At 71.8% G+C, this 57,038-nt stretch carries 54 protein-coding genes and 1 riboswitch (2 of these 55 cut by a window edge); of the genes, 43 read left to right on the top strand and 11 right to left on the bottom strand.

Features of this window, described 5'->3' with window-relative positions; genetic code table 11:
• The 3 genes from K7C20_RS06210 to nusB all read left to right on the top strand — a co-directional run.
• On the top strand, nt 1-652 hold the 3' portion of the coding sequence (locus tag K7C20_RS06210; protein ID WP_030076434.1) for an aminopeptidase P family protein. 455 nt of this gene lie to the left of the window's left edge; 652 of the gene's 1,107 nt are visible here — the last part of the coding sequence; its start codon lies beyond the left edge, outside the window; the stop codon is at nt 650-652.
• A gap of 66 nt (nt 653-718) precedes the next feature.
• Entirely contained in the window at nt 719-1,285 is a 567-nt protein-coding gene (efp, locus tag K7C20_RS06205; RefSeq protein ID WP_030076436.1) for an elongation factor P, read from the top strand.
• Between the two features lie 2 nt (nt 1,286-1,287).
• Complete coding sequence (gene nusB / locus K7C20_RS06200; protein ID WP_030987312.1) at nt 1,288-1,719, top strand: transcription antitermination factor NusB; 432 nt, start codon at nt 1,288-1,290, stop codon at nt 1,717-1,719.
• 198 nt (nt 1,720-1,917) lie between these two features.
• Here nusB and bldD read toward each other — a convergent pair whose 3' ends face one another.
• Nucleotides 1,918-2,418, bottom strand: coding sequence for a transcriptional regulator BldD (bldD, locus tag K7C20_RS06195; protein WP_030076442.1), 501 nt, complete (start codon nt 2,416-2,418; stop codon nt 1,918-1,920).
• A gap of 221 nt (nt 2,419-2,639) precedes the next feature.
• On the opposite strand from bldD, the gene pyrR reads away from it, so the two are divergent.
• From pyrR to K7C20_RS06125, 14 genes are all read left to right on the top strand, one after another.
• Nucleotides 2,640-3,230, top strand: coding sequence for a bifunctional pyr operon transcriptional regulator/uracil phosphoribosyltransferase PyrR (gene pyrR, locus K7C20_RS06190; protein ID WP_030076444.1), 591 nt, complete (start codon nt 2,640-2,642; stop codon nt 3,228-3,230).
• 93 nt (nt 3,231-3,323) lie between these two features.
• The gene (locus K7C20_RS06185) at nt 3,324-4,319 is read left to right on the top strand and encodes an aspartate carbamoyltransferase catalytic subunit (RefSeq protein WP_030076446.1); all 996 of its coding nucleotides are present in this window, start codon (nt 3,324-3,326) and stop codon (nt 4,317-4,319) included.
• 2 nt (nt 4,320-4,321) lie between these two features.
• Nucleotides 4,322-5,608: a dihydroorotase gene (locus K7C20_RS06180; protein WP_030076448.1), complete on the top strand. Its 1,287-nt coding sequence runs from the start codon at nt 4,322-4,324 to the stop codon at nt 5,606-5,608.
• Nucleotides 5,605-6,201 carry a PH-like domain-containing protein gene (locus K7C20_RS06175; protein WP_030076450.1) on the top strand — a complete coding sequence of 199 codons (597 nt, stop codon included), beginning with the start codon at nt 5,605-5,607 and terminating at the stop codon, nt 6,199-6,201. The genes K7C20_RS06180 and K7C20_RS06175 overlap by 4 nt, the downstream gene beginning before the upstream one ends.
• Nucleotides 6,198-7,379 (top strand): glutamine-hydrolyzing carbamoyl-phosphate synthase small subunit, encoded by a 1,182-nt coding sequence (gene carA / locus K7C20_RS06170; protein ID WP_030076452.1) that lies wholly within the window; start codon nt 6,198-6,200, stop codon nt 7,377-7,379. Before K7C20_RS06175 ends, carA begins: the two co-directional genes overlap by 4 nt.
• Nucleotides 7,372-10,683 (top strand): carbamoyl-phosphate synthase large subunit, encoded by a 3,312-nt coding sequence (gene carB / locus K7C20_RS06165; RefSeq protein WP_030076454.1) that lies wholly within the window; start codon nt 7,372-7,374, stop codon nt 10,681-10,683. Before carA ends, carB begins: the two co-directional genes overlap by 8 nt.
• A 78-nt stretch (nt 10,684-10,761) precedes the next feature.
• Nucleotides 10,762-11,871, top strand: a complete 1,110-nt coding sequence (locus K7C20_RS06160; protein WP_030076456.1) for a quinone-dependent dihydroorotate dehydrogenase — start codon at nt 10,762-10,764, stop codon at nt 11,869-11,871.
• Entirely contained in the window at nt 11,868-12,704 is an 837-nt protein-coding gene (gene pyrF / locus K7C20_RS06155; protein WP_030076458.1) for an orotidine-5'-phosphate decarboxylase, read from the top strand. Before K7C20_RS06160 ends, pyrF begins: the two co-directional genes overlap by 4 nt.
• A gap of 215 nt (nt 12,705-12,919) precedes the next feature.
• A complete protein-coding gene (locus K7C20_RS06150) occupies nt 12,920-13,243 on the top strand; it encodes an integration host factor (protein ID WP_006607450.1) in 324 nt (107 codons plus the stop codon).
• Nucleotides 13,244-13,281: 38 nt separating this feature from the next.
• Complete coding sequence (gene gmk / locus K7C20_RS06145) at nt 13,282-13,902, top strand: guanylate kinase (protein WP_030076461.1); 621 nt, start codon at nt 13,282-13,284, stop codon at nt 13,900-13,902.
• Between the two features lie 71 nt (nt 13,903-13,973).
• Nucleotides 13,974-14,246: a DNA-directed RNA polymerase subunit omega gene (gene rpoZ, locus K7C20_RS06140; protein WP_005319902.1), complete on the top strand. Its 273-nt coding sequence runs from the start codon at nt 13,974-13,976 to the stop codon at nt 14,244-14,246.
• Between the two features lie 101 nt (nt 14,247-14,347).
• Nucleotides 14,348-15,583, top strand: a complete 1,236-nt coding sequence (gene coaBC, locus K7C20_RS06135; RefSeq protein ID WP_030076466.1) for a bifunctional phosphopantothenoylcysteine decarboxylase/phosphopantothenate--cysteine ligase CoaBC — start codon at nt 14,348-14,350, stop codon at nt 15,581-15,583.
• Nucleotides 15,584-15,836: 253 nt separating this feature from the next.
• On the top strand, nt 15,837-17,045 hold the full coding sequence (metK, locus tag K7C20_RS06130) for a methionine adenosyltransferase (protein ID WP_030076468.1): 1,209 nt from the start codon (nt 15,837-15,839) through the stop codon (nt 17,043-17,045).
• Nucleotides 17,046-17,161: 116 nt separating this feature from the next.
• On the top strand, nt 17,162-19,300 hold the full coding sequence (locus K7C20_RS06125) for a primosomal protein N' (RefSeq protein ID WP_053208430.1): 2,139 nt from the start codon (nt 17,162-17,164) through the stop codon (nt 19,298-19,300).
• A 389-nt stretch (nt 19,301-19,689) separates the two neighbouring features.
• On the opposite strand, the gene K7C20_RS06120 is transcribed toward K7C20_RS06125, so the two are convergent.
• The gene (locus tag K7C20_RS06120) at nt 19,690-20,247 is read right to left on the bottom strand and encodes a hypothetical protein (protein ID WP_053208429.1); all 558 of its coding nucleotides are present in this window, start codon (nt 20,245-20,247) and stop codon (nt 19,690-19,692) included.
• A gap of 249 nt (nt 20,248-20,496) precedes the next feature.
• On the opposite strand from K7C20_RS06120, the gene fmt reads away from it, so the two are divergent.
• The 9 genes from fmt (at nt 20,497) to K7C20_RS06075 (ending at nt 30,097) form a co-directional block, all read left to right on the top strand.
• On the top strand, nt 20,497-21,435 hold the full coding sequence (gene fmt, locus K7C20_RS06115) for a methionyl-tRNA formyltransferase (RefSeq protein WP_053208428.1): 939 nt from the start codon (nt 20,497-20,499) through the stop codon (nt 21,433-21,435).
• A gap of 157 nt (nt 21,436-21,592) precedes the next feature.
• Nucleotides 21,593-23,026, top strand: coding sequence for an RsmB/NOP family class I SAM-dependent RNA methyltransferase (locus K7C20_RS06110; RefSeq protein ID WP_030076476.1), 1,434 nt, complete (start codon nt 21,593-21,595; stop codon nt 23,024-23,026).
• Between the two features lie 168 nt (nt 23,027-23,194).
• Nucleotides 23,195-23,878, top strand: coding sequence for a ribulose-phosphate 3-epimerase (gene rpe, locus K7C20_RS06105; protein WP_030076478.1), 684 nt, complete (start codon nt 23,195-23,197; stop codon nt 23,876-23,878).
• A 222-nt stretch (nt 23,879-24,100) separates the two neighbouring features.
• Nucleotides 24,101-25,117 carry a sugar-binding transcriptional regulator gene (locus K7C20_RS06100; protein ID WP_030076480.1) on the top strand — a complete coding sequence of 339 codons (1,017 nt, stop codon included), beginning with the start codon at nt 24,101-24,103 and terminating at the stop codon, nt 25,115-25,117.
• A 120-nt stretch (nt 25,118-25,237) separates the two neighbouring features.
• Nucleotides 25,238-25,705 (top strand): guanyl-specific ribonuclease, encoded by a 468-nt coding sequence (locus K7C20_RS06095; protein ID WP_053208427.1) that lies wholly within the window; start codon nt 25,238-25,240, stop codon nt 25,703-25,705.
• Nucleotides 25,702-26,145, top strand: a complete 444-nt coding sequence (locus K7C20_RS06090; RefSeq protein WP_053208426.1) for a barstar family protein — start codon at nt 25,702-25,704, stop codon at nt 26,143-26,145. The genes K7C20_RS06095 and K7C20_RS06090 overlap by 4 nt, the downstream gene beginning before the upstream one ends.
• Before the next feature lie 177 nt (nt 26,146-26,322).
• The gene (locus K7C20_RS06085; protein WP_030076488.1) at nt 26,323-27,786 is read left to right on the top strand and encodes a GuaB1 family IMP dehydrogenase-related protein; all 1,464 of its coding nucleotides are present in this window, start codon (nt 26,323-26,325) and stop codon (nt 27,784-27,786) included.
• Between the two features lie 381 nt (nt 27,787-28,167).
• Nucleotides 28,168-29,631, top strand: a complete 1,464-nt coding sequence (locus K7C20_RS06080) for an amino acid permease (RefSeq protein WP_030076490.1) — start codon at nt 28,168-28,170, stop codon at nt 29,629-29,631.
• Nucleotides 29,632-29,641: 10 nt separating this feature from the next.
• Nucleotides 29,642-30,097: an Lrp/AsnC family transcriptional regulator gene (locus K7C20_RS06075; RefSeq protein ID WP_030076492.1), complete on the top strand. Its 456-nt coding sequence runs from the start codon at nt 29,642-29,644 to the stop codon at nt 30,095-30,097.
• A gap of 126 nt (nt 30,098-30,223) precedes the next feature.
• Here K7C20_RS06075 and K7C20_RS06070 read toward each other — a convergent pair whose 3' ends face one another.
• Entirely contained in the window at nt 30,224-30,697 is a 474-nt protein-coding gene (locus tag K7C20_RS06070) for a nuclear transport factor 2 family protein (RefSeq protein WP_030076494.1), read from the bottom strand.
• 29 nt (nt 30,698-30,726) lie between these two features.
• Complete coding sequence (locus K7C20_RS06065) at nt 30,727-32,181, bottom strand: MFS transporter (protein ID WP_053208425.1); 1,455 nt, start codon at nt 32,179-32,181, stop codon at nt 30,727-30,729.
• A gap of 54 nt (nt 32,182-32,235) precedes the next feature.
• On the opposite strand from K7C20_RS06065, the gene K7C20_RS06060 reads away from it, so the two are divergent.
• On the top strand, nt 32,236-33,171 hold the full coding sequence (locus tag K7C20_RS06060; protein ID WP_048828788.1) for a LysR family transcriptional regulator: 936 nt from the start codon (nt 32,236-32,238) through the stop codon (nt 33,169-33,171).
• Nucleotides 33,172-33,435: 264 nt separating this feature from the next.
• Here the strand turns inward: K7C20_RS06060 and K7C20_RS06055 are convergent, their stop codons facing one another.
• Nucleotides 33,436-33,969 carry a MarR family winged helix-turn-helix transcriptional regulator gene (locus tag K7C20_RS06055; protein ID WP_078952802.1) on the bottom strand — a complete coding sequence of 178 codons (534 nt, stop codon included), beginning with the start codon at nt 33,967-33,969 and terminating at the stop codon, nt 33,436-33,438.
• A gap of 602 nt (nt 33,970-34,571) precedes the next feature.
• On the opposite strand from K7C20_RS06055, the gene K7C20_RS06050 reads away from it, so the two are divergent.
• The 3 genes from K7C20_RS06050 to K7C20_RS06040 all read left to right on the top strand — a co-directional run bounded on the left by K7C20_RS06050 (nt 34,572) and on the right by K7C20_RS06040 (nt 37,942).
• Entirely contained in the window at nt 34,572-35,387 is an 816-nt protein-coding gene (locus K7C20_RS06050) for a carbon-nitrogen hydrolase family protein (protein ID WP_030076506.1), read from the top strand.
• A 98-nt stretch (nt 35,388-35,485) separates the two neighbouring features.
• On the top strand, nt 35,486-37,186 hold the full coding sequence (locus K7C20_RS06045; RefSeq protein WP_053208424.1) for a flavin monoamine oxidase family protein: 1,701 nt from the start codon (nt 35,486-35,488) through the stop codon (nt 37,184-37,186).
• A gap of 480 nt (nt 37,187-37,666) precedes the next feature.
• Complete coding sequence (locus K7C20_RS06040) at nt 37,667-37,942, top strand: hypothetical protein (RefSeq protein ID WP_030076512.1); 276 nt, start codon at nt 37,667-37,669, stop codon at nt 37,940-37,942.
• Between the two features lie 174 nt (nt 37,943-38,116).
• Here the strand turns inward: K7C20_RS06040 and K7C20_RS06035 are convergent, their stop codons facing one another.
• From K7C20_RS06035 to K7C20_RS06025, 3 genes are all read right to left on the bottom strand, one after another.
• On the bottom strand, nt 38,117-39,046 hold the full coding sequence (locus K7C20_RS06035; RefSeq protein ID WP_053208423.1) for a TIGR03619 family F420-dependent LLM class oxidoreductase: 930 nt from the start codon (nt 39,044-39,046) through the stop codon (nt 38,117-38,119).
• Between the two features lie 100 nt (nt 39,047-39,146).
• Entirely contained in the window at nt 39,147-39,782 is a 636-nt protein-coding gene (locus K7C20_RS06030; protein WP_053208471.1) for a DUF5995 family protein, read from the bottom strand.
• A gap of 273 nt (nt 39,783-40,055) precedes the next feature.
• A complete protein-coding gene (locus K7C20_RS06025; RefSeq protein ID WP_030076522.1) occupies nt 40,056-41,429 on the bottom strand; it encodes a uracil-xanthine permease family protein in 1,374 nt (457 codons plus the stop codon).
• A 289-nt stretch (nt 41,430-41,718) separates the two neighbouring features.
• On the opposite strand from K7C20_RS06025, the gene K7C20_RS06020 reads away from it, so the two are divergent.
• The gene (locus tag K7C20_RS06020) at nt 41,719-42,207 is read left to right on the top strand and encodes an acyl-CoA thioesterase (RefSeq protein ID WP_030076524.1); all 489 of its coding nucleotides are present in this window, start codon (nt 41,719-41,721) and stop codon (nt 42,205-42,207) included.
• Nucleotides 42,208-42,253: 46 nt separating this feature from the next.
• On the opposite strand, the gene K7C20_RS06015 is transcribed toward K7C20_RS06020, so the two are convergent.
• Entirely contained in the window at nt 42,254-43,483 is a 1,230-nt protein-coding gene (locus K7C20_RS06015; RefSeq protein WP_053208422.1) for an MFS transporter, read from the bottom strand.
• Nucleotides 43,484-43,553: 70 nt separating this feature from the next.
• Here K7C20_RS06015 and K7C20_RS06010 point away from each other — a divergent pair, with 70 nt between their 5' ends.
• Complete coding sequence (locus K7C20_RS06010; RefSeq protein WP_053208421.1) at nt 43,554-44,819, top strand: ROK family transcriptional regulator; 1,266 nt, start codon at nt 43,554-43,556, stop codon at nt 44,817-44,819.
• Between the two features lie 393 nt (nt 44,820-45,212).
• Here K7C20_RS06010 and K7C20_RS06005 read toward each other — a convergent pair whose 3' ends face one another.
• Nucleotides 45,213-45,983 (bottom strand): SDR family oxidoreductase, encoded by a 771-nt coding sequence (locus tag K7C20_RS06005; protein WP_053210508.1) that lies wholly within the window; start codon nt 45,981-45,983, stop codon nt 45,213-45,215.
• Nucleotides 45,984-46,156: 173 nt separating this feature from the next.
• Nucleotides 46,157-46,287, top strand: a riboswitch (FMN riboswitch).
• A gap of 150 nt (nt 46,288-46,437) precedes the next feature.
• On the opposite strand from K7C20_RS06005, the gene ribD reads away from it, so the two are divergent.
• The 11 genes from ribD to K7C20_RS05950 all read left to right on the top strand — a co-directional run bounded on the left by ribD (nt 46,438) and on the right by K7C20_RS05950 (nt 56,713).
• Entirely contained in the window at nt 46,438-47,565 is a 1,128-nt protein-coding gene (gene ribD / locus K7C20_RS06000; RefSeq protein WP_245171900.1) for a bifunctional diaminohydroxyphosphoribosylaminopyrimidine deaminase/5-amino-6-(5-phosphoribosylamino)uracil reductase RibD, read from the top strand.
• 1 nt (nt 47,566) lies between these two features.
• Nucleotides 47,567-48,238 (top strand): riboflavin synthase, encoded by a 672-nt coding sequence (locus K7C20_RS05995; RefSeq protein ID WP_030076538.1) that lies wholly within the window; start codon nt 47,567-47,569, stop codon nt 48,236-48,238.
• On the top strand, nt 48,235-48,888 hold the full coding sequence (locus K7C20_RS05990; RefSeq protein WP_222892566.1) for a nicotinamide mononucleotide transporter family protein: 654 nt from the start codon (nt 48,235-48,237) through the stop codon (nt 48,886-48,888). Before K7C20_RS05995 ends, K7C20_RS05990 begins: the two co-directional genes overlap by 4 nt.
• Nucleotides 48,885-50,255, top strand: a complete 1,371-nt coding sequence (locus K7C20_RS05985; RefSeq protein WP_053210509.1) for a bifunctional 3,4-dihydroxy-2-butanone-4-phosphate synthase/GTP cyclohydrolase II — start codon at nt 48,885-48,887, stop codon at nt 50,253-50,255. The genes K7C20_RS05990 and K7C20_RS05985 overlap by 4 nt, the downstream gene beginning before the upstream one ends.
• A gap of 98 nt (nt 50,256-50,353) precedes the next feature.
• Nucleotides 50,354-50,839, top strand: a complete 486-nt coding sequence (gene ribH, locus K7C20_RS05980; RefSeq protein WP_030080820.1) for a 6,7-dimethyl-8-ribityllumazine synthase — start codon at nt 50,354-50,356, stop codon at nt 50,837-50,839.
• 82 nt (nt 50,840-50,921) lie between these two features.
• On the top strand, nt 50,922-51,194 hold the full coding sequence (locus K7C20_RS05975) for a phosphoribosyl-ATP diphosphatase (RefSeq protein WP_030080818.1): 273 nt from the start codon (nt 50,922-50,924) through the stop codon (nt 51,192-51,194).
• A 54-nt stretch (nt 51,195-51,248) separates the two neighbouring features.
• A complete protein-coding gene (gene hisG / locus K7C20_RS05970; RefSeq protein ID WP_030080817.1) occupies nt 51,249-52,097 on the top strand; it encodes an ATP phosphoribosyltransferase in 849 nt (282 codons plus the stop codon).
• 58 nt (nt 52,098-52,155) lie between these two features.
• A complete protein-coding gene (locus tag K7C20_RS05965) occupies nt 52,156-52,608 on the top strand; it encodes a PH domain-containing protein (protein WP_053210510.1) in 453 nt (150 codons plus the stop codon).
• 174 nt (nt 52,609-52,782) lie between these two features.
• A complete protein-coding gene (locus K7C20_RS05960) occupies nt 52,783-54,156 on the top strand; it encodes a hemolysin family protein (protein ID WP_053210511.1) in 1,374 nt (457 codons plus the stop codon).
• Nucleotides 54,153-55,280, top strand: coding sequence for a hemolysin family protein (locus tag K7C20_RS05955; RefSeq protein WP_030080809.1), 1,128 nt, complete (start codon nt 54,153-54,155; stop codon nt 55,278-55,280). The genes K7C20_RS05960 and K7C20_RS05955 overlap by 4 nt, the downstream gene beginning before the upstream one ends.
• Nucleotides 55,281-55,450: 170 nt before the next feature.
• A complete protein-coding gene (locus tag K7C20_RS05950) occupies nt 55,451-56,713 on the top strand; it encodes a serine hydrolase domain-containing protein (RefSeq protein WP_160328783.1) in 1,263 nt (420 codons plus the stop codon).
• A 76-nt stretch (nt 56,714-56,789) separates the two neighbouring features.
• On the opposite strand, the gene K7C20_RS05945 is transcribed toward K7C20_RS05950, so the two are convergent.
• On the bottom strand, nt 56,790-57,038 hold the 3' portion of the coding sequence (locus K7C20_RS05945) for an AAA family ATPase (RefSeq protein WP_053210513.1). 1,647 nt of this gene lie beyond the right edge of the window; the window shows 249 of its 1,896 coding nt (coding positions 1,648-1,896); the start codon falls outside the window, past its right edge — the gene reads right to left on this strand; its stop codon occupies nt 56,790-56,792.

The following is a 57,038-nucleotide window of genomic DNA, read 5'->3' as shown; positions in this document are numbered from 1 at the left end:
GATCGCCGACCAGGCCCTGGGGGAGCTCCTCGAATCGATCCTGGTCGGCCGCACCGAGCGGCATCTCGCGCTGGAACTGGAGCGCCGGCTGGTCGACCACGGCGCGGACGGCCCGGCCTTCCCCACGTCCGTCGCGACCGGCCCGAACGCCGGCCGCTCCGGACACCTGCCCACCGACCGGCGGGTCGAGGAGGGCGACTTCCTCAGTGTCTGCCTCGGCGCCAATTACCGCGGCTACCGCTGTGAGATCGGCCGGACCTTCGTCATCGGCACCACACCCTCGGACTGGCAGATCGAGCTGTACGACCTCGTTTTCGCAGCCCAGCGGGCCGGTCGCGAGGCGCTGGCGCCGGGTGTGGAGTGCCGCGACGTGGACCGGGTGACCCGCCATGTGCTGGACGCTGCGGGGTACGGTGAGCGGCTCGGGGCGTGGACCGGGCACGGCGTGGGACTCGAAATCGACGAGGACCCTCAATTGTCACCTGCCGCCATGGGTAAACTGGACGCTTGCGTGCCGGTCACCGTCGAGCCGGGGGTTCACATCCCGGGCCGTGGGGGTGTCCGGATCGACGACACCCTCGTCGTCCGCCCCGAGGCGGACGGCGGACCCGAGCTACTCACGATCACGACCAAGGAGCTGCTCGCGCTGTGAGCCCCACGGCTTGCGGCGTACGGCTTCGAGGTACCCACCACCTGCAGTCCAGGAGATTCCGCAACCGTGGCTTCCACGAACGACCTCAAGAACGGCCTGGTGCTCAAGCTCGAAGGGGGCCAGCTCTGGTCCGTCGTCGAGTTCCAGCACGTCAAGCCCGGTAAGGGCCCGGCCTTCGTCCGCACCAAGCTGAAGAATGTGCTCTCCGGCAAGGTGGTGGACAAGACCTTCAACGCCGGCGTGAAGGTCGAGACGGCCACTGTCGACAAGCGTGGGATGCAGTTCTCGTACATGGACGGCGAGTACTTCGTCTTCATGGACATGGACACCTACGACCAGCTGATGGTCGACCGCAAGGCCGTCGGTGACGCCGCGAACTTCCTCCTCGAGGGCTTCGAGGCCGTCGTGGCGCAGCACGAGGGCGAGGTGCTCTACGTCGAGCTGCCGGCCGCCGTCGAGCTCGTCATCCAGCACACCGAGCCCGGCGTGCAGGGCGACCGCTCCACCGGTGGCTCCAAGCCCGCCACGCTGGAGACCGGCTACGAGATCCAGGTGCCGCTCTTCATCACCGAGGGCGAGAAGATCAAGGTCGACACTCGCACGGGCGACTACCTCGGCCGGGTGAACAGCTAACCGTGGCTGCCCGTACCAAGGCCCGTAAGCGCGCCTTCCAGATTCTCTTCGAGGCCGACCAGCGCGGTGCCGATGTGCAGTCCGTGCTCGCGGACTGGATGCGGCACGCCCGGACCGACCCACGGCAGCCGCCGGTGAACGAATACACCCTGCAGTTGGTCGAGGGGTACGCGGACCATGTGGCCCGCATCGACGAGCTGATCTCCACCTACGCGGTCGACTGGGACCTCGACCGGATGCCGGCAGCCGACCGCAGCATTCTGCGGCTCGGCGCCTATGAACTGCTCTGGGTGGACGACACGCCGGACGCGGTGGCGCTCGACGAAGCAGTGCAGCTCGCCAGGGAGTTCTCCACGGACGATTCCCCGGCCTTCGTCAACGGCCTCCTCGGCCGGCTCAAGGAGCTGAAGCCGAGCCTGCGGCGCGAGGCGTAGTAGGCGGTCGGCAGAGCGTGTGAACGGGCCCGGAGCGATGGGTGATGCTCCGGGCCCTTCGCATGCCCGGAGAAGGCCACAGGGGGGCTCTCCTGGCGCATTGTGCGCCGTCGGTGTGCGCCGTCAATGCGCCGGTACGCAGAAACCGCCGCCCGGAAGGCCGGAGCGGCGGTACGTTTCTGCAGGTGGTGCGGTGGTTCAGAGCTCGTCGTGCTGGACGGCGCGGCGTGCTTCGGCGTCGAGCACGCCCCAGCTGATCAGCTGCTCGGTCAGCACCGAGGGCGACTGATCGTAGATGACCGCGAGGGTGCGCAGGTCGTCCTGGCGGATCGAGAGGACCTTGCCGTTGTAGTCACCGCGCTGGCTCTGGATGGTGGCGGCGTAGCGCTGGAGCGGGCCGGCCTTCTCCTGCGGGACATGGGCGAGGCGCTCCAGGTCGAGCACCAGCTTCGGCGGCGGCTCGGCCGCTCCGCCCGGTGTCGTGCCCGGCAGCAGTTCCTGCACCGGGACGCCGTAGAAGTCCGCCAGCTCGGCAAGGCGCTGCACGGTCACGGCACGGTCGCCGCGCTCGTACGAACCCACCACCACGGCCTTCCAGCGGCCCTGGGACTTCTCCTCGACGCCGTGGAGAGAGAGGCCCTGCTGGGTGCGGATGGCGCGGAGCTTGGCCCCGAGCTGTTTGGCGTATTCGCTGGACATAAAACTCCCCAGACGGCTGTATCGACATGCGGCTCCGCCGCGGGCTGGTAACTCACTGTGAGGTTACGCAGCGTAATCTGACTTCGTCAAGCGGAACGGGGCAGACCCTCACCCGTCAGGGGTGCGGACGGCTCCTGAGGGGGCTCCTGGTAGCCTGGGCTGCGTAATTCCGACGTCCTTTAAGGTCCGTCCCGTGAGGCGGAGAAGGAGGTCCGTTTCATATGGACGCAAGCAGTTCCGACACGACAGCTCAGCTCCCCGCACGGCCGGTGCTCGAAGGCCCGGACATCGCGCGGATGCTCACCCGTATCGCCCATGAAATCGTCGAGCGCGCCAAGGGCGCGGACGATGTGGTGCTCCTGGGGATCCCGACCCGCGGCGTCTTCCTCGCCCGGCGGCTCGCTGCCAAGCTCGAAGAGATCACCGGCCGGACGGTCCCGGTCGGCTCGCTCGACATCACGATGTACCGCGACGACCTGCGCCTGGGCCCGGCCCGCACGCTCGCCCGCACGGACATCCCCGCCGACGGCGTCGAGGGCCGCGTGGTCCTGCTCGTCGACGACGTCCTCTTCTCCGGCCGCACCATCCGCGCCGCTCTGGACGCGCTGGGCGACATCGGACGGCCGCGCGCCGTGCAGCTGGCGGTCCTCGTCGACCGCGGCCACCGCGAACTGCCGATCCGCGCCGACTACGTAGGCAAGAACCTCCCCACGTCGCTGCGGGAGACGGTCAAGGTCCAGCTCACCGAGGAGGACGGCCGGGACGCCGTGCTGCTCGGCGTGAAGCACACCGCACCGGCCGGCGAGCGTTAGCGCATCGCGCAGGGACCCGGCGACCCCGGGCCCGTAGGCATGCCTGCTCGACGGACATTCCCGTACACCTCCTTCACTCACGGAGAAAACCGGATGAAGCGTCACCTCATCTCGGCCGCCGACCTCACGCGCGACGACGCCGTTCTGATCCTCGACACCGCCGAGGAGATGGCCCGGGTCGCCGACCGGCCGATCAAGAAGCTCCCCACCCTGCGCGGACGCACCGTCGTCAACCTCTTCTTCGAGGACTCGACCCGCACCCGTATCTCGTTCGAAGCCGCGGCGAAGCGCCTCTCCGCCGACGTCATCAACTTCTCCGCCAAGGGCTCGTCGGTCTCCAAGGGCGAGTCGCTCAAGGACACCGCCCTCACCCTGGAGGCGATGGGCGCGGACGCCGTCGTCATCCGGCACCACGACTCCGGCGCCCCGCACCGCCTGGCGACCTCCGGCTGGATCGGCGGCTCCGTGGTCAACGCCGGTGACGGCACCCACGAACACCCCACCCAGGCACTGCTCGACGCCTTCACGATGCGCCGCCGCCTGGTCGGCGTCGACGCGGGCGTGGGCCAGGACCTCTCCGGCCGCCGCATCACCATCGTCGGCGACATCCTGCACAGCCGGGTCGCCCGCTCCAACGTCCATCTGCTGACCACCCTCGGCGCCGAGGTCACCCTGGTCGCACCGCCGACGCTGGTGCCGATCGGCGTGGAGCAGTGGCCCTGCGAGGTCTCGTACGACCTGGACGCCGTGGTCGCCAAGTCCGACGCGGTGATGATGCTCCGCGTCCAGCGCGAGCGGATGAACGCGGCGTTCTTCCCGACGGAGCGGGAGTACGCGCGGCGCTACGGTCTCGACGGCGACCGGATGGCCCGTATGCCCGAGCACGCGATCGTGATGCACCCCGGGCCGATGAACCGCGGCATGGAGATCACCGCCCAGGTCGCCGACTCGCCCCGCTGCACCGCCGTCGAACAGGTCACCAACGGCGTCAGCATCCGGATGGCCGTTCTCTATCTGCTTCTGGGCGGCAACGAGCCCGCCCTCCCCGCCGGCAACGGCACCAGCATGCGCACCGAGGAGAGCAAGTAACCATGAGCAAGATCCTTATTCGCGGGGCGAAGGTCCTCGGTGGCGAGCCGCAGGACGTGCTGATCGACGGTGAGACCGTCGCGGAGGTCGGGACCGGACTGAGCGCCGAGGGCGCGCAGGTCATCGAGGCGGACGGCAAGATCCTGCTGCCGGGCCTGGTCGATCTCCACACCCACCTGCGCGAGCCGGGCCGCGAGGACTCCGAGACCGTGCTGACCGGCACGAAGGCGGCTGCCGTCGGCGGCTTCACCGCCGTCCACGCCATGGCCAACACCTTCCCCGTCGCGGACACCGCGGGCGTCGTCGAGCAGGTCTGGCGGCTGGGCAAGGAGTCCGGCTACTGCGACGTCCAGCCCGTCGGTGCGGTCACCGTCGGCCTGGAGGGCAAGAAGCTCGCCGAGCTCGGCGCGATGCACGACTCCGCGGCCGGCGTCCGGGTCTTCTCCGACGACGGCAAGTGCGTGGACGACGCCGTGATCATGCGGCGCGCCCTGGAGTACGTGAAGGCCTTCGACGGTGTCGTCGCCCAGCACGCCCAGGAGCCCCGGCTCACCGAGGGCGCCCAGATGAACGAGGGCATCGTCTCGGCCGAGCTGGGCCTCGGCGGCTGGCCCGCGGTCGCCGAGGAGTCGATCATCGCCCGCGATGTGCTGCTGGCCGCGCACGTCGGCTCCCGCGTCCACATCTGCCACCTGTCGACGGCCGGCTCGGTCGAGATCGTCCGCTGGGCCAAGTCCAAGGGCTGGAACGTCACCGCCGAGGTCACCCCGCACCACCTGCTGCTCACCGACGAGCTCGTCCGCAGCTACAACCCGGTCTACAAGGTGAATCCGCCGCTGCGCACCGAGGCCGACGTCCTGGCGCTGCGCGAGGCGCTCGCCGACGGCACCATCGACTGCGTCGCCACCGACCACGCCCCGCACCCGCACGAGGACAAGGACTGCGAGTGGGGCGCGGCGGCCATGGGCATGGTCGGTCTGGAGACCGCGCTGTCCGTCGTCCAGCACACGATGGTCGACAGCGGGCTGCTGGACTGGGCCGGCGTCGCCGACCGGATGTCCTTCCGCCCGGCGCACATCGGCCGCCTGGAGGGCCACGGCCGCCCCGTCTCGGCTGGTGAGCCCGCCAACCTCACACTGCTCGATTCCGCTTACCGTGGAGAGGTGGACCCCGCGGGCTTCGCCTCCCGCAGCCGCAACACCCCCTACGAGGGCCGTGAGCTGCCGGGTCGCGTCACCCACACCTTCCTGCGGGGCCGGGCAACGGTCGTCGACGGGAAGCTGGCGTGACTCCTCCACTGATCCACTTGGCCGAAGCGCAGAAGTCCGCGCCGGTCACCGACTGGGCCGCACGGATCGGCTGGGTCGTCGGCCTGCTGGTCTTCGTCGTCTTCGTCTACTGGCTGATGCGCCAGGGCTGGAAGTGGCGCGGCACGCTCCAGGGCGATCTGCCCGAGCTGCCGTCCACCCCGGAGAACCCCGGCACCCCGCTGCTGACGCTGGCAGGCCGCTACCACGGTTCCACCACCGCCGGGCAGTGGCTCGACCGGATCGTGGCGCGCGGTCTGGGGACCCGCAGCCGCGCCGAGCTGACCCTCACCGACCAGGGGCTGGACGTCGTACGGCCGGGCGCGGCGGACTTCTTCGTGCCGGCCGCCGCACTGCGCGGAGCCCGCCTCGACAAGGGCATCGCCGGCAAGGTCCTGACCGAGGGCGGCCTGCTGATCGTCACCTGGGAGCACGGCGGCCGGCAGATCGACTCCGGCTTCCGCTCCGACCGTGCGGACGAGCACCCGGCCTGGGTCGAGGCCCTCAACGAACTCAGCACCACCGAGCACCACACCAGCACCACCGAGCACACCGAAACGGAAGGCGCACGATGACCACCTCCACCAGGGGTACCGCCCACGGCACAAGGGGGCTCCCCGCCGTACTCGTCCTGGAGGACGGCCGCAGCTTCCGCGGCCGCGCCTACGGGGCGGTGGGGGAGACCTTCGGCGAAGCGGTGTTCTCCACCGGCATGACCGGCTACCAGGAGACGCTGACCGACCCCTCGTACCACCGCCAGGTGGTCGTCATGACCGCCCCGCACATCGGCAACACCGGTGTGAACGACGAGGACCCCGAGTCGCAGCGGATCTGGGTCTCCGGCTATGTCGTCCGCGACCCCGCCCGTATCCCCTCCAACTGGCGCTCGGTGCGCTCGCTGGACGACGAGCTGGTCGCCCAGGGCGTCGTCGGCATCAGCGGCGTCGACACCCGGGCCCTGACCCGCCACCTGCGCGAGCGCGGTGCCATGCGGGTCGGCATCTTCTCCGGCGAGGCGCTGCCCGACGCGGGCACGATGCTGGCCAAGGTCCGCCAGGCCCCCGAGATGGAGGGCGCCGACCTCTCCACGCAGGTCGCCACCAAGGAGTCCTACGTCGTCCCGGCGATCGGCCCCGACGGCGCGGCCGTCCCGATCGGTACGGCGAAGTTCACCGTCGCCGCGGTCGACCTGGGCATCAAGGGCATGACCCCGCACCGGATGGCCGAGCGCGGCATCGAGGTGCACGTCCTGCCCGCCACCGCCACCGTCGAGGACGTCTACGCGGTCAACCCGGACGGCGTGTTCTTCTCCAACGGCCCCGGCGACCCGGCCACCGCCGACCACCCGGTCTCCGTCATGCAGGGCGTCCTGGAGCGGAAGACGCCGCTGTTCGGCATCTGCTTCGGCAACCAGATCCTGGGCCGCGCGCTGGGCTTCGGCACCTTCAAGCTCAAGTACGGGCACCGCGGCATCAACCAGCCGGTGCAGGACCGTACGACCGGCAAGGTCGAGGTCACCGCGCACAACCACGGGTTCGCCGTCGACGCCCCGCTCGACAAGGTCTCCGACACCCCCTTCGGCCGCGCCGAGGTCTCCCACGTCTGCCTGAACGACGACGTGGTGGAGGGTCTGCACCTCCTCGACCAGCCGGCCTTCAGCGTCCAGTACCACCCCGAAGCCGCCGCGGGTCCGCACGACGCCGCGTACCTCTTCGACCGCTTCGTTTCCCTGATGGAGGGCCAGCGTGCCTAAGCGCACCGATATCCAGTCCGTCCTGGTCATCGGCTCCGGCCCGATCGTCATCGGCCAGGCCGCCGAGTTCGACTACTCCGGCACCCAGGCCTGCCGGGTCCTCAAGTCCGAGGGCCTGCGCGTCATCCTGGTGAACTCCAACCCGGCGACGATCATGACCGACCCGGAGATCGCCGACGCGACGTATGTCGAGCCGATCACCCCGGACTTCGTCGAGAAGATCATCGCCAAGGAGCGCCCGGACGCGCTCCTGCCCACCCTCGGGGGCCAGACGGCCCTGAACGCCGCGATCTCCCTGCACGAGTCCGGCACCCTCGACAAGTACGGCGTCGAGCTGATCGGCGCGAACGTCGAGGCGATCAACAAGGGCGAGGACCGCGACCTGTTCAAGGAGGTCGTCGAGGCCGTCCGCGCCAAGATCGGCCACGGCGAGTCCGCCCGCTCGGTCATCTGCCACTCCATGGACGACGTCCTGGCGGGCGTCGACGAGCTCGGCGGCTACCCCGTCGTCGTCCGCCCCTCCTTCACCATGGGCGGCGCCGGCTCCGGCTTCGCGCACGACGAGGAGGAGCTGCGCCGGATCGCCGGCCAGGGCCTGACGCTCTCGCCGACCACCGAGGTGCTCCTGGAGGAGTCCATCCTCGGCTGGAAGGAGTACGAGCTGGAGCTGATGCGCGACAAGAACGACAACGTCGTGGTCGTCTGCTCCATCGAGAACTTCGACCCGATGGGCGTGCACACCGGTGACTCGATCACCGTCGCCCCGGCGATGACGCTCACCGACCGTGAGTACCAGACCCTGCGGGACATCGGCATCGCGGTCATCCGCGAGGTCGGCGTCGACACCGGCGGCTGCAACATCCAGTTCGCGGTCAACCCCGAGGACGGCCGGGTCATCGTCATCGAGATGAACCCCCGCGTCTCGCGCTCGTCGGCGCTGGCGTCCAAGGCCACCGGCTTCCCGATCGCGAAGATCGCCGCCCGGCTCGCCGTCGGCTACACCCTCGACGAGATCCCCAACGACATCACCGAGAAGACCCCGGCCTCCTTCGAGCCGACCCTCGACTATGTCGTCGTCAAGGTGCCGCGCTTCGCCTTCGAGAAGTTCCCGGCCGCCGACGCCACGCTCACCACGACCATGAAGTCGGTCGGCGAGGCCATGGCCATCGGCCGCAACTTCCCCGAGGCGCTCAACAAGGCCCTGCGCTCCCTGGAGAAGAAGGGCAGCCAGTTCGACTTCGTCACCGAGCCGGGTGAGAAGGCCGCGCTGCTGGAGAAGGCCCAGGTCCCCACCGACGGCCGGATCAACACCGTCATGGCGGCGATCCGGGCCGGTGCCACGCCCGAGGAGGTCTTCGACGCCACGAAGATCGACCCCTGGTTCGTCGACCAGCTCTTCCTCGTCAAGGAGATCGCGGACGAGATCGCGGCCGCCGAGAAGCTCCACCCCGAGGTCCTTGCGGACGCAAAGCGCTACGGCTTCTCCGACGCCCAGATCGCCGCGATCCGCGGACTGCGCGAGGACGTCGTCCGTGAGGTCCGGCACGCCCTCGGCGTCCGCCCGGTCTACAAGACGGTCGACACCTGCGCCGCCGAGTTCGCCGCGAAGACCCCGTACTTCTACTCCTCCTACGACGAGGAGAGCGAGGTCGCGCCCCGCGAGAAGCCGGCCGTGATCATCCTCGGCTCCGGGCCCAACCGCATCGGCCAGGGCATCGAGTTCGACTACTCCTGCGTCCACGCCTCGTTCGCGCTCAGCGACGCCGGCTACGAGACCGTGATGGTCAACTGCAACCCGGAGACCGTCTCCACGGACTACGACACCTCCGACCGGCTCTACTTCGAGCCGCTCACCCTGGAGGACGTCCTGGAGATCGTGCACGCCGAGACCCAGGCGGGACCGGTCGCCGGCGTCATCGTCCAGCTCGGCGGGCAGACCCCGCTGGGCCTGGCGCAGGCGCTCAAGGACAACGGCGTGCCGATCGTCGGCACCTCGCCCGAGGCGATCGACCTCGCCGAGGAGCGCGGCGCCTTCGGCCGGGTACTCACCGAGGCCGGGCTGCCCGCCCCCAAGTACGGCACCGCCTTCTCCTTCGACGAGGCCAAGCGGATCGCCACCGAGATCGGCTACCCGGTCATGGTCCGCCCGTCCTACGTCCTCGGCGGCCGCGGTATGGAGATCGTCTACGACGAGCCGTCGCTGGGCGAGTACCTCACCCGCCACGCCGGCCTGATCGACCGCCACCCGGTCCTCATCGACCGGTTCCTCGACGACGCCATCGAGATCGACGTCGACGCGCTCTACGACGGCACCGAGCTCTACCTCGGCGGTGTCATGGAGCACATCGAGGAGGCCGGCATCCACTCCGGCGACTCCGCCTGCGCGCTGCCCCCGATCACCCTCGGCGGCTTCGACATCAAGCGCCTGCGGGCCTCGACGGAGGCGATCGCCAAGGGCGTGGGCGTCCGCGGCCTGATCAACATCCAGTTCGCGATGGCCGGGGACATCCTCTACGTCCTGGAGGCCAACCCGCGCGCCTCCCGCACGGTGCCCTTCACCTCGAAGGCCACCGCGGTGCCGCTGGCCAAGGCCGCCGCCCGGATCTCGCTGGGCGCGACGATCGCCGAGCTGCGGGCCGAGGGCATGCTGCCCAAGACCGGCGACGGCGGCACCCTGCCGCTGGACGCGCCGATCTCCGTCAAGGAAGCCGTGATGCCCTGGTCGCGGTTCCGCGACATCCACGGCCGCGGGGTGGACACCGTCCTCGGCCCGGAGATGCGCTCCACCGGCGAGGTCATGGGCATCGACTCGGTCTTCGGCACCGCCTACGCCAAGTCGCAGACCGGCGCCTACGGGGCACTGCCCACCAAGGGCCGCGCCTTCGTCTCCGTCGCCAACCGCGACAAGCGCTCGATGATCTTCCCGGCCCGGGAACTGGTCGCGCACGGCTTCGAGCTGCTCGCCACCTCCGGCACCGCCGAGGTGCTGCGCCGCAACGGCATCAACGCCACCGTGGTGCGCAAGCAGTCCGAGGGCGAGGGCCCGGACGGTGAGAAGACCATCGTCCAGCTGATCCACGACGGCCAGGTCGACCTGATCGTCAACACCCCCTACGGCACCGGCGGCCGGCTGGACGGCTACGACATCCGTACCGCCGCGGTGGCCCGCGCCGTGCCCTGCCTGACCACGGTCCAGGCGCTGGCGGCCGCGGTCCAGGGCATCGAGGCCATGTCCCGCGGTGATGTGGGCGTGCGTTCCCTCCAGGAACACGCCGAACATCTCACCGCGGCCCGCGAGGAGTAGCGGCCAGGAGGGGGACACCGACGCGGTGTCCCCCTCTTCGTGCCCCCTCCCTCCTCACCCCGGAAGGCCCACCCGACGATGTACCGCCTCTTCTTCCACCTGATCTTCAAGCGCATGGACCCCGAGCAGGCCCACCACCTGGCCTTCCGCTGGATCCAGCTGGCCGTGCGCCTCCCCGTGCTGCGCACCTTCCTGGCGGCCGCCCTCGCGCCCCGCTACAAGGAGCTGCGCACCGAGGCCCTGGGCCGCCGGATGCACGGTCCCTTCGGTCTGGCCGCCGGCTTCGACAAGAACGCCGTCGCCATCGACGGGATGACCATGCTCGGCTTTGACCACGTCGAGATCGGCACGGTCACCGCCCAGCCGCAGCCCGGCAACCCCAAGAAGCGCCTGTTCCGGCTCGTACCGGACCGCGCGCTGATCAACCGGATGGGGTTCAACAACGACGGCTCCGCGTCCGTGGCGGCCCGTCTGGCCGCCCGCAACCCCGTCTTCCCGGCCACCGTCGGCGTGAACATCGGCAAGACCAAGGTCGTCCCGGAGGCCGAGGCCACCGCCGACTACGTCACCTCCACCGAGCGCCTCGCCCGGCACGCCGACTACCTGGTGGTCAACGTCTCCTCCCCGAACACCCCGGGGCTGCGCAACCTCCAGGCCGTCGACCACCTGCGCCCGCTGCTGACGGCCGTGCGCGAGGCCGCCGACCGTACGGTCACCGAGCGCCGGGTCCCGCTGCTGGTCAAGATCGCTCCCGACCTCGCCGACGCGGACGTGGACGCGGTCGCCGACCTGGCCCTCGAGCTGGGCCTGGACGGGATCATCGCCACCAACACCACCATCGCCCGCGAGGGCCTCGGCCTGACCTCCGACCCCCGGCTGGTCGCCGAGACCGGCGGACTCTCCGGCGCGCCCGTCAAGGGGCGCTCCCTGGAGGTCCTGCGCCGCCTCTACGCCCGGGTCGGCGACCGGATCACCCTCATCGGGGTGGGCGGCATCGAGAACGCCGAGGACGCCTGGCAGCGCATCCTCGCCGGCGCCACCCTCGTCCAGGGCTACAGCGCCTTCATCTACCAGGGCCCGTTCTGGTGCCGCGCGATCCACAAGGGCCTCGCCGCCCGGCTGCGCAACAGCCCGTACGCCACCCTCGCCGACGCCGTCGGTGCCGAGCACAAGAAGGTGACCGCATGATTCAGGAAGCGTTCGGCTCCCGCCTGCGCCGCGCCATGGACGAGCGCGGGCCGCTCTGCGTCGGCATCGACCCGCACGCCTCGCTGCTGGCCGACTGGGGCCTGAACGACGATGTCGCGGGCCTGGCACGGTTCACCCGGACCGTCGTGGAGTCCCTCGGCGAGACGGTCGCACTCTTCAAGCCACAGTCCGCGTTCTTCGAGCGCTTCGGCTCACGCGGCCTCGCCGTACTGGAGACCGCCGTCGAGGAGGCGCGCGAGCGCGGCGCCCTGGTCCTGATGGACGCCAAGCGCGGCGACATCGGCTCGACCATGGCCGCCTACGCCGAGACCTACCTGCGCAAGGACTCGCCGCTGTTCTCCGACGCGCTCACCGTGTCTCCGTACCTCGGCTACGGCTCGCTGAAGCCGGCCGTCGACCTGGCACGCGAGAGCGGCGCCGGGCTCTTCGTCCTCGCCCTCACCTCCAACCCGGAGGGCGCCGAGGTCCAGCGGGCCGTGCGCGAGGACGGCCGTACGCTCGCCGCGACCATGCTCGGCCACCTCGCGGCCGAAAACGCCGGTGCCGAGCCGCTGGGCTCCTTCGGCGCGGTCGTCGGCGCCACGCTCGGCGATCTCTCCTCGTTCGACCTGGCGATCAACGGCCCGCTGCTCGCACCCGGCATCGGTGCCCAGGGCGCCACCCCCGCCGACCTCCCGAAGGTCTTCGGTGACGCGGTCCGCAACGTCGTGCCGAGCGTCAGCCGGGGGGTGCTGCGGCACGGCCCGGACACCGCAGCTCTGCGCGCCGCGGCGGCCCGATTCACCGACGAAGTGCGCACCGCGCTCGATTGAGAGCCTTCCGACGGGGACTTTGGTCCCGAATTGTCCTGGTCAGCAGAGTCTGACCAGGACTTTTCGCTTGTTCTCGCTGACTCTGGCGCCCTCTGGCGCTAGTCTCCGACGAGAGCACTGCACGTAAGCGCGTTGCTCGTTGCTCCGCTGATGCGGGGCGACTAGGTTCCACACCGGTCCGTATCCGACAGTTCGACATCCGAGGTGACGTAGGCGTGGCTCTTCCGCCCCTTACCCCTGAACAGCGCGCAGCCGCGCTCGAGAAGGCCGCCGCGGCTCGCCGGGAGCGCGCCGAGGTCAAGAATCGGCTCAAGCACTCCGGTGCTTCCCTCCATGAGGTCATCAAGCAGGGCCAGGAGAACGACGTCATCGGCAAGATGAAGGTCTCCGCCCTCCTTGAGTCCCTGCCGGGCGTCGGCAAGGTCCGCGCCAAGCAGATCATGGAGCGACTCGGGATCTCCGAGAGCCGCCGTGTCCGGGGTCTTGGCTCCAACCAGATCGCGTCGCTGGAGCGCGAGTTCGGCAGCACTGCTTCCTGAATTTTCCGGCATCACCGGGAAGCTGGAATAATCGCTGCATGAGTTCTGCAGTCTCCGGGGGGACGACCCCCGCGCCCCCGGCCAGACAACCGCGACTGACCGTGCTCTCCGGCCCCTCCGGGGTCGGCAAGAGCACGGTCGTCGCGCATATGCGCAAGGTCCACCCCGAGGTCTGGCTCTCGGTTTCGGCCACCACCCGCAAGCCGCGGCCCGGGGAGCGGCACGGCGTCCACTACTTCTTCGTCGACGACGGGGAATTCGACAAGCTCATCGCCAACGGCGAGCTGCTCGAGTGGGCGGAGTTCGCGGGCAACCGCTACGGCACCCCCCGCAAGGCGGTGCTGGACCGCCTGGAGGCCGGGGAGCCGGTCCTGCTGGAGATCGACCTCCAGGGCGCCCGCCAGGTCCGCGAGTCCATGCCGGAGGCGAATCTGGTCTTCCTGGCCCCGCCGAGCTGGGACGAGCTGGTCCGCCGGCTCACCGGCCGGGGCACGGAGGCGCCGGAGGTCATCGAGCGTCGGCTGGCCGCCGCCAGGGTCGAGCTGGCGGCGGAGAAAGAGTTCGATGGGACGCTTGTCAACACCTCCGTCGAGGACGTCAGCCGCGAGCTGCTAGCCTTGATGCTGAATCGATCCGGAGACCAGAACTCCAGCGGCTGACCGCGCAGCTCCCCGGATCGTCCGAGACTTTTCGCAACACCCCCGCTTCATCCCCCTTCGGAAGGTAGAGAGTGTCCTCTTCCATCACTGCACCCGAGGGCATCATCAACCCGCCCATTGATGAGCTTCTCGAGGCCACCGATTCGAAGTACAGCCTTGTGATCTACGCCGCCAAGCGCGCGCGTCAGATCAACGCGTACTACTCGCAGCTCGGCGAGGGCCTGCTCGAGTACGTCGGCCCGCTCGTGGACACCCACGTCCACGAGAAGCCCCTGTCGATCGCGCTTCGCGAGATCAACGCGGGTCTGCTGACCTCCGAGGCCATCGAGGGCCCGGCTCAGTAAGCAGCGGAACGAATTCACCAAGGGCCCGGCGGCGCGACCGCCGGGCCCTTGGTGTGTCATAGGGGCATACGGACGGACCTAGGCCGGGGAGCGGCGAAGCGATGGACAAGCGTGAGCGGGAGCGGCCCGGGGTCGTCCTGGGGGTCAGCGGCGGGATCGCCGCGTACAAGGCGTGTGAGCTGCTGCGGCGGCTGACCGAGTCCGGGCACGACGTACGGGTCGTGCCGACCGCCTCGGCGCTCCACTTCGTCGGCGAGGCCACCTGGTCGGCGCTGTCCGGCAACCCGGCCACCACCGAGGTCTGGGAGTCCGTCCACGAGGTCCCGCACGTCCGTATCGGCCAGGCCGCCGATCTCGTCGTGGTCGCCCCCGCCACCGCCGACCTGCTCGCCAAGGCCGCCCACGGTCTCGCCGACGACCTGCTGACCAACACCCTGCTCACCGCGCGCTGCCCGGTGGTCTTCGCCCCGGCGATGCACACCGAGATGTGGGAGAACCCCGCCACCCAGGAGAACGTCGCCACGCTGCGCCGCCGTGGAGCGCTCGTCATCGACCCGGCCGTCGGCCGGCTGACCGGCGTCGACACCGGCAAGGGCCGCTTCCCCGACCCGGCCGCGATCTTCGAATTCTGCCGCCGGGTGCTGGCCCGCGGCCCACGGGCGGCGGAGCAGGACCTGGCCGGCCGCCATGTCGTGGTCAGCGCGGGCGGCACCCGCGAGCCGCTGGACCCCGTCCGCTACCTGGGCAACCGCTCCTCCGGCAAGCAGGGCTATGCGCTCGCCGGCACGGCGGCGGCCCGCGGAGCCCGGGTCACCCTCGTCGCAGGCAACACCGAACTGCCGGATCCGGCCGGTGTGGACGTGATCCACATCGGCACGGCCCGTCAGCTCCACGAGGCCGTGCTGAAGGCCGCCGCGGACGCCGATGCCGTGGTCATGGCCGCCGCCGTCGCCGATTTCCGGCCCGCCGTCTACACCACCGGCAAGATCAAGAAGGTTGACGGCCAGGAGCCGGAACCGGTCACTCTGGTGCGAAATCCGGACATCCTCGCCGAGCTCTCCGCCGAGCGGGCCCGCCCCGGCCGGCTCGTGGTCGGCTTCGCCGCGGAGACCGACGACGTACTCGCCAACGGCCGCGCCAAGCTCGCCCGTAAGGGCTGTGACCTGCTGGTCGTCAATGAGGTCGGGGAGACCAAGGCGTTCGGCTCGGACGGGAACGAAGCGGTGATCCTCGCGGCCGACGGAACCGAGACGCCGGTCCCGTACGGCCCCAAGGAAGCCCTGGCCGACACGGTCTGGGACCTGGTCGCCCCGCGCCTGGCCGAGACCCGCCCCTGACGTGCCCGTACAGGCCGCGGAATCACTCCACCGGCCCCCTAAAATCCGGCATGTCCCCTTGACCAGGCCCATGCTCAACGTGATCGTCCTACCGTGGGCCGCGGTGTCCCAGGTCACAGGGGGTCCATAAATCGAGACCGCGTGCCCGAACACCGCACACGACCGATAAACTGGCGAGTGGATCGGGCCGAGCGCAGCTCTCGGCCCTTCCGCCAATGATCAGCCAGCAGCCGCTGCAACCCCAGGGAGCGATGTGTCCCGCCGCCTGTTCACCTCGGAGTCCGTCACCGAGGGCCACCCTGACAAGATCGCTGACCAGATCAGCGACACCATCCTCGACGCGCTCCTCAAGGAAGACCCGACGTCCCGGGTCGCCGTGGAGACGTTGATCACCACCGGCCTGGTGCATGTGGCCGGCGAGGTGACGACGAAGGCGTACGCCGACATCCCCAACCTCGTCCGCAACAAGATCCTGGACATCGGCTACGACTCGTCCAAGAAGGGCTTCGACGGCGCTTCCTGCGGCGTTTCGGTGTCCATCGGCGCGCAGTCCCCGGACATCGCCCAGGGTGTCGACACCGCGTACGAGAACCGCGTCGAGGGCGATGACGACGAGCTGGACAGGCAGGGCGCCGGCGACCAGGGCCTGATGTTCGGTTACGCCTGCGACGAGACCCCGGAGCTGATGCCGCTCCCGATCAACCTCGCGCACCGGCTCTCCCGCCGTCTCTCCGAGGTCCGCAAGAACGGCACCATTCCTTACCTCCGTCCCGACGGCAAGACCCAGGTCACCATCGAGTACGACGGCCACAAGGCCGTCCGCCTCGACACCGTCGTGGTCTCCTCGCAGCACGCCAGCGACATCGACCTCGACTCGCTCCTGGCACCCGACATCCGCGAGTTCGTCGTCGAGCACGTCCTCAACCAGCTCGTTGAGGACGGCATCAAGCTGGACACCGACGGCTACCGCCTGCTGGTCAACCCGACCGGCCGCTTCGAGATCGGCGGCCCGATGGGTGACGCCGGCCTCACCGGCCGCAAGATCATCATCGACACCTACGGCGGCATGGCCCGCCACGGTGGCGGCGCCTTCTCCGGCAAGGACCCGTCCAAGGTCGACCGTTCGGCCGCCTACGCGATGCGCTGGGTCGCCAAGAACGTCGTCGCCGCCGGCCTCGCGGCCCGCTGCGAGGTCCAGGTCGCGTACGCGATCGGCAAGGCCGAGCCGGTCGGTCTCTTCGTCGAGACCTTCGGCACGGCCACCGTCGACACGGACAAGATCGAACAGGCCATCGCCGAGGTCTTCGACCTCCGCCCGGCCGCGATCATCCGCGACCTCAACCTGCTCCGCCCCATCTACGCGGAGACCGCCGCCTACGGCCACTTCGGCCGTGAGCTGGAGGACTTCACCTGGGAGCGCACGGACCGGGTGGAGGCGCTGAAGAAGGCTGCGGGGCTGTAAGTCCCCCTGCACGCCACTCGCTGTGAGCACGGCCCCGGACCGCTTGACGGTCCGGGGCCGTCGGCTGTCCACAGGGCACCGCACGCTGTCAGTGCCGTCTGCTAAGACTTGATGCTGTGAGCAGGGAGAACGGGCGACCGGAGGCGGGGGCGGCGGGTGCGGGCGAGCAGTTGGCCCTCATCCGGGAGGCCGTGCGGGAGACCAAGGCGGAGCGGGCGAAGCCGCGGACCTGGCGGGGGGCCGAGCTGGCTGCCGGGCTGCCGGTGGCGCGGGTGCTGGTCGACAAGGGGCTGGTGCACCTCGACCGGTATTTCGACTACGCGGTGCCCGCGGCGATGGATGCCGAGGCGCAGCCCGGGGTGCGGGTACGGGTGCGGTTCGGGGCGGGGGAGAAGGGCGGCCGCCGTGAGGGCGGCAAGCTGGTCAGCGGGTACATCGTGGAGCGGGCCGCGGAGAGCGACTACCGGGGGGTGCTCGCTCCCCTTGCGCAGGTGCTGTCGTCCGAGCGGGTGCTGACGCCCGAGCTGCTGGGGCTGTGCCGGGCGGTGGCGGACCGCTATGCCGGGACGCTCGCCGATGTGGTGCAGCTGGCGGTGCCGCCGCGGCGGGCCCGAGCGGAGGCCAAGCCGTCGCCTGCGCCACTGCCGCCCAACGCGCCGCCGGAGCCCGGTAGTTGGGAGCGGTACGGGGCCGGCCCCGGGTTCCTGGCGGCGCTGACGCGGGGGGATGCGCCGCGGGCGGTGTGGACGGCGCTGCCCGGGGCGACCTGGCCCGAGGAGCTGGCGCGGGCGGCGGCCGCGGCGCTGGCGGGTGGGCGTGGTGCGCTGGTGGTGGTGCCGGACGGGCGCGCCGCGGCGCGGGTGGACGCGGCGCTCGGCGAGCTGATCGGGGAAGGCCGGCATGTGCTGCTGACCGCCGATGCCGGGCCCGAGGAGCGCTATCGCCGCTGGCTGGCGGTCAGCCGTGGTGCGGTGCGCGCCGTGGTCGGGACCCGGGCGGCGATGTTCGCGCCGGTCACCGACCTGGGTCTGGTCGCCCTGTGGGACGACGGGGACGCCAGCCACAGTGATCCGCATGCCCCTCAGCCCCATGCCCGCGAGGTCCTCATCCAGCGGTCGGTCAATGAGCGCGCCGGGTTTCTGCTGGGCGGGCTGAGCTGCACGGTCGAGGCGGCCCAGCTGGTCGAGACGGGCTGGGCGCGCCCGCTGGCCGCCGACCGCGAGCAGGTGCGGGCCGCGGCGCCCCTGGTGCGTACGGTCAGCGACGGTGACGAGGCGCGGGACGCCGCCGCGCGCGCCGCCCGGCTGCCGTCGATGGCCTGGCAGGTGGTGCGCGAGGGCCTCAAGCACGGACCGGTGCTCGTCCAGGTTCCGCGCCGCGGATATGCGCCCCGGCTGGCCTGCGAACGGTGCCGTACCCCCGCGCGCTGCCGGGCCTGCGCGGGTCCGCTGGAGTCACAGGAGGCGGGGGAGCTGGCCTGCGCCTGGTGCGGCCGTCCGGACCCGGACTGGCACTGCGCCGAGTGCGGCGGCGCGCGGCTGCGGGCCCAGATCGTGGGGGCGCGGCGGACGGCGGAGGAGTTGGGCCGGGTGTTCCCTTCGGTCCCGGTGCGCACCTCGGGGCGTGATCATGTGCTGATCACGGTTCCGGGTGCCCCCGCGCTCGTGGTGAGCACCCCGGGCGCCGAGCCGGTGGCCGAGGACGGCGGATATGCGGCGGCGCTGCTGCTGGACGGCTGGGCGCTGCTGGGACGGCCGGATCTGCGGGCGGGGGAGGAGGCGCTGCGCCGCTGGCTGGGCGCCGCCGCGCTGGTCCGGGGCCAGGCGGAGGGCGGCACCGTCGCGGTGATCGCGGAACCGACGCTGCGGCCGGTGCAGGCGCTGGTGCGCTGGGATCCGGTCGGCCATGCGGTCCGCGAGCTGGCCGAGCGGGCCGAGCTGGGTTTCCCTCCGGTGTCCCGGATGGCCTCCGTGGCCGGCCGCGCCGAGGACGTCGTCGAGCTGCTGCGAGACGCCGAACTCCCCGCGGAAGCCGAGGTGTTGGGGCCCGTACCGCTGCCGGTGCCGGACCCCGGGCGGCCGCGCCGGCCGGGTGACCCTCCGCCCGGCGAGCAGTGGGAGCGCGCACTGGTACGCGTCCGTCCCGGCCAGGGGGCCGCCCTCGCCGCGGCGCTCAAGGCCGCCCGCGCGGCCCGGCTGGTCAAGCGGGAGGGGGAGGCTGTACGGGTGCGGATCGATCCGCCCGACCTGGGGTGAGGGCCGATGAGCGGATGGCGGGAGTTGGACGGAGTGGCGGGCGGAGCCGCGGAGTCGGCGGGGTGTCGTCCCCGGCGGGGCGTCGTCCGTCCCGGGGGAGTCCGCCGCACCGCGGCGAGAGAGGTGCGGACGCTCCGGCCGTGACACTGTCGCCGGGAGCCGGGAGCCGGGAGCCGGGAGCCGGGAGCCGGGAGCCGGGAGCCGGGAGCCGGGAGCCGGGAGCCGCGAGTCAGGATGCGCAGAGACGAGACGGAGCGCCCGGGTGATGACGCGGCGTCATGTCGCCCGTCAGCCTCCGGACATGGCGCCGCCCCGGGACCGATGTCAGTGGGTGGTCCCAGGGCGTTGGCGAGCGAAGGGGGAGCGGAGGGCGCTCGGTGCCGGGGGGTTCAGCCGTTGCGGGGGCCGGGGAAGGAGCCCGGGCGGGCCGGCTCGTCGCGGGAGACCGCGGAGGGTTGGGCGGGCATGGAGCGGGCGGCCGGAACGGACGCGGAACCGGGCAGGCCCGCGGCCATGGTCACTGCGCGGGTCGCGGCGGCGGCATCGGACGAACGCACCGTCGGCTCACCGCCGTTGTTCTCCGCGGTGGGCTGGGCGGCGGCTCTGCGGGCACCGTAACGGCGGTGCACCGCCTGTTTGGTGACGCCGAGCGCCGAGCCCACCGCGTCCCAGGAGAATCCCAGCGAACGGTCGAAATCGACCGCGGCCGTGACGAGCGTTTCGACGCTGTCCCGTAGCTCCTGGGCGAGGCGCACCGTCGGGGCGGGGGCGCGTCCGTAGACGACGAAGCCCGCGGAGGGCCCCGTGCGCCGCGGCCGGTAGACGTTGCCGAGCTGCGCGGTCAGCGTGCGCAGGGCGTCCACCTGCCGGCGCACCCGCTCGATGTCCCGCACCAGGAGATGCAGGCTGGCGCGCGCCTGGGCGTCGTGGGTTGCGTGGTCGGCCATGAGCAAGCCTCTCGAACCGGCGTGGAAAGGAAGGGTGAAAGCGAGCGGGCCGCCAAAGCGGCCCGGTCCGGGTCAATGCTGTTTGACCAACGCGACAGCAGCGGCTCTGGTCACGGTATGGGGGCGCACGAGCTTCCGTACGAGGCGCGGGAAATCTTGTACGCCCCCTGGATCCACCACCTATGGCCTGGGACGGGACCCATAGACTGGTGTGTCGTTCCGCTGCGTGTGAGAGGTAGTTCGCCACCCATGAGGCTTGTCTTCGCCGGCACCCCCGAGGTTGCCGTACCCGCCCTCGATGCCCTGATCGCCTCGGACCGGCACGAGGTCGTGGCCGTCGTCACCCGGCCCGACGCGCCCGCCGGACGCGGCCGGAGGCTGGTCGCCAGTCCGGTGGCGGAGCGCGCGGAGGAGGCGGGCATCGAGGTGCTCAAGCCCGTCAAGCCGCGCGACGAGGACTTTCTGGCCCGGCTGCGGGAGATCGCGCCGGACTGCTGCCCGGTGGTCGCCTATGGTGCGCTGCTGCCGAAGTCCGCGCTCGACATTCCCGCCAAGGGGTGGGTCAATCTGCACTTCTCGCTGCTGCCCGCATGGCGGGGCGCGGCGCCCGTGCAGCATGCGGTGCTGGCGGGGGACGAGGTGACCGGTGCCTCGACGTTCCAGATCGAGACCGGACTGGACTCCGGCCCGGTCTTCGGGGTGCTGACCGAGGAGGTCCGGCCGACGGACACCAGCGGCGATCTGCTCACCCGGCTGGCGTTCGCCGGTTCCGGGCTGCTCGTGGCGACGATGGACGGCATCGAGGACGGCACGCTGGAGGCGGTGCCGCAGCCGGCCGAGGGCGTCACGCTCGCGCCGAAGATCGAGGTCGAGGACGCGAAGGTGGACTGGACGGCGCCCGCGCTGCGGGTCGACCGGGTGATCCGCGGTTGTGCGCCCGCGCCCGGGGCCTGGACGGTGTTCCGCGGTGAGCGCCTCAAGCTGATGTCGGCCGCCTCCGCCGCGGGCCACACCGAGCCGGCCCTGGCGCCCGGCGAACTCGCCGTCACGAAGAAGGCGGTGTACGTCGGCACCGGCAGTCATCCTGTCGAACTCGTCTGGGTCCAGCCGCAGGGCAAGAAGCCCATGAAGGCGGCGGACTGGGCGCGCGGGGTGCGTATCGAGGGCGGGGAGCGGCTGGGGGGCTGAGCCCCGGCCGCCGGAACCCGCCCCGGAGCCGCCCCTGACCGGGGCCTGTTGCCTCCGGGCGGCGGCCCGGTCCGCCGTCCGGCCTCCGGCGCGCTCCGCCCGCGCGCCCGCGTAGGCTGGGACGGACCCCTCATCTCGTACCCGGAGCACCTTTTCTGTGAGTCAGCAGCCGCGTCGCCGCCCCAGCAAGCCCTATCGCCGCCCGCAGAAGGACCCGGTCAGGATCCTCGCGTTCGAGGCGTTGCGGGCCGTCGACGAGCGGGACGCGTATGCGAATCTCGTGCTGCCGCCGTTGCTGCGCAAGGCGCGTGAGGGCGGCGACTTCGACGCCCGGGACGCGGCGCTGGCGACGGAGTTGGTCTACGGGTCGCTGCGGCGGCAGGGGACGTATGACGCGATCATCGCGCAGTGCGTGGACCGCCCGCTGCGGGAGGTGGACCCGCCGGTCCTGGATGTGCTGACCCTCGGCGCGCACCAGTTGCTCGGCACCAGGATTCCGACCCATGCCGCGGTGAGTGCCAGCGTCGAGCTGGCGCGGGTGGTGCTGGGCGACGGGCGGGCGAAGTTCGTCAACGCGGTGCTGCGCAAGATCGCGGCCCATGACCTGGACGGCTGGCTGGAGCGGGTCGCCCCGGAGTACGACGAGGACCCCGAGGACCACCTCGGCATCGTGCATGCGCACCCCCGCTGGATCGTCTCGGCGCTGTGGGACGCGCTCGGCGGAGGGCGGGCCGGCATCGAGGACCTGCTGGAGGCGGACAACGAGCGTCCCGAGGTGACGTTGGTGGCCCGGCCCGGCCGGTCCACCGCCGAGGAGCTGCTGGCGGTGGTGGGCGAGGACAGTGCGCTCCCCGGGCGCTGGTCCCCGTATGCGGTGCGGCTCGCGGAAGGCGGCGAGCCGGGCGCCCTGGACCCGGTCCGCGAGGGGCGCGCCGGGGTGCAGGACGAGGGCAGCCAGCTCGTCGCCCTCGCGCTGGCGAACGCGCCCGTCGAGGGCCCCGACCGCGCCTGGCTCGACGGCTGCGCGGGCCCCGGCGGCAAGGCGGCGCTGCTGGCGGCGCTCGCGGCGCAGCGTGGTGCCGCCCTGCTGGCGTCGGAGAAGCAGCCGCACCGCGCACGTCTGGTGGCACGGGCGCTGGAGGGCAACCCCGGCCCGTACGCGGTCATCGCCGCCGACGGCACCCGCCCCGCCTGGCAGCCCGGCGCCTTCGACCGGGTCCTGGTGGACGTGCCGTGCACCGGCTTGGGCGCGCTGCGCCGGCGGCCGGAGGCGCGCTGGCGGCGTCGTCCCGAGGACCTGGACGGCTTCGCCCCGCTCCAGCGCGAGCTGCTGCGGCAGGCACTCGCGGCGGTGCGGGTCGGCGGTGTCGTCGGCTACGCGACCTGCTCGCCGCATCCGGCCGAGACCCGGGCCGTGGTGGACGACGTCCTCAAGGGGCGGGGCGGCGAGCCGGTGCAGGTGGAGTGGATCGACGCCCGGCCCCTGATGCCCGGCGTACCGGCCCTGGGCGACGGCCCGGACGTCCAGCTGTGGCCGCATCTGCACGGCACGGACGCGATGTACCTGGCGCTGCTGCGACGGACGGGCTGAGCGCGGCGGGCCGCGGCTGCCGGCAGCGTCACGCGACCGGTTGACGGGCTCCGTCGCCGGCCGCGGTAGCGCGCCGCCGGATCCGGCCTGAGCTCCCTCCGGCGTCCGTCCCGGCCCCCCTTCCGTCCCGCCTGCGTCCGTCCCCGGCCCGCACGCCATACTGGGGGCATGGCCTTGATCAACCCCAGCATCCTGTCCGCAGACTTCGCCCGCCTCGCCGAGGAGGCGCGGGCCGTCGAGGGCGCCGACTGGCTGCATGTCGACGTCATGGACAACCACTTCGTCCCGAATCTCACCCTGGGTGTGCCGGTGGTCGAGTCGCTGAGCAAGGCGACGGACACCCCCCTCGATCTGCATCTGATGATCGAGGACCCGGACCGCTGGGCGCCGCAGTACATCGAGGCCGGGGCCGGGTCCGTGACCTTCCATGTGGAGGCGGCGGCCGCGCCGGTGCGGCTGGCGCGGGAGATCCGGGCCAAGGGCGCACGGGCGTCGATGGCGCTGAAGCCGGCCACACCGATCGAGCCGTACGAGGATCTGCTCCCCGAGCTCGACATGCTGCTGATCATGACCGTGGAGCCCGGCTTCGGCGGTCAGGCGTTCCTGGACATCATGCTTCCGAAGATCCGCCGCACCCGTGAGCTGATCTCCCGGCACGGTCTGGAGCTGGCGCTCCAGGTGGACGGCGGGGTCTCGGCGGAGACCATCGAGCGGTGCGCGGAGGCGGGCGCCGACGTGTTCGTGGCGGGCTCCGCGGTGTATGGCGCGGACGACCCGGCGAAGGCGGTCCGGGACCTGCGCGAGAAGGCCGAGACGGCGACCGCGGCAGCGGGCTGGGGCTGCGCGCACTGACGGCGGCCGGCGGGGGCGGGCGGGCGGTCCGTCTGATTCACGCCACGGGAAGCCGTCCGTGGCGGGGGCGTGCCGCCCGTTGTACGTGGCGCAACCCAGCGTTCACGAGGTCGGGGCGGTCGTGGTCCCCGTTGCCGCCGGGTTTCTGAAAGGATGAGCAAAGACTCGATCAGATGCGCAAAAGGGGAGAATTTCGTGGTAGCCAGCCGCCCACAGTCCGGAATGGGCCCTGCCGAGCTGGTGCAGGCCGCGGCCATGGCCCGCCGTTTCTATCTTGAGGGCAAGTCGAAGATCCAGATCGCGGAGGAGTTCGGCGTCAGCCGGTTCAAGGTCGCGCGGGTGCTGGAGACCGCCCTGGAGCGTGATCTCGTACGGATCGAGATCCGGGTGCCCTCCGAGCTGGACGCCGAGCGCTCCGACGCCCTGCGGGCCCGCTACGGCCTGCGGCACGCGGTGGTCGTCGAGTCCCCCGCGGACACTCCCCCCGCCTTCGGCGGCCAGACCCCGCCCGATGACGCCGCCGACCCCGAGAACCTCGGTGAGGTCGCGGCCGACCTCCTCGGCGAGCTGGTCACCGAGGGCGATGTGCTCGGCCTGGCCTGGGGCCGGTCGACCATTCACATGGCGGCCGCGCTGCACCACCTCCCGCCGTGCACCGTCGTGCAGTTGACCGGTGTCTACGACGCGGGCACCGCCGACCGCGGGTCGGTCGAGGCGGTGCGCCGCGCGGCCGATGTCGCCGGTGGCGAGGCGCATCCGATCTATGCGCCGATGCTGCTGCCCGACTCGGCGACCGCCGAGGCGCTGCGCCGCCAGACCGGTATCGCCCGCGCCTTCGACTACTTCGACAAGGTCACCGTCGCCTGTGTCTCCATCGGCTCCTGGGAGCCGGGTGTCTCCACCGTCTACGACATGCTCTCGGAGCAGGAGCGGGAGCACTACGCCTCGCTGGGTGCGGCCGCCGAGATGTCGGCGCACCTCTTCGACGCCGAGGGGCGGCGGATCGGCCGGGACCTCGGCGAGCGGTGCATCACCGTCGAGGCGGACCGGCTCCGCCGCATCCCGGAGGTCGTGGCCATCGCCGGCGGCCGGCGCAAGGCCGACGCGATCGGCGCGGTCCTGCGCTCCGGGCTGGTGACGAGCCTGGTCACGGACACCGCCGCCGCCGACCATCTGCTGCTGGAGACCGGCCCCGGGCCGCGCCCCGCACTGGACCGGGCGGACCCTGACGGGGCGTGACCTCCACCGCAGCGTGACCCGGTGCGCGCGGCAGCGGGCGCCGGCCCCGCCGCCCGCCCCGGGCGCCCCGGACGCCGCCATCGACGAGCAGCCTGCGCAGGCCTGTGACAGCATCGGCGCATGGTGATCCGCTCCGTCCCGCGCCGTGCCGCCGCTGCCCTCGGCGCGCTGCTCGCCGGGCTGCTCCTCGTGCTGGCCGGGTGTGCCACGGGCGGTGGAGACACGGGGAGTTCACCCGGGCCGGGGCGCTCCACCGCCACGGCCGTCGCCGAGGCACCGGACCCCACCCGCGTACCGGACTGGGCGCAGGGCATGCCGGTCGTCCCGGTCGGCGCGCTGCCCTCCCAGGCGCGGGACACCCTCCGGCTCATCAACGCCGGCGGGCCCTTCCCGTACGCGCAGGACGGGACCGTCTTCGGCAACCGCGAGCGGCTGCTGCCCCGTCAGCCGCGCGGCCACTACCACGAGTACACGGTCCGCACGCCGGGCTCTGCGGACCGCGGCGCCCGCCGGCTCGTCACCGGCCAGAGCCATGAGACCTACTACACCGACGACCACTACCGGACCTTCAAGGCGGTGCTCCGATGACGGGTTCTGTGCCCCGGCCGCTCGCGGCGGTGCTCGACGGCAGTACGCCCCCGGGAGTGCTGCCGTGGCCCGCGGAGCGCTCGGTGGCGGAGGCGCTCGCCGCCGCGCGGGAGGCCGGCTGGACGGCCGCCTCACTGGACCTGGAGGGGGTCGTGGACAAGGCCGCCTTCATGGAGGGCTGCGCCGGCGCGCTGCGGCTGCCGGACTGGTTCGGCCGCAACTGGGACGCGCTCGCCGACTGCCTCACCGATCTGTCCTGGTGCCCCGCCGACCGCGGCCGGCTGCTCGTCCTGACGGGCTGGCAGGGCTACGCGGCCGCGGCGCCGGACGAGTGGAGCGTCGTCGAGGGCATCCTGGCCGATGCGGTGGGTTACTGGCGCGACACGGACACCGGCCTGGCCGTGATCATGGCCAGGGGGCGGGACCGGCAGGGCGTGTAGCGACGCCGTACCGGGCCTGACCGGCGGCGATGCCAGACGGTCCGCCGTCCGCGCCGAGCACCCCGGCCTGACGTGGCCACCTCAGCCGCCGCAGTGCCGTTTGGCGGATCGCACACACAGCCGGGGCATGGCTCGGATTATCACATGACCCCTGGTCAGGGCCCGTATCCTGGCCATATGCGATTCCTGAATCCGAAGAACGGCGCGCTCGAAGAGAGTTCTTCGGTGCCCTACGACCTGACCTACGACGACGTGTTCATGGTGCCCGGCCGCTCCGCCGTGGGCTCCCGCCAGGGAGTGGACCTCTCCTCGCACGACGGGACCGGTACCACCATCCCGCTCGTGGTCGCCAACATGACGGCGATCGCCGGCCGCCGGATGGCCGAGACCGTTGCCCGCCGTGGTGGCCTGGTCGTCATTCCGCAGGACATTCCGCTCGACGTCGTCACCGAGGTCGTGACCTGGGTCAAGCGCCGCCATCTGGTTCTGGACACACCGATCGTGCTGTCCCCGGTCGCGACCGTGGCCGACGCCCTGTCGCTGCTGCCCAAGCGGGCGCACGGCGCGGGCATCGTCGTCGAGGGCGGCCGCCCGGTCGGCGTCGTCACCGAGCACGACCTGGCCGGTGTGGACCGCTTCACGCAGGTGGCCGAGGTCATGTCCAGGGACCTGCTCGTCCTGGACGCGGACATCGATCCGCGGGAGGCCTTCAACCGCCTCGACGCCGCCAACCGCAAGCTCGCGCCCGCGGTCGACGCGGACGGCATGCTGGTCGGCATCCTCACCCGCAAGGGAGCGCTCCGCGCCACCCTGTACACCCCCGCCACGGACGCCGACGGCAAGCTGCGGATCGCGGCCGCCGTCGGCATCAACGGCGATGTGGCCGGCCGGGCCAAGGCGCTGCTGGAAGCCGGCGTGGACACCCTCGTGGTGGACACCGCGCACGGCCACCAGGAGTCGATGATCACCGCGGTCAGGGCCGTCCGCGGGCTGGACCCGCAGGTGCCGATCGTGGCGGGCAACATCGTCTCCGCCGAGGGCGTCCGCGATCTGATCGAGGCCGGCGCGGACATCATCAAGGTCGGCGTGGGACCGGGCGCGATGTGCACCACCCGGATGATGACCGGCGTCGGCCGGCCGCAGTTCTCCGCGGTCCTGGAGTGCGCCGCCGAGGCGAGGAAGTCCGGCAAGCACGTCTGGGCCGACGGTGGCATCCGGCACCCCCGCGATGTCGCCATGGCGCTGGCCGCGGGTGCGTCCAACGTCATGATCGGCTCCTGGTTCGCCGGCACCCTCGAATCGCCCGGCGACCTCCAGCACACCGCCGACGGCCGGCCGTACAAGGAGAGCTTCGGCATGGCCTCCGCGCGTGCGGTGCGCAACCGTACGAGCGACGAGTCGGCCTACGACCGCGCCCGCAAGGGCCTCTTCGAGGAGGGCATCTCCACCTCGCGGATGTTCATCGACCAGGTGCGCCCCGGTGTCGAGGACCTGATCGACTCGGTCATCGCGGGTGTCCGCAGCTCCTGCACCTACGCGGGCGCCGCCTCCCTGGCGGAGTTCGCCGAGAAGGCCGTGGTCGGTGTGCAGAGCGCCGCCGGCTACGCCGAGGGCAAGCCGCTGCACGACAGCTGGAACTGACCCGCCACGGGGCCACGCGCGGGCCCCGGCACCGCCGCACACCGGCCCCGCACCGACTCGGTGCGGGGCCGGTCGCATATCCGGAACCCGGTCCCCCGGTCCGCCCCGCTCCGCCGGAACCCGTACGATCGGACCCCGGCGCGCAACGAACGGCCGCCCGCCGCACCGGTGCGCAACGATCCTTCGCTGTTGCGCAAGGAACCTGCATTACGGCAGGTCAGCGGCGGGCCGTAAGGTCAAGCGCTGTACGTGGAGTGACGGAGTCCGTCTGCTCGGCGGTCTCCTGCTGCGGCATGCTCCGGCATGCCCTTGTACCGACCGCTGCCGGTCGCCGTCATCCGTACCCGTCATCTGATCGGCAGCGATAAAGGAGCCACCCCAGTGTTGGAGCACGGCGCAGCCCCACCCGCAGGGCCCCCACCGCCCGCCCCCGGAGGCCTCGGCACCCGGCTGATGCGGCGCAAGCCCGTCGAGCGGCTGGTTGCGGAGGGCGGCAAGGGCGAGGGGGGATCGCTCCGCCGCACGATGGGCATGTGGCAGCTGACCATGATCAGCATCGGTGCCACGCTGGGCACCGGCATCTTCGTGGTCCTCGGCGAGGCCGTCCCGGACGCCGGGCCCGCGGTCATCATCTCCTTCGTCATCGCCGGTATCACCGCGCTGTTCTCCGCGCTGTCCTACGCGGAGCTGGCCGGCACCATCCCGGTCTCCGGATCGTCGTACTCCTACGCCTACGCCACCCTCGGTGAGCTGGTCGCCTGGGTCTGCGGCTGGTGCCTGATCCTGGAGTACGGCGTCTCGGTCGCGGCGGTCGCCGTGGGCTGGGGCCAGTACCTGAACGAACTGCTCGACGGCACGCTCGGGTTCACCATCCCGGACGCGCTGTCCCAGCCGCCCGGCGACGGCGGCATCTTCAACCTGCCGGCGCTGCTGGTCGTGCTGCTCGCGATGGTGTTCCTGCTGGGCGGGGCCAAGGAGAGCGCCCGGGCCAACACGATCATGGTCGTCGTCAAGATCGTCGCCCTGCTGCTGTTCTGCGGCGTCGCCGTGCAGGGCGTGAAGTCGGGCAACTACGCGAACTTCATGCCGATGGGCATGGCGGGTGTCAGCGCCGCCGGCGCCACCCTGTTCTTCTCGTACATCGGCTTCGACGCCGCCTCCACCGCGGGCGAGGAGGCCAAGAACCCGCAGCGCGACATGCCGCGAGCGATCATGCTCTCGCTGGTGATCGTCACCGCGCTGTACTGCCTGGTCGCGGCCATCGCCGTCGGCGCCATGCCCTGGCAGAAGTTCAAGGGCTCGGAGGCCGCGCTGGCCGGGATCATGAGGGACGTCACCGGCCAGAGCTTCTGGGCCGTGCTGCTCGCCTTCGGCGCGGTCATCGCCATCGCCAGCGTCGTGCTGACCGTGCTCTACGGCCAGACCCGCATCCTGTTCGCGATGTCCCGGGACGGGCTGGTGCCGAAGGTGTTCGCCAAGGTGCACCCCAAGAGCGGTGCGCCGCGTGCCAACACCGTGATCGTTTCGCTGTTCTGCGGGATCCTCGCCGCCGCGGTGCCGCTGGGCGAGCTGGCCGACGCCACCAGCATCGGCACGCTGTTCGCCTTCGCGCTGGTCAACATCGCGGTGATCGTGCTGCGCCGCACCCGGCCCGACATGCCGCGCAGCTTCCGCACCCCGCTCTCGCCGCTCTTCCCGGCGATCGGCTTCCTGCTGTGCCTCTACATGATGGGCAGCCTCGGCGCCGTGACCTGGGTGGTCTTCGGTGTCTGGATGGCCGTGGGCCTTGTGGTCTACTTCGGATACGGCTTGCGCCGCTCCCGATTGGCCACCGCAGAGAAGTGATCCACCCGCAGTGCGACTGAACGATCTCGACGAACGCATCGTCCACGCCCTCGCCGAGGACGCCCGCCGCAGCTATGCCGACATCGGCCAGGAGGTCGGGCTGTCCGCGCCGGCCGTCAAACGCCGGGTCGACCGGCTGCGGGCCGACGGCGCGATCACCGGATTCACGGTACGGGTCGATCCGGCCGCGCTCGGCTGGGAGACCGAGGGGTTCATCGAGATCTACTGCCGCCGCAACACCTCGCCCGAGGCGATCCACCGCGGCCTGTCGCGCTACCCGGAAGTGGCATCCGCCTCCACCGTCACCGGTGAGGCGGATGCCGTCGTCCAGGTCTTCGCCTCCGACATGCGGCACTTCGAGCGGGTGCTGGAGCGGATCGCGGGCGAGCCGTTCGTGGAGCGGACGAAGTCCGTCCTGGTGCTCTCGCCGCTGCTGCGGCGCTACAGCTCGGGGGCGCCGGGGTAGGGAGTCTCTCCTTGGGCCCGGCCCGGGGGGCCGGGGACGGGCGGGCCTGCCGCGCACCCGCCCCGTCCGCCCGGCTCGGTGGCATCCGGCATACGGCATGGGGACCCGCTGCCCCTCCGGGCCCTCTCAGGCGCCCGCCCCAAGGTCCGCCGGCACCCGCGGCGGAGTGCCCTGCGTCCAGGCGATACGCAGCGACGAGGCCGCGATCCGCCAGCCCTCCGGGGTCCTGACCAGCTCGCTGTCGGCATGACCTGCCGAGATGAAGACCCCCTCGGTCCCGTCGGCGAGGACATGGGTGCTCAGCTGGGTGCCGCGGGCGGTGGCCCGGTCGCCGTCGATCTCCAGGACGGCGTTGGTCCCCAGATGCACGGTGCGGTCGAACAGGGCCATCGCGGCGCCGACCCGTGCCAGCAGGGCGCTGCGGCCGTGGACGGTGCCGACGGGCAGCTCGGCGGTGACGTCCTCGGTGTGGAAGGCGCGGGCCCAGGCCTCGTCGAACCTCCCCTCGTCCAGGGAGCGGAGGTAGCGGTCCAGCAGATCGGTGATCTCCGCCCGGTCCGTCAGATACTGCAGTTGGCGTTGCATCGCTTCGGTGTCCATGGCGACGATGCTGCTACCTCAAGCGCGCTTCAGGTCAAGGCCGGATCCCGCTCGGCCCGCGAACCGGTGCGCAGACCGCGCACCACGAAGAGGCCCGCCACCAGCACCACGCCCGCCGCGATCCGGTAGCCCAGCGCCGTGGCATCCGTGAACGCGGCGGCCACCGCGGCCCCGTCTCCGGTACCCGAGGCGAAGCGCACGGACAGGACCGTGCCCACCACGGCGACGCCCAGCGCCGCGCCCAACTCCCGTGCCGCGCCCTGGAGTCCGGACCCCATCCCGGAGCGTCCGGCGGGTACGGACGCCACGACCGCATGCGAGAGCGTCGGCATCGCCAGCCCCGCACCGGCCGACATGACCAGGAGAAACACCAGGTAGCAGAGGTAGGGGGTGTGGGCGTCCGCGGTGGAGAGCAGCAGCAGACCGGCCGCGATCAGCGCCAGCCCCGCGCCGACCGTCCTGGCCTCGCCGGCCCGTTGCGCCCCGCGCATCCCGTACTTCGTCACCGCCAGCATCCCGAAGGCGAGCGGTACGAGCGCGCAGCCCGTCTGCAGCGGTGAGTATCCCTTCACGTACTGCAGGAACTGCGCATTGACGTAGAAGAGCGCGAACATCCCGAAGAACGTGACGGCGATGCCGATGCTGCCGGCCCGCAGCCGCCGCAGCCGGAACAGCCGGGGGTCCAGCACCGGGTGCGCGGCCCGCAGCCCGTGCCGTACGAACAGCGCGAACACCACCAGCGCCAGGGCGAAGGCGCCGGCCACCGGGACCGAGACCCAGCCCAGCCCCGGGCCTTCGATGATGCCGAAGAGCAGCGCCGCCGCCCCGAGGACCAGCAGCGCCGAGCCCGGCAGATCGAGCGTCGCGGTCTGCCGGGGAACCCGGGGCGCGGCCTTCGCGACCCAGACCAGCAGGGCCAGGGCGAGGGGCACATACGCCCAGAACAGCCCCTGCCAGGGCAGGTATTGGAGGATCAGCGCGCCGCCCGCGTTGCCCGCCATCCCGCCGAGGCCGACCGCCGTGCTCCAGGCGGCGACGGCCCCGGCCTTGCTGTCGGGCGGGGAGGCGTGCAGCAGGACGGACATGGTCGCCGGGACCAGGAGCGCGGCGCCCGCGCCCGAGAGCGCCCGGCCCGCCAGGAGCACCGGCAGAGTGGTCGCGGGGGCGCTGAGCAGCGCGCCCGCGGCGAACACGCCGAGCCCGGTGAGCAGGACGCCCTTGCGGCCCGCGCGGTCCCCGAGCGCACCGGCCGGGATCAGCAGCCCCGCGAAGACCAGCACATAGGTGTCGACGATCCACAGCAGCTGGGCGGGGGAGGGGTGCAGCCCGCTCGCGGCGATCTTGGGTATCGCGAGGTTCATCGCGGCCACCAGCGACTGCGCCACCAGCACGCAGGCGCACATCGCGGCCGTCACCGAGCGCCGCCGGGCGAGGGTGCCGACCGGCGGGGGAGGGGAGTGGGGAGGTGAAACGGTCGAGGTCATGGCAGGGAAGCTAGAGTCCAGGTGAGTTGACCTCAAATGCAAGGGGTGCACTTCATGGTTGCGCGAAACGCAAACATCGACCTCAATCTGCTGACGGCGCTGGATGCCCTGCTCGAAGAAGAGAGCGTGACCGCGGCCGCCGACCGGCTCGGCCTCTCCGGACCGGCCATGAGCCGGGCGCTCGGCCGTATCCGCCGCACCGTCGGCGACCCCGTCCTGGTGCGGGCCGGCCGTCATATGGTGCCCACCCCGCGCGCGTTGGAGATCAGGGCCGAGGTGCGCCGGCTGGTGGAGGCGGCCCATGGAGTGCTGGCCCCGTCCGAGCCGGCCGATCCGGCCGAACTGGCCCGGGTGTTCACCCTCTACGCCAATGACCTGTTCGTCACCGCCCTCGGCCCGCGGCTGGTCGCCCGCGTCGCCGAGGAGGCGCCGCGGGTCGTGCTGCGCTTCCTCGGGGAGAGCCATGTCGATGTGCCGTTGCTGCGGGACGGTGCGGCGGACCTGGAGCTGGGCGTCATCGACAGCCTCGAGCCGGAGATCCGCAGGGAGGAGCTTTTCGTCGACCGCAGCGTCGCGGTGGTGCGCGAGGGGCACCCGCTGACCACCGGGAAGCTCACCGCGCGCCGCTTCGCCGCCGCCCCGCACCTCAACTTCTCCCGCCGCGGCCGGCTGACCGGCCCGCTCGACGCGGCGCTCGCCGACCGCGGGCTGCGGCGCACGGTGATCGCCACCGTCCCGACCTTCGCCGCCTCGCTGATGATGATCCGGGACAGCGATGCGGTCGGCCTGGCCAACGCACGCGCCGCGGCCTCGACGGTCCGCGGCCTGGGGCTGCGCACCCTGCCGATCCCGCTCGAACTGCCCCCGATGACCATGGAGATGGCCTGGCACCCGCGCCAGGAGGCCGACGCGGGGCACCGCTGGCTGCGCGGGATGGTGCGGGAGACGGTGCGGGATGTCCTGCGGGAGCTGCCGCCCGACGAGGACTGAACGCGGTGGACGGGCCGGGCCGGTCGGCTCCCCTATCCGGTCGGTCCGTCCCGGGTGGGCCCGCTTCTCCGGTGAGTCCGTCCCGGGTGGGCCCGCTTCTCCGGTCGGTCCGTCCCGGGTGGGCCCGCTTCTCCGGTCGGTCCGTCCCGGGTGGGCCCGCTTCTCCGGTCGGTCCGTCCCGGGTGGGCCCGCTTCTCCGGTCGGTCCGTCCCGGGTGGCCCCCTTGCCCGGTCAGCCGGCCCCTGGGCGGGCCCGCCTGCCCGGTCATTCCGTCCCCGGAGCCCCGCTCGCCGCGCCGAAATCGTCCATGAAGCGGGTGAACAGCCGGGCGAACGCGGCACGGTCGTCGGCCGGCCAGTCCCGGGTCACCCGCGCCACCATGGCCCGCCGGAAGGTGTGCACGGCCTCCAGCAGCTCCCGTCCGTCCGGGGTGACGGCCAGCAGAGTGCGCCGTCCGTCCGTCTGGTCGGCCTCCCGGCGGAGATGACCGGCTTGCACGGCCGCCGCCACCAGCTTGCTCGCCCGCGGCTGGTCGACCCGGAGTGCATCCGCCACCTCGCGCACCCCGGCCGGTTCCCCGCGCTCCTCGGCGGCCTCGACGACATCCAGCACATCGAACGCGGCGCCCCCCGGCACCGGCGCCCCGGTCTGCCGCTCCGCCCGGCGTGCCGGCGTCCGGCGGGCGGCGCTGCGGCGCAGGGCCACCATGGCGCGCTCGATCGCCGCGACTTCGGCATCGAGCGCCGCGACCTCCCCATCCGTGTCGTCGGCCGGCCTGTCCCGCTCCGCGCCGTGCATCCGCACTCTCCTCGCGCTCGTCCCGCCGCCATAACCCGTTGCCCCCTCGCCCCGGGAGAAGCATACTCGGAAACAGGTACTTGTCATTATGCATGCATATCTGTTCCGAGAGGCGCCGACGAGGTCCTCCACGCGCCGGCCGACCGAGGCCGGATCACCGCCGACGGTGACACCCTCGCGCTCACCACGGCCGGCCGGCGGGCCCCCGCCGAGGCCGCCTCCCTGGTCGACGTCAGCCGCGCCCGTCTGCTGCGCGGGCTCACCGAGGACGACTGCCTCCGTACCGTTGCCGTCCTCGACTGGATGACGGCCCACATGGCGTCCGGGCGCTGAGGGGCGGCCCGGCGTGCACCGGAGGCGGGCCTGCGCCTGAGCCGGGCGTGCACCGAAGCGCACGCCTGTACCGGCCCCGGAACGTGCACCGGGAGCCCGGCGTGCACGGTCCCGGGGCAGCTCCGGCTGCGGGGCGCAACGAATCACCGCACAGTCCCTTGAACGCGCAATGAATCGTCCCTCGGCACGCAACGGTGGCGCCTTGTCCGGAATCGTCGGCGGCCCGTACCGTCAATGCGTCCACCCGCACCGTCCCGCCGAGGGGTCCCATGACGTCGCTGCACACCGCCCTGCTCCAGAGTTCGGGCCGGCCCGGCGATGTCGCGCACAATCTGCGGGTCCTCGACGACGCGGCGCGCGAGGCGGCGGCGACCGGCGCCGGACTGCTCGCCTGCCCCGAGCTGTTCCTGACCGGCTACGCGATCGGCGGCGACGTCCACCGCCTCGCCGAGACCGCCGACGGCGACAGCGCGCAGGCCATCGGGAGGATCGCCGCCGAGCACGGCATCGCGGTGCTCTACGGCTACCCCGAGCGGGCCGCGCAGGACGAGTCGGACAGCGCCGCGGTCTACAACGCGGCGCAGCTCATCGGCCCGGAGGGCGAGCGCCTTGCGAACTACCGCAAGACCCACCTCTTCGGCTGCTTCGAGCACGAATGGTTCACCCCCGGGGAGCAGGCCGTCGTCCAGGCCGAACTGGCCGGCCTCCGGATCGGCCTGCTGATCTGCTACGACGTGGAGTTCCCGGAGAACGTCCGGGCCCATGCCCTGGCCGGCACCGATCTGCTGCTGGTCCCCACCGCGCAGATGCACCCCTTCCAGTTCGTCGCCGAGTCCGTCATCCCGGTCCGCGCCTTCGAGAACCAGATGTACGTCGCGTACGTCAACCGGGTCGGCGCGGAGGGCGAGTTCGAGTTCGTCGGCCTCAGCTGCCTGGCCGGTCCGGACGGTGTCGTCCGTACCCGTGCCGGCCGTACCGAGCAGCTGGTGCGGGCCGATGTCGACCCCGCCTTCCTGAAGGAATCCCGGGCGGACAACCCCTATCTGCACGACCGCCGGCCGGAGCTCTACGGCCCGCTGACATGAACTGACCCGCCCGACCCCCCCTCTGATCCGCCGCAGGCCGCCCGCCCGGTCCGCGCCGCCCTGCCTGCTGTGCCCTGTCTGCAAGGAGTCCGTCCCCGATGACGTCCACGGTGCCCACCGCCGCCCACCACGCGGATGTCCAGCCGCCGATCACCATGTTCGGCCCGGACTTCCCGTACGCCTATGACGACTTCCTCGCCCACCCGGCGGGCCTCGGCCAGATCCCCGCGATCGAGCACGGCAAGGAGGTCGCGGTCATCGGCGGCGGCCTCTCCGGCATCATCACCGCCTACGAGCTGATGAAGATGGGCCTCAAGCCCGTCGTCTACGAGGCCGACCAGATAGGCGGCCGGCTGCGCACCGTCGGCTTCGAGGGCACTTCGTCCGACGCCGCGGGCCTGACCGCCGAGATGGGCGCGATGCGCTTCCCGCCGTCCTCGACGGCGCTCCAGCACTACATCGACCTGGTGGGCCTGGCGACCACGCCGTTCCCCAACCCGCTGGCGGCGGACACCCCGTCGACCGTGGTCGACCTCAAGGGCGAATCGCACTACGCCCGGACGGTCGATGACCTCCCCGAGGTCTACCACCAGGTCATGGACGCCTGGAACGCCTGCCTGGAGGAGGGCGCGGACTTCTCCGACATGAACCGGGCGATCCGCGAGCGCGATGTTCCGCGCATCCGCGAGATCTGGGCCCGGCTCGTCGAGAAGCTCGACAACCAGACCTTCTACGGCTACCTCTGCGACTCGACGGCCTTCAAGTCCTTCCGGCACCGCGAGATCTTCGGCCAGGTCGGCTTCGGCACCGGCGGCTGGGACACCGACTTCCCCAACTCCATCCTGGAGATCCTGCGGGTCGTCTACACCGAGGCCGACGACCACCACCGCGGCATCGTCGGCGGCAGCCAGCAGCTGCCGCTGCGCCTGTGGGAGCGGGAACCGGCGAAGATCGTGCACTGGGCGCCGGGCACCTCGCTCTCGTCGCTGCACGACGGGGCGCCCCGTCCCGCGGTGACCCGTCTGCACCGCACCGCCGGCAACCGCATCACGGTGACCGACGCCGACGGCGACATCCGCACCTACGAGGCCGCCGTCTTCACCGCGCAGTCCTGGATGCTGCTGAGCAAGATCGCTTGTGACGACTCGCTGTTCCCCATCGACCACTGGACGGCGATGGAGCGCACCCACTACATGGAGTCCAGCAAGCTCTTCGTGCCCGTCGACCGGCCGTTCTGGCTGGACAAGGACGAGGACACGGGCCGGGACGTCATGTCGATGACGCTGACGGACCGGATGACCCGCGGTACCTATCTGCTCGACAACGGACCGGACGAGCCCGCCGTCATCTGCCTCTCCTACACCTGGTGCGACGACAGCCTGAAGTGGCTGCCGCTGAACGCCAACGAGCGGATGGAGGTCATGCTGAAGTCGCTGTCGGAGATCTATCCGAAGGTCGACATCCGCAAGCACATCATCGGCAACCCGGTCACCGTGTCCTGGGAGAACGAGCCGTACTTCATGGGCGCCTTCAAGGCGAACCTGCCCGGCCACTACCGCTACCAGCGGCGCCTGTTCACCCACTTCATGCAGGACCGGCTCCCCGAGGACAAGCGGGGCCTGTTCCTCGCGGGCGACGACATCTCCTGGACCGCGGGCTGGGCCGAGGGCGCCGTGCAGACCGCACTGAACGCGGTGTGGGGCGTGATGCACCACTTCGGCGGTGCGACGGATGCCACCAACCCGGGCCCGGGCGACGTCTACGACGAGATCGCCCCGGTCGAACTGCCCGAGGACTAGGGCGGCCAGGTGCGCCGGCAGGGAGACCGTTTCGTCGTCGTCCTGGCGAACCACGGTGCTGGGGGATGCGACGTCTCCGTGGCTGAGATCAAGCTCTCCGCCATCTCAGGAATCGGAGCTTCCCTCACCACAAGCACGTCTTGAAGTGCCTTCCACGCCGGGTGCCGTGACGAGTCCACTGAACCTTGCCGCCCTGGGCCGGCCCACCACGAAGCCGGTCACGACGAAGTCGCCGTCAAGAATGCGCATGACGGGCGTCAGTTCCAGGGGATCCGGGTCGACCCGCCCCCTGGTCCTGGGGCTGGTGTGGCTGCTGATCGTGCAGAACCTGGACGGACGGCTGAAACCCGGTCCATGCTGGAGACTCACTGCGGCACCGGCCGTCGCGCATGTCACAGTTCGACGTGCTGGAGCGACCTCGGAGAGCAGTTGCCTCATCTGACCAGGAGACAACGAAGCAGGAGACCGAAGGGGTACCCGATGAGCGACATGAGCGATGAGGAGATCGTCCGCGCCGTACGCGGGATGGCGGCGATGCAAGCCGAGCGCGAGAAGCTGGCCGAGCGGGTCTCGGCGCTTCGTACCGCGGTGTCCCCAGAGGACTTGGCCGCGCGCAATCGTTTCGGCGAAGCCATGGCGACGATGGACACGAAGATCCTTCTGGAGTCCATTGAGGTGCTGGGCCGCATGGGTATGACACTCGCCTCACAGGCTTGCTACGCCGTCGCTGGGGAAGAGGGTCTCGCCACCCCTTGACGGTGAGACCGCCTCAGCCGAGCTTGCGTCTCCTCGCCCAGCTGCCACCGGCTCCAGCCCCGGGGAGGGACACCCCCTGGTGCCTACTCGGGGCGGCGTCCCTGGGAGGACGGGGCCCGGCACCGCCGGGCCCCGCCACCACGGCCGGTCCGCCCCGCCCCGGTCCGCCGGTCTCTAGAGACCCGCCGCCCGCGCCGCCGTATACACCTCCGCGGCGACATCCTTCAGCTCCTCGGCGTCCCGGGCCCCGCCCTGTAGATCGATGAGGATCTCCTCCAGGCCCACCGAGGCATGGGCGACCAGATCCGCCGCGATCTGCTCGACGCCGCCCTGGAAGGGCTTGCGGTCCCGGCCCTCGTACGGCTTGGCCGTGTGCTGGGCGTTCACCCGCAGCACACTGGCCACCGGCTCCTTGCGCCCCCGCTCGGCGGCCAGGTCCTGAAGCCGCTGCCACTGGGTGGCGAGGGCCTCGGCGCCCATGCCGACCGGCATCCAGCCGTCCGCCCGGTCGACCAGACGGCGCAGTGCGCGCGGGCTGTTGGCGGGCAGCAGGATCGGGATCGGCCGCTTCGGCTTGGGGCCGACCTCCGACGGGGCGATGGTCGTCAACTCCCCTTCGTACGCCACCGGGTCCGGGCCCCACACCGCGTGGCAGACGTCGATCAGCTCGTCGAGGACCTCGCCGCGCTGCTCGAACGGAGCGACGGAAGCGGCCGCGTACTCGTCCAGCGACCAGCCCGTGCCGAAGCCCGCGACCACTCGGCCGCCGCTCGCCGCGTCCAGCGAGGCGAGGGTGCGGGCCAGCTGGAAGGGGATGTGCAGCGGGGCGACCAGCACACTCGTGCCGAGCCGCGCCCGCCGCGTGGCGGCCGCGGCCAGGGCCAGGGTCACCAGCGGGTCGGCCACCGAGCGGTACGCGTCGGGCCAGGGGGGGCCCGGGATGCCGTACAGCCCCTGGGAGGCGGGCTCGGGGAACAGGATCCGCTCGAACACCCAGAGGCTCTCGTAACCGGTCTCCTCCGCGGCCCGCGCCACGTCGGGAACGTCGCGTCCGATGTCGTACTGCCGCATCTGCGGAAGGCCCAGACCGAGCCGCATGGCCATAGCTGCACTCCTTAGCTGTCAGCCCCCTCGGCCAACGTACCGCCGGAACAAGGGAGTTCCAGGGGAGCGCCGCGACCCGGCGCCGGGCCGGCCGCCAGGATCAGCCGGGCAGCGGAGTCAGCAGCATCCGCCCGACCAGGCCCACCCCGGCATCCAGCCGCTCGGCGAGTTCCTCGGTGACGTCCGGCAGCCGGCGTACGCTCCACAGCGCCCGGGCCGCAGCCCAGGCGCCGTCCCTGGCCTTGTCCAGACTCCACGACCCGATCAGATGCGTCAGCGGATCGGCGACATCCAGTACATCGGGGCCGGGCATCAGCCGCTCACGGATCCCCTCCTCCAGACTCGTCAGCACTCCGCCGACCCGGTCGAAATCGGTCTCCAGCGCGGCCGGTTCGCACTCCAGCGCCCGGCAGGTGTCCAGCACCGCCAACGCCAGATCGTGGCCGATGTGTGCGTTGATCCCGGCCAGCGCGAACTGAAGCGGATGCACCCCGGGGTGGCGGCGGAGCTGGAAGAGCGGACGCCAGCAGGCCGGCGGCCGCAGCCCGGCGGCCGTGGCGTCCACCGCGTCGAAGTACCGCCGCGCGAAACGGATGTCCAGCTCGCCCGCGGCCGCCGGGTCCTGGAAGGCGCCGTCCCCGATGCGCCGCGCCACGGATTCGGTGACGGCCAGATAGACCCCGTTGAAGACGGCCACCCCGTCCTCGGCCGGCAGCGCAGCGGCCAGCGCCCGCATCCGGGCCAGAACCTCCCCCACCCCCGCGGCGCCCGCGGATCCCGGGTCGTTGGGGGGCCGGGCGACGCACCCTCCGGCCGGGTCCGGCCGCACCCGGCTGTCATTACACTGAGTCGTTGTCATCCACTCAGCGTGACAGTGCGGTGACGGAAAACGCGGTGTGCCGGTGGCCGTTGACCGGAACGGGGTAATGAGCGGCGCGCCCCGTTGTGGTCCGTGCCGCTCCCCCTCCGGGCCCCGTTCCGCCTGAGGGCCCTGCCGGATGCCGTGCGGTCAGTCCTTGTCGTACGACGAGGTGCCCTCGTCCAGCAGCGGCGGCTGCGGCTTGAGGTGTGCGGGGGCCAGTGCGCGCAGCGCGTGATAGCCCGTGAGCACCACGATCGTGCCCAGGGCGATACCGCTCAGTTCGAAGTTGTCGCTGATCCGCAGGCTCACCCCGCCGACGCCGATGATGACGCCCGCGGCGACCGGCACGAGATGGAGCGGATTGCGCAGATCCACCTTGTTGTGCACCCAGATCTGGGCGCCGAGCAGGCCGATCATGCCGTAGAGGATCACGGTGATACCGCCCAGCACCCCACCGGGGATGGCGGCCACCACGGCGCCGAACTTCGGGCACAGACCGAAGAGCAGGGCGAAGCCGGCCGCCGCCCAGTAGGCAGCGGTCGAGTAGACGCGGGTCGCCGCCATCACGCCGATGTTCTCGGAGTACGTGGTGTTGGGCGGGCCGCCGAGGGCGGTGGAGAGCACCGAGGCCGCGCCGTCGGCGGAGATCGCGGTGCCGAGCTTGTCGTCCAGCGGGTCGCCGGTCATTTCGCCGACCGCCTTGACATGGCCGGCGTTCTCCGCGACCAGGGCGATCACGACGGGCAGCGCGACCAGGATCGCCGACCACTGGAAGCTGGGCCCGTGGAAGTGCGGCAGACCGATCCAGTCGGCCTTGCCGACGGCGGAGAAGTCCAGCCGCCAGTGGTCGGTGACCTTCCCCGCGCCGTTCAGCGAGTGGATCATCCCGAAGGCCCGGTCGAAGATCCAGGAGACGGCATAGCCGAAGACCAGCCCGAGGAAGATCGCGATACGCGACCAGAAGCCGCGCAGACAGACCACGGCGAACCCGGTGAACAGCATGGTCAGCAGCGCCACCCACTGGTCCTGGGGCCAGTACGTACTCGCCGTCACCGGCGCCAGGTTGAAGCCGATGAGCATCACCACGGCACCGGTGACCACCGGCGGCATCGCGGCATGGATGATCCGGGCGCCGAACCGCTGGACGGCGACGCCGACGAGGAAGAGCGCGACGCCGACGACCAGAACCGCTCCGGTGACGGTCGCGCTGGTGCCGCCCTGCGCCCGGATCACGGCGGCCACTCCGACGAACGAGAGCGAACAGCCCAGATACGAGGGGATCCGGCCGCGGGTGGCCAGCAGGAAGATGACCGTCGCCACGCCGGACATCATGATCGCGAGGTTCGGGTCCAGGCCCATCAGCACCGGAGCGACGAAGCTCGCGCCGAACATCGCGACGACATGCTGCGCGCCCAGGCCCACGGTGCGTGGCCAAGACAGCCGCTCATCCGGTCTGACCACTGCCCCAGGGGCCGGGTTGCGCCCGTCGCCATGCACGGTCCAGCGCACGCCGAGGCCCATGACTGCTCCACTTCTTCACACGGTGATGACCGGGCAATGTTAGTGCGGGGTAAATCCGCTCCATCCCGGTGCATCCCGGTTCGTGGTCGCTATGTCCTCGGTCACTGAGCCCTGCCGCTGCTCCCTGACCGACGGCTCATGGCCCTCACGCCCCGCATCCCGGCGGCCAAAGCATTCTAAGCATCCGCTTACGATGACTCCGGATCGTCACACAAGTACCAACCGCGTCACCAGCACTCTCCGTCTCAACAGCGCCGACCGGCACACCCCGACCCCAGGAGCACCACCCGTGAGCGTCGAAACCCTCCAGACCGCCACCGTCCCGTACGGCGAACTGGTCCCCGTCACCGTCCACTTCGACGACCTCGACGCGCTCGGCATGCTCCACAACTCCCGCTACCCGCTGCTCGTCGAACGCGCCTGGGCGGAGTACTGGCACGGACGGGGCTTCGGCTTCGACGGCGACTGGGCCGCCGCGGGTGACATGTGCAACGTCATCAAGGAGATGCACGTCTCCTACGAGCGGTCGGTCACCCGCCCCGGCCGCTACGCGGCGCACCTGTGGGTCGCACGCCTCGGCCGCACCGGCCTCACCTACGGCTTCCGGCTCTGCTCGGCCGACGGCACCGAGACCTACGCCCACGGCCACCGGGTGCTGGTCCGCGTCGACGCGCAGACGCTGCGCCCCACACCGTGGTCCGACCACGCCCGGAGCATCGCCGCCCAGCTCCTCCGGCCGGAGGAGGCGGACGCGGGCACGGAGGCGGACGCGGCCTGAGCCGGCGGCGGGGGAGCGGCCGGGCCGGGGCCTGTCTGCAAAGTCCCTATGACCGCTCCAGATCGCCGGTCACCGCGGGGGCGCTGCCGGAGGCCGTACGGCTCGGCACCCGCAGCACCCGCGCACCCACCACCAGCCCGCACGCCAGCGTCGTCACCAGCACGAACGACAGCGTCAGCGAGGTCGCCTGGGCGATACCGCCGATCGCGGACGGTGCGATCAGCCCGGAGGTGTAGGTGATCGTGGCGACACCCGCGATCGCCTGGCTGGGCGCGGGACCGCTGCGCCCGGCGGCCGCGAAGGCCAGCGGGACGACCACCGCGATTCCGAGGCCCATCAGGCCGAACCCGCCCATCGCCATGGCCGGATGCCGCGCCGTGACGATCAGCAGGCCGCCGGCCGCCGCCAGCACCCCGCCGGCCCGCACCGTGTGCACCGCGCCGAAACGGGCCACCACCTTGTCACCGGCCAGCCGTGCGACGGTCATCGTGCAGGCGAAGGCAGTGGTCGACGCGGCCGCCAGACCCGCGTCGGTGCCCAACTCGTCGCGGAGGTAGACCGCCGACCAGTCCAGGCCGGCGCCCTCCGCGAAGACCGCGCAGAAACCTATCGCCCCGATGAGCAGCGCCGACTTCGGCGGCAGTGCGAAGCGCGGCGGCGGGTGCTCCTCGGGGGTGCTGCGCAGATCCAGGACGCCCTGGCAGGCGAGCGCACCGAGCAGGGTCAGCACGAGCGCGGCGCCGGCCAGATGGAGCCGGGCGTCCCACTCGGCGTGCGCGGCGACGGTGCCGGCCGCCGAGCCGAGCAAGGCGCCCGCACTCCACATGCCGTGCAGCCCCGACATGATCGGCTTGCCGAGCCGGTCCTCGGTCTCCACGCCCAGCGCGTTCATCGCGACGTCCGACATGCCGGACGTCGCGCCGTACAGCAGCAGTGCCGGGCACAGCGCGTAGAGGCCGGGGGAGAGGGCGGGCAGGAGCAGCGACAGGGTCCACAGGGCGAGCAGACCGCGCAGTGCGGTGCGGGCGCCGAAGCGGTGGCTGATCCGGCCGGCCAGCGGCATCGCCAGGGACGCGCCGATCGCGGGGAAGGCGAGGGCCAGGCCGAGCTGGCCCGCTGAGATGCCGGTGTGGTCCTGGATCCAGGGGATACGGGTCGCGAAGTTGCCGGTGACCGAGCCATGGACGAGGAACACCAGGGCAACGGCCCATCGTGCGCGGCGCAGCTCGTGGTTCGAGGGTGGGAGGACGTTGTGGGGGACACCGGTGCCAGCCATGGGCGGTAAATTATCAGGAACCCTGCCTGATAATAAGGGTGTTGGCCCGACCGGATGAAAGAATCCCGCCATGGACGCACCGCGCACGGTGGCCGCCGGCCGCACCGCCGCCTCCCCGACCACCGCACGGCTGATCAACGACCGCCTGGCACTGCAACTCCTGCAGTCCGAGGGTGCTTTGACGGCAGGTCAGCTGAAGACGCTGACCGGTCTGTCCCGGCCGACCGTGGCGGACCTCGTCGAACGCCTCCAGGAGGCCGGACTGATCGCCGTGGTCGGCGAGAGCGGCGCACAGCGGCGCGGACCCAACGCCCGGCTCTACGGGATCGTCGCCGACCGGGCTCATCTCGTCGGCCTCGACCTGCGCACGCACAGCGTCACCGTCGCGGTCGCCGACCTCCTGGGCGAGGTACGTGCCGAGCGCACCGTCCCCATCGGCCCGGACGACACAGCCGAAGCGGCGGTCGCCGCCGCGCTCGCCGGCCTGGACAAGGCCCTCGCCGCGGCGGGCGCCCCGCATCCGCACACCATCGCCGTCGGCGCACCCGGCCTGGTCGACCCCGCCACCGGGCGGCTCGGCGGCACCGACTGGATCCCGTCCTGGCACGTCGCGCTGGTCGGCGAGCTGCGCGCGCGGCGGGCCGTACCGGTCCTGCTGGAGAACGAGGTCAATCTCGCCGCCATCGCCGAGCAGCGCGACGGGGCCGCCCGCGACCACGACACCTTCGTCCTGCTCTGGCTCGGCCATGGCACCGGCGCCGCGGTCGTACTGGACGGCACGCTGCGGCGCGGCGCCTCGGGCGGCACCGGCGAGATCGGCTTTCTGCCGGTCCCTGGCACCGATGCGCTGCCCACCGCAAGCGGCTGTGACGGCGGCTTCCACTCCCTGGCCGGCTCCACCGCCATCTGCGCACTCGCGGCGCAGCACGGCCTGCCCGCCGAGGCCGTCGGCCCTGCTGCGGCGGACGCGCCCGCACCCGACACCGATGCCCCGCCCGCCGAAGCCGTCGTACGGGCCGCGGTGGCCGCCGGCGATGCCGGTGCCGCCTTCCTCGACGCGCTGGCCGCACGGATCGCCCTCGGCGTGGCGGCGGTGAGCGCCGTGCTCGACCCCGGGTGTGTCGTCCTGGGCGGGGAGACCGGCAGCGGCGGCGGCGAGGAACTCGCCGGGCGGGTCGCCGGGCATCTGGCCCGGCTCTCCCCGTTGCGTACCGACGTACGCGCGGGGGCGCTCGGCGGGCGGGCGGTACTGCGCGGCGCCGTCCTCGCCGCACGGGACGCCGCTCAGCACGAGCTGTTCGGGGCCGGAGGGCCGGGGGGCTCTTCCCGTCCCTGAGGCATCCCTTCAGGGGGGTGGGAACAGATCCCGTAGGGGGCACGGGCGCCCCTCGCGGGCCACAACGTGCTGGGGATGGGCGGTATTCCCGCCGGTACGCGAACGGGCGCTACGCGAACGGGCGCTACGTGGACGGGCGGTACGTGGACGGGCGGTACGTGGACGGGCGGTACGTGAACGGGCGGTACGTGAACGGGCGCTACGTGGACGGACGGTACGTGAACGGGCGGTACGTGAACGGGCGGTACGTGAACGGACGGTACATGGACGGGCCGTACGTGAACGGGAGCGCGTTGGCGCCCCTCACGCGTCCGCGGGCCCACGCTCCCAGGCGGGCCCACGCTCCCAGGCAGGCCCCTGCCCCCAGTCAGCCCCCGGCCCCTCACCCGCCCATCAGCGCCCACCCGCCCTCTCCGCGAGGAACTCGGCGTAGGTCCGCCGGCCGTCGGCGTGTTCCGGAGTGAGGTTTCCGCCGCGGCGGAGTGCCCCGGCAGTCGCGCCCGGCAGCCGCAGCGGCAGCAGCAGCCGGCGCCGCCCGCCCGCCTCCAGCGTGGCCCGTACGAGCTCCCGGGCGTCCAGCACCTCGGGGCCGCCCAGGTCCGTGACCCGCCCGGCCGGCTCCCCGGCCGCCAACTCGGCCAGCCGGGCGGCCACTTCGCGCACCTCGACCGGCTGCACCCGTACGCCCGTCGGCAGCGGGAGCACCGGCGACCGGGCACCCGCCTTGATCACATCGAGCACCAGATCGTGGAACTGCGTCGTCCGCAGCACCGTCCAGCCGATGCCGGAGTCCTCGATCAGGCGCTCCACCGCGAGCTTGGTGCGGTAGTAACTGAACGGGACCCGGTCCACGCCGACGATCGAGATGTACACCAGGTGCGGGACCCCCGCCGCCTTCGCCGCCTCCACGAGCCGTCCGGCCGCCTCCGCGTCACCGCCGGCCGGCGAAGTGGCACAGTGCACGATCACGTCCACGCCCGTCACCGCCTCGGCCAGGCCCGTGCCGTCGCGCAGATCGACCGCGTACGACCGCGGCCGCGGGCGCGCCGTGCCGGTGTGCGGCCGCCGGCTGAGCGAACGGACGTCATGGCCGTCGTCGAGCAGCCGGTCGACCAGGGGCCGCCCGAGAGTGCCCGTGCCGCCGGTCACCAGAATTGTCGCCATCGCGGATCAGTCCTTGAGAGGGTGGGGGCGGGTTCTTTCCCGCTATGACGAATGACGCGTGCCCGCTGTGACAGGCGGCGCGCCGGGGGCGCTGTGAGGCAGCCCACAGCGCTTCGCCCGCATGGGCGACTACCGGGCGTGGCAGACTGAAGCTGTACTGACATAAGAAGCAGCAGCGCACTCCGGGGTCGGTGTAATTCCGAACCGGCGGTAACAGTCCGCGACCCGTCCGCAGCCAGCGGCCGGTTGAGCAGGTGAAATTCCTGCACCGACGGTGAAAGTCCGGATGGGAGGCAGTGCGCGGCGGGCCAGCTTCGGTACACCGCCGTCGGCGGCGCGTCCGGTTTTTTCCGGGCGGGTCCTGCTTTCCGGTCGCGGTGTCCCCGTGGTGTTGTTCCGCTTTCTGTCGTCCAGACAGCCCCGGAGTCCGTGCCCTGAGCGGCAGGAGGACCCGGTGGCCACCGCAGCCCCCGTAGAGACCGCGGCGATGCGCCGAGCCATTGAGCTCGCCGCGCGCGGCCTCGGGCACACCAGCCCCAACCCCGTGGTCGGCTGTGTCGTCCTGGACTCCGCGGGCCGCACGGTGGGCGAGGGCTGGCATCAGCGGGCCGGCGGGCCGCACGCCGAGGTCCATGCCCTGCGCGCCGCGGGCGAACGGGCCCGGGGCGGCACCGCACTGGTCACCCTCGAACCCTGCAATCACACCGGCCGCACCGGCCCCTGCGCCCAGGCGCTGATCGACGCCGGGATCGTCCGCGTCGTCTACGCCGTCTCCGACCCCAACCCGGCGGCCACCGGCGGCGCCGTCACCCTGGCCGACGCCGGGATCGACGTCGAGGGCGGACTGCTCGCCGACGAGGCCGCCGCCGGCAACGAGGCCTGGCTGACCTCGGTCCTGCGCCGCCGCCCGTTCGTGCTGTGGAAGTACGCCGCCACTCTCGACGGCCGGATCGCCGCCGCCGACGGCACCAGCCGCTGGATCACCTCGCCGCAGTCGCGCGCCGATGTGCACCGGCTGCGGGCCGCCGCGGACGCCGTCATCGTCGGCTCCGGCACCGCCCGCGCCGACGACCCGCAGCTCGGCGCCCGGATCAGCGGACTGGCCGACGACGAGATCAGCCAGCCGCTGCGGGTCGTCGTCGACTCCGGCGCCACCGCCGTCAAGGCCGGCGCCCGCGTCCTGGACGGCTCCGCGCCCACGCTGATCGCGGTCGCCGAGGACGCCGACGCCGGCCACCTCGAAGGCCTCGCTCCGATCCTCCGGCTGCCGCGCGCCGCCGACGGCCGCGGGCTGCACATCCCCGCACTGCTCCAGGCGCTGTACGAGCGCGAGGTGCGCTCGGTCCTGCTCGAAGGCGGTCCCACGCTCGCCGGGGCCTTCCTCGCCGCCCGGGCCGTCGACAAGGTCGTCGGCTATCTCGCCCCGGTGCTGCTCGGAGCCGGCCCGGCGGCCGTCGGCGACGCCGGAATCACCACCATCGCCCAGGCGTTGCGGCTCGACGTGACCGACACCGCACGGCTCGGACCCGACCTGCGCATCACCGCCACCCCCATCCGCCACGCCCTCCACGAGGAGAACTGAAGTGTTCACCGGAATCGTCGAAGAACTGGGTGAGGTCGTCGCCGTGGAGAACCTCGGTGATGCACCCCCAGCTACCGCTGGGGGAGCCCCCAGTCGCTCCGCTCGCTTCCGACTGCGCGGCCCCGTCGTCACCGAAGACGCCAAGCACGGTGACTCGATCGCCGTCAACGGCGTCTGTCTGACCGTCGTGGACACCGCCGACGGTGAATTCACCGCCGATGTGATGGCCGAGACCCTGAACCGCTCCAGCCTCGGTGCGCTGGCCGCCGGCTCGCGGGTCAACCTGGAGCGCCCGATGGCGCTCGGCGGGCGGCTGGGCGGGCACCTCGTCCAGGGCCATGTCGACGGGACGGGGACCATCGTCGAGCGCATCCCCGGTGAGCACTGGGAGATCGTCAAGGTCGCGCTGCCGGCCGCGCTGTCCCGCTATGTCGTCGAGAAGGGCTCCATCACCGTCGACGGCGTCAGCCTGACCGTGGTCGACGCCGGGGACGACTACTTCACCATCAGCCTCATCCCCACCACCCTCGATCTGACCACCCTGGGCATCAAGAAGGCCGGCGACCCCGTCAACCTCGAGGTCGACGTCCTCGCCAAGTACGTCGAGCGGCTGCTCGGCCGGGGTTCCGCCGATCTCCAGGACCTCGAGGAAACCAAGGAGATGGAACGGTGAGCGTCCTCGATACGCTGAACGGCCAGGCCTTCACGGCCTTCGGGCAGCACGTCATCTGGTCGGACATGATCGGCAACACCATCGGTCTGGCCGCCCTGGCGCTCGGCTGGCGGCGCTCCATCTGGACCTGGCCCGCCCAGTTCCTCTCCGGCGTGATCCTCGTCGCCGCCTACGCCTCCGCCCACCTCAGCGGCGGGGTCGGCAAGCAACTCCTCGTCATCGGCGTGGCGTTGTGGGGCTGGCGGCAGTGGCAGCGCGGCCGGCAGCAGGCGCAGGACGGCTCCATCGCCGTACGCTTCGCCGGCCGGCGCGAGCGGATGCTGCTGCTGGGCGGCACCGCCCTGGGCACCGCTGCCGTCGGCACCCTGTTCACCCTGATCCCGCAGCTGTCCTGGAACCCCTGGCCGGACGCCTACATCTTCATCGGCACGCTCGCCGCGATGGTCGCCCAGGCTCGTGGTCTGGTCGAGTTCTGGTTCGCCTGGCTGCTGGTCGACGTCGTCGGCGTCCCGCTCGCCTTCAGCAGCGGGCTGGTCTTCTCCGGCCTCGTCTACGTCGTCTATCTCGCCCTCGTCGTGTGGGGCATGCGCGACTGGTGGCTGCGCTCGCGCGCCGCCGACCGCACCGTCCTGGAAGGAGCAGCGGCATGACCGCCCTCAAGAGCTGGTACGACACCGAGAACGCCGACGAGACGGGTTCCCTGGCGCTCGATCCTGTCGAGCAGGCCATCGCCGATATCGCCGCCGGCCGTCCCGTGGTCGTCGTGGACGACGAGAACCGCGAGAACGAGGGTGACCTCGTGCTCGCCGCGGAGAAGGCCACCCCCGAGATCGTCGCCTTCATGATGAGCGAGTGCCGCGGGCTGATCTGCGCCCCCATGGAGGGCCCGGAGCTGGACCGGCTGGAACTCCCGCAGATGGTCGAGCACAACACCGAGTCGATGCGGACCGCCTTCACCGTCTCCGTCGACGCCACCGCGGCGCACGGCGTCAGCACCGGCATCTCCGCCGCCGACCGCGCCACCACACTGCGGCTGCTCGCCTCCGGGGAATCGGCCGCCGGCGACTTCGTCCGGCCCGGCCACATCTTCCCGCTGCGCGCCCGGCCCGGCGGGGTGCTGGTCCGCAACGGCCACACCGAGGCCGGTGTCGACCTCGCCCGGCTGGCCGGACTGCGCCCGGCCGCCGCCATCGTGGAGATCGCGGGTGAGGACGGCACGATGCTGCGGCTGCCGGAGCTGGTGCCGTTCGCCCGCAAGCACGGACTGTCCATCATCTCCATCGAGGACCTGATCGCCTACCGGCAGTCGTCCGAGCCCACCGTCCGCCGCGAGGCCGAGACCCGCCTGCCCACCGCACACGGCGAATTCACCGCCTACGGCTACCGCTCCACCGTCGACGGCGTCGAGCACATCGCGCTGGTCGCCGGCGCGCTCGGCGACGGCGAGGACGTCCTGGTCAGGGTGCACTCCGAGTGCCTGACCGGCGATATCTTCCACTCGCTGCGCTGCGACTGCGGCCCCCAGCTGGAGGCCTCGCTGCAGCAGATCAGCGAAGCCGGCCGCGGCGTGGTGATCTACCTCCGCGGCCACGAGGGGCGCGGCATCGGGCTGCTCTCCAAGCTGCGCGCGTACGAACTCCAGGAGCGCGGCCGCGACACCCTCGACGCCAACCTCGAACTGGGCCTGCCCGCCGACTCCCGCGACTACGCCGCCGGCGCGCAGATGCTCCGGGACCTCGGCGTGCGCTCGCTGCGTCTGATGACCAACAACCCCGAGAAGACCACCGCCCTGGTGCGGCACGGCCTGCGGGTCACCGGCCGCGAGCCGATGCCCGTCAAGGCCGGTGAACACAATCTGCGGTATCTGCGCACCAAGCGGGACCGGATGGGGCACGACCTGCCCTGGCTGGACCCCGGTACGGGCACCGTTCCCCCCTCCGTTCGAGCAGGGGAGGCCCCCCGCACCGGAGCGGCAGACGCCGCGCCCCCCGCCGCCACCACCTGCGACAACCAGTAGCCACCCGGCACCACGTCACCACCACCCGGCACCACGCCACGACCCGGCACCACGCCACCACCCGTAAGACCGGCACCATCACCCGTAAGAGGAGAACCATGAGCGGCAAGGGCGCACCCGAACTGACCGTGAAGAACTGCGGCGACCTGCGGGTGGCCGTCATCGCGGCGCAATGGCACGAGCCGGTGATGAACGGCCTCGTGGACGGCGCGCTGCGCGCCCTGACCGAGCTGGGCATCGACGAGCCCACCCTGCTGCGGGTGCCCGGCGCCTTCGAGCTCCCGGTCGTCGCCAAGGTGCTGGCCGGCCGCGGTTATGACGCGGTGGTCGCCCTCGGTGTGGTCATCAAGGGCGGCACCCCCCACTTCGACTACGTCTGCCAGGGCGTCACCCAGGGCCTGACCCAGGTGTCGGTGGACACCGGCGTACCGGTCGGCTTCGGCGTGCTGACCTGCGACACCGAGCAGCAGGCGCTCGACCGCGCCGGACTCGAAGGATCCACCGAGGACAAGGGCCACGAAGCGGTCACCGCCGCGGTCGCCACCGCCGCGACCCTGCGCACGGTGTCCGAGCCCTGGCGCTGACAGCCCGCCCGTCACCCGTCGGCTCGCTTCGGCCGAGGCGCTGCGCGCCGCGGCCTCATCTCCGCGTAGGGTAGTCACCATCATGTCCAAGAAGACGTTCGAGGAGCTCTTCTCCGAGCTCCAGAAGAAGGCCGCCACGGGCGACCCCGCCACCTCCCGTACCGCCGAGCTGGTGCAGGCCGGTGTCCATACGATCGGCAAGAAGGTCGTCGAGGAGGCCGCCGAGGTGTGGATGGCCGCCGAGTACGAGTCCGACGAGGCCGCCGCCGAGGAGATCTCCCAGCTCCTCTACCACCTCCAGGTCATGATGGTCGCCAAGGGCATCTCGCTCGACGACGTCTACGCCCACCTCTGATCCACCCCCCTGCACCCACCGCAACACCCCTTAGCTGCAAAGGAAATCGCTCTCATGCTGCGCATCGCTGTCCCCAACAAGGGTTCACTGTCCGAGCCTGCGTCGGCGATGCTCCATGAGGCCGGGTACCGCCAGCGCAAGGACCGCAGGGAACTGGTCCTGGTCGACGCCGAGAACGAGGTCGAGTTCTTCTTCCTGCGGCCGCGCGACATCGCGGTCTACGTCGGCTCCGGCAAGCTCGACATCGGCATTACCGGCCGTGACCTGCTGCTGGACTCCGGCTCGCCGGCCGAGGAGATCCTCCAGCTCGGCTTCGCCGGCTCGACGTTCCGCTACGCCACCCGCCCGGGTACCGCCAAGGACGTGACCGAGTTCGGCGGCATGACGATCGCCACCTCGTTCTCCGGCCTGGTCCGGCAGCACCTCGCGGACAACGGCGTGGACGCCTCCGTCGTCCACCTCGACGGCGCCGTGGAGACCGCCATCCAGCTCGGCGTCGCCGAGATCATCGCGGATGTCGTGGAGACCGGCACCACCCTGCGCAACGCCGGCCTGGAGATCATCGGCGAGCCGATCCTGAAGTCCGAGGCCGTCGTCATCCGCGGCACCGGCGCGCCGGACGACGACCCGAAGGTGCGCCAGTTCCTGCGCCGTATGCAGGGCGTCCTGGTGGCCCGCCGGTACGTGATGATGGATTACGACATCCGGGTCGAGCACGTCGAGAAGGCCGTCGGCCTCACTCCGGGCCTGGAGTCGCCGACCGTCTCCCCGCTGCACCACGAGGGCTGGGTCGCGGTCCGTTCGATGGTCCCGTCCAAGGACGCCCAGCGCATCATGGACGAGCTCTACGACCTCGGCGCCCGCGCGATCCTGACCACCGGTATCCACGCCTGCCGGCTGTGACCGGCGGCCGCTGACCAACCCGTACCCACCGCTGCACCCCCGACGGAAGACCCACGACGTGTCCGCGCCCCTGCCCAGCCTCCCGGTGACCTTCCGGCCGACCCGCACCCGGGTCGTCCTGTACACCGTCGGCATCGCCCAGCTCGCCGCCCTCACCGCGATCGCGCTGCTGCTGCCGAAGCTGAGCGGCGGCGAGCGGCTGAGCTTCGTCTTCACCGGACTGCTGGTGCTCGCCGTCCTCCTGCTGCTCAGCCGCCCCAGGGTGGTGGCGCGGCAGGAGGGCATCACGGTGATCAACCTCACCACCCGGCGCGAACTGGCCTGGGCCCAGGTGCTGCGCGTCAACCTCCGCGAAGGCGACCCCTGGGTCCATCTCGACCTCGCCGACGGCACCAGCCTGCCCGCGATGGGCATCCAGCCCGGCATCGCCAAGGACCAGGCCATCCGGGACGCCCGCGCGCTGCGCGACCTCACCGAGAAGCACGGTGCTGTCGACCACACGGCCGGTTGAGCCTGCCCTAATCAGGGTCCCGCTGTTTACTCTGTTCTCCGGGGCGCACCCTGCGCCCTGCCCCTTCGTGGGCCCACCGCGACCCGAGGAGTGACTCCCTCCGGCAATGGACGGATCGTCCTGTAGTACCTGCGCCGCCCCTCCCCAACCCCCGCATACCACGGAGGCGGCGGCATGACCGGCCCCCTGCTGCTGCTCGCTGCGGCTCTCGTCCTGATCCTGGCCAACGGTTTCTTCGTCGCCGCCGAGTTCGGACTCGTCACCGTCGAGAAGGCGGATGCCGAACGGGCCGCCGCCGACGGCGACCGCCGCGCCCCCACCGTCGTCTCCGCACTGCGGGAACTCTCCTTCCAGCTGTCCGGCACCCAACTGGGCATCACGATCACCTCGTTGGTGGTCGGTATGCTCGCCGAGCCCGCGCTGGCCGAGCTGCTGTCCGGCCCGCTGGCCGCCACCGGCCTGCCCGCGGGTGCGGTCCCCGGCACCGCCGTCGTCATCGGCATGCTGCTGGCCTCCGCGGTCCAGATGGTCGTCGGGGAGCTGGTGCCGAAGAACTGGGCGGTCTCCAAGCCGCTGCCCGTCGCCCGGGTGGTCGCCGGCCCCCAGCGGGCCTTCTCCCGTTTCTTCCGCCCGGTGATCACCCTGCTGAACACCGTCGCCAACCGTCTGGTGCGCGCCCTTGGCGTGGAGCCGACCGACGAGCTGGCCTCCGCCCGCACGCCCGGCGAACTGGTCTCGCTCGCCCGGCACTCCGCCCGCGCGGGCGCCCTGGAGCAGGACACCGCGGACCTGTTCGTCCGCACCCTCTCGCTGGGCGACCTGACCGCGGAGAACGTCATGACGCCGCGCGTACGGGTGAGCGCCCTCCAGGCGTCCGCGACCGCCGAGGACGTGGTCAACCTGACCCGCGCCACCGGACTCTCCCGTTTCCCCGTCTACCACACCCGCCTCGACGAGATCGTCGGCATGGTGCACCTCAAGGACGCGCTGGCCGTCCCGGCGCACGACCGGCTGCGCATCCCGGCGGGACGGATCGCGGTACCGCCGCTGCTGGTGCCCGAGACCCTGCCCGTGCAGCCGCTGCTGGAGCGGCTGCGCAGGGAACAGCCGATAGCGGTGGTCGTCGACGAGTACGGCGGCACGGCCGGTGTGGTCACCCTGGAGGACATCATCGAGGAGCTCGTCGGCGAGGTCCGCGACGAGCACGACGGTGTGGACCTGCCCGAACTGGGCCAGGCCCCGCCGGAGGAGGGCCGCCCCGCCTGGGACGCCGACGGCGGCTGCCGGGTGGACACCCTGCGGCGGATCGGCCTGGACGCCCCGGAAGGACCGTACGAAACGGTGGCAGGACTGGTGGCACACATACTCGGCCGGATTCCGGCCCCCGGCGACATCGCGGAACTCGACGGCTGGCGGCTGCGGGTGCGGCTGGTGTCGCACCACCGCGCCGAGCGGATAAGGATCGTACGGACCGCCACGGTCACGGCGCCCGCGGTCCCCGAGGCGCCCCGTGAGCCCGTCGTGGTGGGCGCGGAGGTGGCCCGATGACACTGGCCCAGCTGCTCTTCGCGGTGCTGCTCGTGCTCGCCAACGGCTTCTTCGTCGGCGCCGAGTTCGCCCTGGTCTCCGTACGCCGCAGCCAGATCGAACCACTGGCGACCGAAGGCTCCACCCGGGCCCGGCAGGTGCTGCACGGGCTGGAGAACCTCCCGCAGATGATGGCCGCCGCCCAGTTCGGCATCACCGTCTGCTCCCTCACGCTCGGCGCGGTCGCCGAGCCGACCGTCGCGCACCTCCTGGAGCCGGTCTTCGAGGCCGTCCGTCTTCCCGCGGCGCTCGTCCACCCGCTGGGCTACGTCATCGCCCTGGCGGTGGTGGTCTTCCTCCACCTCGTCATCGGCGAGATGGTCCCGAAGAACCTCGCGATGGCGGCGCCCGAGAAGACCGCCCTGTGGTTCAGCCCCGGCCTCGTCGCCTTCGCACGGCTGTGCCGTCCGGTGACCGCGCTGCTCGGCGCCTGCGCCCGCGGGGTGCTGCGGCTCTTCCGCGTGGAGCCGAAGGACGAGGTGGAGGCGGTCTTCACCAGTGAGCAGCTGACCCATCTCGTCGAGGACTCGGGCCAGGCGGGCCTGCTCGACCCGGCCGAACAGGAACAGCTCTCCGACGTCCTCGAACTGGGCAGCCGGCCCGTCACGGACGTCCTCCTGGACCGGGCGGGACTGGTCACCGTCGAACCGACCGTGACCCCCCGCCAGGTGGAGGAGCTGACCGTACGGACCGGCTACTCCCGCTTCCCGGTGTGCGCCCCCGGCGGCGCGTACATGGGCTATCTCCACGTCAAGGACGTCCTCGACCTGGAGGAACGCGACCGCGCCGTGCCCCAGCGCATCTGGCATCCGATGACGACGCTGCGCGCCGAACTTCCCCTGGACGACGCCCTCACGGCGATGCGCCGGGCCGCCTCCCATCTGGCGGCGGTCGCCGACGCGACCGGCCGGGTGCTCGGCCTGGTCGCCCTGGAGGACGTCCTGGAGATGCTGGTCGGCGAGGTCCGCGACCCGGCGCACCGCCGGGCCCCCGCCGCCCGCGACCGCAGAGGCGCGGGCGACCGGGTCAGCGAGCCCCGTGAGGAGGCACAGCTGCCGTCCGAGGATCCTGCCATGGCGCGCTGAGCGGGCGGACGCCTTGCTTCGGGGGCATCATCAGGGAGGTCCCTGACCCGGTTCCGGGACCGGTCAGGGGTCGTCCCTGATGCCCTGCATCATCGCGGAGCGGCAAGCTCGCAGGCATGAAGGCATTACGAAAAACAGCATGCGGGCGCCGAGGGAAGGTGGCGGCCGCCGTGACGTTGACGGCCGCATGCGCCCTCGCGGCTGCCGCCCCTGCCACACCCGTTCTCGCCACACCCGTCCCCGCCGTATCCCCCTCCGACCGGACGGGGGCAGCCGCATCCCTGCCACCACTCGACCCCACGGCACTGCGCGCGTCCATCACCGGGCTGCCGGAGAGCGCGGTGACCGGTGCTCTGCTCCAGGTCCGCGGTTCGGGGGGAGCCTGGACCGGCACCGCGGGCGTGGCGGACATCGCGACCCGCGCGCCCGTCAACCCCCGCTCGTACTTCCGCATCGGAAGCATCTCCAAGGTCTTCACTGCCACGGTCCTGCTCCAGCTCGCCGCCGAGGGCCGTGTGGGCCTCGACGCTCCCGCCCGGCGCCGGCTGCCCGGCCTGATCCCGGCCGCCTTCAAGGACGTGACGATCAGACAGCTCCTCGATCACACGAGTGGCCTGCCACCCGCCGACGCGGCGCTCGCCGGAGACGGCACGAACGAATGGTTCGTCGGGCACCGCTTCCGGTCCTGGACACCGGCCGAGGTGGTCGGCGGGGCGCTGCGACAGCCGCCGAAGTCCCCGCCGGGCCGCGTACAGCAGTACAACGGCATCAACTACTTCATCGCCGGGCTGATCATCGAGAAGGCAACCGGCCATTCGTACGCGCATGAAGTACGCACGCGCCTCACCCGACCGCTCGGCCTGCGCCATACGTATGTACCGGACGCCGACGATCCGGTCCTGCCGGCGCCGCACGCCCACGGATACCGCTCCGTCACCGGAAGCAAGGACCATCGTCACCTCGCCGACGTCACCGAGCAGAGCCCCTATGCCTGGGCCGAGGGAGGCATGATCTCGACTGCGGACGACCTGGACCGGTTCCTGGCCGCCCTCTTCCGCGGCCGCCTCCTGCCGTCCGCGCAGCAGAAGCTGGTCTTCCGAGTACCCGACCCCGGCTCGGTGGTCAACGGCAGCGGCAACCACCACTGTGCGAGCCTCACCGAGCCCGGGGACAAGGGCGTGCCCTGCTTCAGCACAGGCGGGATCATGCGCGTCACCCTCCCGGACCACACGGTGCTCTGGGGCAAGACCGGCACGGAGCCCGGCTACACCAACGCCGTCTTCGCCGCCCCCGACGGAGGCCGCCGCCTTGTCTACTCCCTCAACTACACAGCTCCACCGGACACCAGCGAGATGCCGTACATACTGCGCATCGTGCAAGCCGCCTTCTCCCACGCCGGTGGCGACGGGAACTCCGGGGCCCGGACAAAGTGATCTGCCGTGTGCCGCACGGTCCCCGTCCACCGCTGCGGGGAAGCCCGCAGGCCCACGGAGACCGGGGAGACGCCCCCTAGAGGTCCAGCCCCTTCGGCGGCGGCCCCTGGACGTCCGGGCCGCGGCCCGAGAGGACCTCGCCGTAGGCCTGCATCAGGTCGGGCAGCCGGAGGGTGGCGAGGTCGTCGCGGGTGGGGGCGCCGTGCCAGGTGGACAGGCGCAGATCGCGGTAGGCGCAGCTCTTCTCGTAGAGGGTGCGCAGAAAGCGGCCGTTGCCCAGTTCGTCGATCCAGCCCTGGTCGACGACATGGCCGCTGATGCTGCA

It is taken from the genome of Streptomyces decoyicus, from assembly GCF_019880305.1.
Classification (GTDB): domain Bacteria; phylum Actinomycetota; class Actinomycetes; order Streptomycetales; family Streptomycetaceae; genus Streptomyces; species Streptomyces decoyicus.
Note: the sequence above shows the minus strand (reverse complement) of the source record. Positions and strands in the feature narration are given on the sequence as shown.

Bases quoted from the DNA above. Each gene is read 5' to 3' on its own strand.
- bldD (WP_030076442.1), bottom strand. From the start codon at position 2,418: ATGTCCAGCGAATACGCCAAACAGCTCGGGGCCAAGCTCCGCGCCATC.
- pyrR (WP_030076444.1), top strand. From the start codon at position 2,640: ATGGACGCAAGCAGTTCCGACACGACAGCTCAGCTCCCCGCACGGCCG.
- K7C20_RS06185 (WP_030076446.1), top strand. From the start codon at position 3,324: ATGAAGCGTCACCTCATCTCGGCCGCCGACCTCACGCGCGACGACGCC.
- K7C20_RS06180 (WP_030076448.1), top strand. From the start codon at position 4,322: ATGAGCAAGATCCTTATTCGCGGGGCGAAGGTCCTCGGTGGCGAGCCG.
- carA (WP_030076452.1), top strand. From the start codon at position 6,198: ATGACCACCTCCACCAGGGGTACCGCCCACGGCACAAGGGGGCTCCCC.
- K7C20_RS06160 (WP_030076456.1), top strand. From the start codon at position 10,762: ATGTACCGCCTCTTCTTCCACCTGATCTTCAAGCGCATGGACCCCGAG.
- pyrF (WP_030076458.1), top strand. From the start codon at position 11,868: ATGATTCAGGAAGCGTTCGGCTCCCGCCTGCGCCGCGCCATGGACGAG.
- gmk (WP_030076461.1), top strand. From the start codon at position 13,282: ATGAGTTCTGCAGTCTCCGGGGGGACGACCCCCGCGCCCCCGGCCAGA.
- coaBC (WP_030076466.1), top strand. From the start codon at position 14,348: ATGGACAAGCGTGAGCGGGAGCGGCCCGGGGTCGTCCTGGGGGTCAGC.
- K7C20_RS06120 (WP_053208429.1), bottom strand. From the start codon at position 20,247: ATGGCCGACCACGCAACCCACGACGCCCAGGCGCGCGCCAGCCTGCAT.
- fmt (WP_053208428.1), top strand. From the start codon at position 20,497: ATGAGGCTTGTCTTCGCCGGCACCCCCGAGGTTGCCGTACCCGCCCTC.
- rpe (WP_030076478.1), top strand. From the start codon at position 23,195: ATGGCCTTGATCAACCCCAGCATCCTGTCCGCAGACTTCGCCCGCCTC.
- K7C20_RS06100 (WP_030076480.1), top strand. From the start codon at position 24,101: ATGGGCCCTGCCGAGCTGGTGCAGGCCGCGGCCATGGCCCGCCGTTTC.
- K7C20_RS06095 (WP_053208427.1), top strand. From the start codon at position 25,238: ATGGTGATCCGCTCCGTCCCGCGCCGTGCCGCCGCTGCCCTCGGCGCG.
- K7C20_RS06090 (WP_053208426.1), top strand. From the start codon at position 25,702: ATGACGGGTTCTGTGCCCCGGCCGCTCGCGGCGGTGCTCGACGGCAGT.
- K7C20_RS06085 (WP_030076488.1), top strand. From the start codon at position 26,323: ATGCGATTCCTGAATCCGAAGAACGGCGCGCTCGAAGAGAGTTCTTCG.
- K7C20_RS06070 (WP_030076494.1), bottom strand. From the start codon at position 30,697: ATGGACACCGAAGCGATGCAACGCCAACTGCAGTATCTGACGGACCGG.
- K7C20_RS06065 (WP_053208425.1), bottom strand. From the start codon at position 32,181: ATGACCTCGACCGTTTCACCTCCCCACTCCCCTCCCCCGCCGGTCGGC.
- K7C20_RS06060 (WP_048828788.1), top strand. From the start codon at position 32,236: ATGGTTGCGCGAAACGCAAACATCGACCTCAATCTGCTGACGGCGCTG.
- K7C20_RS06055 (WP_078952802.1), bottom strand. From the start codon at position 33,969: ATGCACGGCGCGGAGCGGGACAGGCCGGCCGACGACACGGATGGGGAG.
- K7C20_RS06050 (WP_030076506.1), top strand. From the start codon at position 34,572: ATGACGTCGCTGCACACCGCCCTGCTCCAGAGTTCGGGCCGGCCCGGC.
- K7C20_RS06045 (WP_053208424.1), top strand. From the start codon at position 35,486: ATGACGTCCACGGTGCCCACCGCCGCCCACCACGCGGATGTCCAGCCG.
- K7C20_RS06040 (WP_030076512.1), top strand. From the start codon at position 37,667: ATGAGCGACATGAGCGATGAGGAGATCGTCCGCGCCGTACGCGGGATG.
- K7C20_RS06035 (WP_053208423.1), bottom strand. From the start codon at position 39,046: ATGGCCATGCGGCTCGGTCTGGGCCTTCCGCAGATGCGGCAGTACGAC.
- K7C20_RS06030 (WP_053208471.1), bottom strand. From the start codon at position 39,782: ATGCGGGCGCTGGCCGCTGCGCTGCCGGCCGAGGACGGGGTGGCCGTC.
- K7C20_RS06025 (WP_030076522.1), bottom strand. From the start codon at position 41,429: ATGGGCCTCGGCGTGCGCTGGACCGTGCATGGCGACGGGCGCAACCCG.
- K7C20_RS06015 (WP_053208422.1), bottom strand. From the start codon at position 43,483: ATGGCTGGCACCGGTGTCCCCCACAACGTCCTCCCACCCTCGAACCAC.
- K7C20_RS06010 (WP_053208421.1), top strand. From the start codon at position 43,554: ATGGACGCACCGCGCACGGTGGCCGCCGGCCGCACCGCCGCCTCCCCG.
- K7C20_RS06005 (WP_053210508.1), bottom strand. From the start codon at position 45,983: ATGGCGACAATTCTGGTGACCGGCGGCACGGGCACTCTCGGGCGGCCC.
- K7C20_RS05985 (WP_053210509.1), top strand. From the start codon at position 48,885: ATGACCGCCCTCAAGAGCTGGTACGACACCGAGAACGCCGACGAGACG.
- ribH (WP_030080820.1), top strand. From the start codon at position 50,354: ATGAGCGGCAAGGGCGCACCCGAACTGACCGTGAAGAACTGCGGCGAC.
- K7C20_RS05975 (WP_030080818.1), top strand. From the start codon at position 50,922: ATGTCCAAGAAGACGTTCGAGGAGCTCTTCTCCGAGCTCCAGAAGAAG.
- hisG (WP_030080817.1), top strand. From the start codon at position 51,249: ATGCTGCGCATCGCTGTCCCCAACAAGGGTTCACTGTCCGAGCCTGCG.
- K7C20_RS05960 (WP_053210511.1), top strand. From the start codon at position 52,783: ATGACCGGCCCCCTGCTGCTGCTCGCTGCGGCTCTCGTCCTGATCCTG.
- K7C20_RS05955 (WP_030080809.1), top strand. From the start codon at position 54,153: ATGACACTGGCCCAGCTGCTCTTCGCGGTGCTGCTCGTGCTCGCCAAC.